The 57,671-nt window shown below is 44.6% G+C and carries 41 protein-coding genes and 2 pseudogenes; 22 read left to right on the plus strand and 21 right to left on the minus strand.

Features of this window, described 5'->3' with window-relative positions:
- Positions 1–213: 213 nt before the first annotated feature.
- From HMPREF2983_RS13915 to HMPREF2983_RS00645, 7 genes are all read left to right on the plus strand, one after another.
- On the plus strand, positions 214–387 hold the full coding sequence (locus tag HMPREF2983_RS13915; protein WP_168166194.1) for a hypothetical protein: 174 nt from the start codon (positions 214–216) through the stop codon (positions 385–387).
- A gap of 857 nt (positions 388–1,244) precedes the next feature.
- Positions 1,245–2,141: a sirohydrochlorin chelatase gene (locus HMPREF2983_RS00620; RefSeq protein ID WP_070665656.1), complete on the plus strand. Its 897-nt coding sequence runs from the start codon at positions 1,245–1,247 to the stop codon at positions 2,139–2,141.
- Positions 2,142–2,153: 12 nt separating this feature from the next.
- On the plus strand, positions 2,154–5,204 hold the full coding sequence (locus HMPREF2983_RS00625; protein WP_070665659.1) for a SusC/RagA family TonB-linked outer membrane protein: 3,051 nt from the start codon (positions 2,154–2,156) through the stop codon (positions 5,202–5,204).
- A 9-nt stretch (positions 5,205–5,213) separates the two neighbouring features.
- Positions 5,214–6,599 carry a RagB/SusD family nutrient uptake outer membrane protein gene (locus HMPREF2983_RS00630; protein WP_070665662.1) on the plus strand — a complete coding sequence of 462 codons (1,386 nt, stop codon included), beginning with the start codon at positions 5,214–5,216 and terminating at the stop codon, positions 6,597–6,599.
- 16 nt (positions 6,600–6,615) lie between these two features.
- Positions 6,616–7,836, plus strand: a complete 1,221-nt coding sequence (locus HMPREF2983_RS00635) for a DUF4929 family protein (protein WP_070665837.1) — start codon at positions 6,616–6,618, stop codon at positions 7,834–7,836.
- 14 nt (positions 7,837–7,850) lie between these two features.
- Entirely contained in the window at positions 7,851–10,703 is a 2,853-nt protein-coding gene (locus tag HMPREF2983_RS00640; protein WP_070665665.1) for a M16 family metallopeptidase, read from the plus strand.
- Positions 10,703–11,590: a ChaN family lipoprotein gene (locus HMPREF2983_RS00645; RefSeq protein ID WP_070665667.1), complete on the plus strand. Its 888-nt coding sequence runs from the start codon at positions 10,703–10,705 to the stop codon at positions 11,588–11,590. The genes HMPREF2983_RS00640 and HMPREF2983_RS00645 overlap by 1 nt, the downstream gene beginning before the upstream one ends.
- A gap of 110 nt (positions 11,591–11,700) precedes the next feature.
- Here the strand turns inward: HMPREF2983_RS00645 and folK are convergent, their stop codons facing one another.
- The 6 genes from folK to HMPREF2983_RS00675 form a co-directional block, all read right to left on the minus strand.
- Positions 11,701–12,135: a 2-amino-4-hydroxy-6-hydroxymethyldihydropteridine diphosphokinase gene (gene folK / locus HMPREF2983_RS00650; protein WP_018920474.1), complete on the minus strand. Its 435-nt coding sequence runs from the start codon at positions 12,133–12,135 to the stop codon at positions 11,701–11,703.
- Positions 12,128–13,294, minus strand: coding sequence for a tRNA preQ1(34) S-adenosylmethionine ribosyltransferase-isomerase QueA (gene queA, locus HMPREF2983_RS00655; protein ID WP_004371662.1), 1,167 nt, complete (start codon positions 13,292–13,294; stop codon positions 12,128–12,130). The genes folK and queA overlap by 8 nt, the downstream gene beginning before the upstream one ends.
- A 25-nt stretch (positions 13,295–13,319) precedes the next feature.
- Positions 13,320–14,000: a tRNA pseudouridine(55) synthase TruB gene (truB, locus tag HMPREF2983_RS00660; protein WP_070665670.1), complete on the minus strand. Its 681-nt coding sequence runs from the start codon at positions 13,998–14,000 to the stop codon at positions 13,320–13,322.
- Positions 14,001–14,831 carry an undecaprenyl-diphosphate phosphatase gene (locus HMPREF2983_RS00665; RefSeq protein WP_004371660.1) on the minus strand — a complete coding sequence of 277 codons (831 nt, stop codon included), beginning with the start codon at positions 14,829–14,831 and terminating at the stop codon, positions 14,001–14,003.
- On the minus strand, positions 14,831–15,073 hold the full coding sequence (locus HMPREF2983_RS00670; RefSeq protein ID WP_004371659.1) for a DUF3098 domain-containing protein: 243 nt from the start codon (positions 15,071–15,073) through the stop codon (positions 14,831–14,833). Before HMPREF2983_RS00670 ends, HMPREF2983_RS00665 begins: the two co-directional genes overlap by 1 nt.
- Positions 15,074–15,148: 75 nt before the next feature.
- Entirely contained in the window at positions 15,149–16,027 is an 879-nt protein-coding gene (locus tag HMPREF2983_RS00675) for a cell division protein FtsX (RefSeq protein ID WP_004371658.1), read from the minus strand.
- Positions 16,028–16,178: 151 nt separating this feature from the next.
- Between HMPREF2983_RS00675 and HMPREF2983_RS00680 the strand changes: the two genes are divergently transcribed.
- On the plus strand, positions 16,179–16,961 hold the full coding sequence (locus HMPREF2983_RS00680; protein ID WP_004377006.1) for a radical SAM protein: 783 nt from the start codon (positions 16,179–16,181) through the stop codon (positions 16,959–16,961).
- A gap of 476 nt (positions 16,962–17,437) precedes the next feature.
- Here the strand turns inward: HMPREF2983_RS00680 and lpxA are convergent, their stop codons facing one another.
- Positions 17,438–18,220 (minus strand): acyl-ACP--UDP-N-acetylglucosamine O-acyltransferase, encoded by a 783-nt coding sequence (lpxA, locus tag HMPREF2983_RS00685; protein WP_070665674.1) that lies wholly within the window; start codon positions 18,218–18,220, stop codon positions 17,438–17,440.
- Positions 18,221–18,431: 211 nt separating this feature from the next.
- Complete coding sequence (locus tag HMPREF2983_RS00690; protein ID WP_070665677.1) at positions 18,432–19,832, minus strand: TolC family protein; 1,401 nt, start codon at positions 19,830–19,832, stop codon at positions 18,432–18,434.
- Here HMPREF2983_RS00690 and HMPREF2983_RS14465 point away from each other — a divergent pair.
- Positions 19,798–20,040, plus strand: a pseudogene (locus tag HMPREF2983_RS14465) (hypothetical protein); the annotation flags it as partial. The gene HMPREF2983_RS00690 and the pseudogene HMPREF2983_RS14465 sit on opposite strands and share 35 nt — an antisense overlap.
- Here the strand turns inward: HMPREF2983_RS14465 and HMPREF2983_RS00695 are convergent.
- The 6 genes and pseudogenes from HMPREF2983_RS00695 to HMPREF2983_RS00720 form a co-directional block, all read right to left on the minus strand.
- A pseudogene (locus HMPREF2983_RS00695) lies at positions 19,975–23,106 on the minus strand (efflux RND transporter permease subunit); the annotation flags it as partial. The pseudogenes HMPREF2983_RS14465 and HMPREF2983_RS00695 sit on opposite strands and share 66 nt — an antisense overlap.
- Before the next feature lie 99 nt (positions 23,107–23,205).
- Positions 23,206–24,405 carry an efflux RND transporter periplasmic adaptor subunit gene (locus HMPREF2983_RS00700; protein WP_070665683.1) on the minus strand — a complete coding sequence of 400 codons (1,200 nt, stop codon included), beginning with the start codon at positions 24,403–24,405 and terminating at the stop codon, positions 23,206–23,208.
- A 350-nt stretch (positions 24,406–24,755) separates the two neighbouring features.
- Complete coding sequence (locus HMPREF2983_RS00705; protein ID WP_070665686.1) at positions 24,756–25,481, minus strand: hypothetical protein; 726 nt, start codon at positions 25,479–25,481, stop codon at positions 24,756–24,758.
- A 276-nt stretch (positions 25,482–25,757) separates the two neighbouring features.
- Positions 25,758–26,018 carry a DUF2442 domain-containing protein gene (locus tag HMPREF2983_RS00710; RefSeq protein ID WP_070665689.1) on the minus strand — a complete coding sequence of 87 codons (261 nt, stop codon included), beginning with the start codon at positions 26,016–26,018 and terminating at the stop codon, positions 25,758–25,760.
- 3 nt (positions 26,019–26,021) lie between these two features.
- Positions 26,022–26,279, minus strand: a complete 258-nt coding sequence (locus tag HMPREF2983_RS00715; protein ID WP_004377013.1) for a DUF4160 domain-containing protein — start codon at positions 26,277–26,279, stop codon at positions 26,022–26,024.
- A gap of 1,360 nt (positions 26,280–27,639) precedes the next feature.
- Positions 27,640–29,091 carry a CCA tRNA nucleotidyltransferase gene (locus HMPREF2983_RS00720; RefSeq protein WP_070665692.1) on the minus strand — a complete coding sequence of 484 codons (1,452 nt, stop codon included), beginning with the start codon at positions 29,089–29,091 and terminating at the stop codon, positions 27,640–27,642.
- 101 nt (positions 29,092–29,192) lie between these two features.
- Between HMPREF2983_RS00720 and HMPREF2983_RS00725 the strand changes: the two genes are divergently transcribed.
- The 10 genes from HMPREF2983_RS00725 (at position 29,193) to HMPREF2983_RS00770 (ending at position 41,873) form a co-directional block, all read left to right on the plus strand.
- Positions 29,193–29,600: a hypothetical protein gene (locus tag HMPREF2983_RS00725; protein WP_070665695.1), complete on the plus strand. Its 408-nt coding sequence runs from the start codon at positions 29,193–29,195 to the stop codon at positions 29,598–29,600.
- Positions 29,601–29,676: 76 nt separating this feature from the next.
- Positions 29,677–30,225, plus strand: a complete 549-nt coding sequence (locus HMPREF2983_RS00730; RefSeq protein WP_004377016.1) for a DUF1599 domain-containing protein — start codon at positions 29,677–29,679, stop codon at positions 30,223–30,225.
- A gap of 35 nt (positions 30,226–30,260) precedes the next feature.
- A complete protein-coding gene (locus tag HMPREF2983_RS00735) occupies positions 30,261–32,324 on the plus strand; it encodes a BT_3928 family protein (RefSeq protein WP_083316625.1) in 2,064 nt (687 codons plus the stop codon).
- Positions 32,325–32,410: 86 nt separating this feature from the next.
- Positions 32,411–33,118 (plus strand): SPOR domain-containing protein, encoded by a 708-nt coding sequence (locus HMPREF2983_RS00740; protein ID WP_070665699.1) that lies wholly within the window; start codon positions 32,411–32,413, stop codon positions 33,116–33,118.
- 58 nt (positions 33,119–33,176) lie between these two features.
- Positions 33,177–33,770: a GTP cyclohydrolase I FolE gene (folE, locus tag HMPREF2983_RS00745; protein WP_004377019.1), complete on the plus strand. Its 594-nt coding sequence runs from the start codon at positions 33,177–33,179 to the stop codon at positions 33,768–33,770.
- 75 nt (positions 33,771–33,845) lie between these two features.
- A complete protein-coding gene (locus tag HMPREF2983_RS00750) occupies positions 33,846–34,475 on the plus strand; it encodes a DUF4840 domain-containing protein (protein ID WP_070665703.1) in 630 nt (209 codons plus the stop codon).
- Positions 34,476–34,482: 7 nt separating this feature from the next.
- Complete coding sequence (locus HMPREF2983_RS00755; protein ID WP_004371635.1) at positions 34,483–35,235, plus strand: exodeoxyribonuclease III; 753 nt, start codon at positions 34,483–34,485, stop codon at positions 35,233–35,235.
- An 865-nt stretch (positions 35,236–36,100) separates the two neighbouring features.
- Positions 36,101–38,296, plus strand: coding sequence for a ribonuclease R (gene rnr / locus HMPREF2983_RS00760; RefSeq protein WP_070665706.1), 2,196 nt, complete (start codon positions 36,101–36,103; stop codon positions 38,294–38,296).
- Between the two features lie 232 nt (positions 38,297–38,528).
- Positions 38,529–39,185: a PAQR family membrane homeostasis protein TrhA gene (locus HMPREF2983_RS00765; protein WP_070665709.1), complete on the plus strand. Its 657-nt coding sequence runs from the start codon at positions 38,529–38,531 to the stop codon at positions 39,183–39,185.
- A gap of 210 nt (positions 39,186–39,395) precedes the next feature.
- Entirely contained in the window at positions 39,396–41,873 is a 2,478-nt protein-coding gene (locus HMPREF2983_RS00770; RefSeq protein WP_070665712.1) for a zinc-dependent metalloprotease, read from the plus strand.
- Between the two features lie 1,029 nt (positions 41,874–42,902).
- Here the strand turns inward: HMPREF2983_RS00770 and HMPREF2983_RS00775 are convergent.
- Complete coding sequence (locus tag HMPREF2983_RS00775) at positions 42,903–44,051, minus strand: mechanosensitive ion channel family protein (RefSeq protein WP_070665716.1); 1,149 nt, start codon at positions 44,049–44,051, stop codon at positions 42,903–42,905.
- Between the two features lie 988 nt (positions 44,052–45,039).
- Entirely contained in the window at positions 45,040–48,060 is a 3,021-nt protein-coding gene (locus tag HMPREF2983_RS00780) for a PEP/pyruvate-binding domain-containing protein (RefSeq protein WP_070665719.1), read from the minus strand.
- 140 nt (positions 48,061–48,200) lie between these two features.
- Here HMPREF2983_RS00780 and HMPREF2983_RS00785 point away from each other — a divergent pair, with 140 nt between their 5' ends.
- Entirely contained in the window at positions 48,201–49,034 is an 834-nt protein-coding gene (locus HMPREF2983_RS00785; protein WP_070665723.1) for a GSCFA domain-containing protein, read from the plus strand.
- 155 nt (positions 49,035–49,189) lie between these two features.
- Here the strand turns inward: HMPREF2983_RS00785 and HMPREF2983_RS00790 are convergent, their stop codons facing one another.
- Positions 49,190–51,703 carry a YfhO family protein gene (locus HMPREF2983_RS00790; protein WP_018920483.1) on the minus strand — a complete coding sequence of 838 codons (2,514 nt, stop codon included), beginning with the start codon at positions 51,701–51,703 and terminating at the stop codon, positions 49,190–49,192.
- Positions 51,704–52,457: 754 nt separating this feature from the next.
- Between HMPREF2983_RS00790 and mtnN the strand changes: the two genes are divergently transcribed.
- Positions 52,458–53,099 (plus strand): 5'-methylthioadenosine/S-adenosylhomocysteine nucleosidase, encoded by a 642-nt coding sequence (mtnN, locus tag HMPREF2983_RS00795; RefSeq protein ID WP_070665725.1) that lies wholly within the window; start codon positions 52,458–52,460, stop codon positions 53,097–53,099.
- A gap of 13 nt (positions 53,100–53,112) precedes the next feature.
- The gene (locus tag HMPREF2983_RS00800) at positions 53,113–53,598 is read left to right on the plus strand and encodes an S-ribosylhomocysteine lyase (protein ID WP_070665842.1); all 486 of its coding nucleotides are present in this window, start codon (positions 53,113–53,115) and stop codon (positions 53,596–53,598) included.
- 175 nt (positions 53,599–53,773) lie between these two features.
- Here HMPREF2983_RS00800 and HMPREF2983_RS00805 read toward each other — a convergent pair whose 3' ends face one another.
- The 4 genes from HMPREF2983_RS00805 to typA form a co-directional block, all read right to left on the minus strand.
- Positions 53,774–54,649 (minus strand): FimB/Mfa2 family fimbrial subunit, encoded by an 876-nt coding sequence (locus tag HMPREF2983_RS00805; protein ID WP_070665729.1) that lies wholly within the window; start codon positions 54,647–54,649, stop codon positions 53,774–53,776.
- Between the two features lie 14 nt (positions 54,650–54,663).
- Positions 54,664–55,368 carry a porin family protein gene (locus HMPREF2983_RS00810; RefSeq protein ID WP_070665732.1) on the minus strand — a complete coding sequence of 235 codons (705 nt, stop codon included), beginning with the start codon at positions 55,366–55,368 and terminating at the stop codon, positions 54,664–54,666.
- A gap of 95 nt (positions 55,369–55,463) precedes the next feature.
- Entirely contained in the window at positions 55,464–55,682 is a 219-nt protein-coding gene (locus tag HMPREF2983_RS00815) for a hypothetical protein (RefSeq protein ID WP_004371682.1), read from the minus strand.
- 20 nt (positions 55,683–55,702) lie between these two features.
- Entirely contained in the window at positions 55,703–57,505 is a 1,803-nt protein-coding gene (typA, locus tag HMPREF2983_RS00820) for a translational GTPase TypA (protein WP_070665735.1), read from the minus strand.
- Between the last annotated feature and the right edge of the window lie 166 nt (positions 57,506–57,671).

Consider the following 57,671-nt stretch of genomic DNA (forward strand, 5'->3'; position numbering starts at 1 on the left):
GTTTAATTTATAATAGTGTTGCGGAATTAAGGCTAAAACTAAATTAACCACTAAAAAAACTAATATCTTTCCTTTCAGCAGCAAATATACGACTTATATTTGGATATATTATTACCAATATTACTTCAAAATTTGCATTTATTACGGATATTTGCACATTTGAGTTTTCTGTTGAAATTAATCATCTTTACACATCATTATATATAAATAAGCATGAATGCCGACGTGCTTTCAGTGAGCGATTTCCTCATTTCAATGCCCGAAAACCATGATTTGACACGCTTGAAAAGCCATTATGAGACGGAAACAAAACGCTATAGGCTGAGCATCAAGGCTGCCGATGACAAGGAACAAGACGGCCGACAGCCCATGTTTGACGATATATGAGACATCCGCTATCGGCAATCGAAGTGCTATCGAGGCTTGCCTCTGCCGTGCTGACAGGGCATAATGCAGGGGGTTCCCTTATTCTTGAATTAACAAATTGCCAGAGAGAAACTTGTATAGTTCCATATATTGAAGTATAATTTATTATTTTTGAAAAATCCACACAATAGCTTTCGCATAGCTCACGTATTTGAAACGACAGCCTTCCTCGCTCCAAATACGCGCTGTATTTTGACATTTTATAACGCATTGTCTATCAGATGATTATATAATTCAAGGCAAATTATGAGATAAAACCACACTGAAAAATCTTGCGTTTTGCGTCAAAAAGCGTGGTAATCTCAGGCAAATCAGGCGGTAAGTTGACGTTAATCGCAGTGATTTCTTGCATGATTTTGACCTATATTTTGTTTCAGAACACATAATAGTTTGACTATCAACGCATTGCAAACCACCGAAAAACAGCGCGTATTTGGAGCGAGGAAAAGAACTATTTCAAATTCGCGAAGCATTCAAGAGCAATTGTAAATATCCTTGATAAGAATTAACCTATTTTCCGCTTCATGAGATTACAGTTCACATGCTGCATCTTTTGATAGTTCAAGAGAACGCTAAATAAAAGAGGGGATATATCTTATACCTGTTAAGGTATATTTATTTCAGACTTTCATAAGGCTTTGGAAAAGAAGTCAGGCAGTTCGAGGCATGGGAAAAGCTCATTGTTTTAACATCTTTTTCATTATTATTAGGTATTGTTCAATCAGGGAAAATATCATACTTTTGCCGTATTCCAAGCGTTTAATCAAGTATTCGAATAAAGATAACAAATTAAAATAAACAAAAATATACGAATTAAAATGAATAGAAAAATCATGTTATTGTTAGCCTTGATGCTAACCACTTTATCAACTCTACAGGCTAAAACGGCACTCATGATAGTAGCACATGGCTCACCGATGGAATCGTGGAGAAAACCCGTTTTAGACTTAGAACCACTCGTAAAGCAGCAAGTTGCCGAGGGAAAACTCATGGGAATAGACATTGTAAAGGTAGCCCTCATGGAATATACAGAGCCTTCTGTAGCTTCAATGGTGAAGGCTTGCGAGGCCGAAGGCGCCGATACAATCTTCGCACTGCCTGTCTTCATTGCACCATCGGGGCATACAGAAGAAGACCTTCCCAATATTCTTGGCCACAAATACAACCCATACGTGCGTGAAGAATTAGGCGAAGAGAAGACTGAAATGGTGCATACGAAGACACCAATCATCCTCGGTCCGACTTTCTATTACAGCTATGTGTTGGAGAAGTGCATGCTCGATCGCATTCAAAGTCTTTCGAAAGATGCTGCCAACGAAGCTGTAATCTATCTCGCCCACGGCGATGATGAGCGCATTGGGTTCTGGAAAAAGATGTTCAACAGTGTGGAGAAATATACTAAAGAGCATGCAAAAATCACTTATGTAGACCATGCACTCATTGAAATGGGACATGACTTCGGTAAGGAACTCATGCCTTTGCTTACCAAAGCAGCCCAAAAGAAGAAGCGAATCATAGTACAAGGCATCTATCTTACCTCTGATGTGAAGCGCATGGCCGACCGACATAAGATGCAAGATGTACAGAATGACTTGGTGAAGAAAACCGGGGTGGAAATTGTCTACAGTTCCGACGGCATCCTGCCTGCCTCTACTTCTCGCGTTGTTGATTGGATTGTAGCCCAGACAAAACAATGGGTTGAAAGCAAACGATAAATCAGACACGGCATGAAAAACCTTACAATATTGAGTCTTTTCGCACTGCTGAGCCTCTTTCTTGTTCCACAAGAGAGCGTGGCTCAGGAGCGAAAGCTCTATGGTTACGTAACCGATGCCGGCAATGAGCCTCTTGTCGGTGTGAGCATTCGCGTGCAAGGAACGCAGATTGCAACAGTGACCGATGTCAAAGGTCGCTATCAACTGAGTGGTCATTGGGCCAAAGGTACACTCATTTCTTTCACCTATATCGGCTATGCCAAACAACAGTTTAAGGATGATGGGCGCGACCGCATGGATGTAAAGATGGTGGAAGTGGCCAATGGTATCGGTGAAGTGGTCGTGAAAGCCAAAAGCAATATCAACGCCATTGACCTGCGTTCGAAAGCAGGCATCGTTGAGAATGTGGACATGAAACAGCTCACCGAGAAGCCAATGATAGACATGGGACTGGCTCTTCAAGGTTTGGTTCCAGGCTTGAATGTCATGAATACAGGCGACTTGGGAAGTGCTCCGAAAATCAGAATACGTGGGAATTCATCGTTTCGTCGTGGTAACACAAGCAATGAACCATTGTATGTGTTGGACGGAAAGATTATCTCTGCCGAGACATTCTATAATCTGAACCCACAGGATATCGCCAATATCAAGGTGCTGAAAGATGCTGCAGCATGCGCATTGTATGGCATAAAAGCAGCCAACGGCGTGTTGGAAATCAGTTCACAGCATGGCTATAAAGGCAAGATGACGTTCACTTACAGCATGGATTTGGGTTTGACCATGCGTGGAAGACGCGGCGTTCGACTGATGGATACCGATGAGAAGCTTGAGTTAGAGCGTCTGTTGCAGAACCCGGCAGCACCAGGGTATCGTTACAGTCGTGATTATATTGAACGTGAGTACGCTTCTGATCCCAACAAAGAGCAGCTTATTGCCGAAGGCGAACAACGCTTGGCTGCATTGAGAAACATTCATACGGATTGGTTTAAAGAACTGATTCATAATAATTTCTATCAGAAGCATAACCTCAATGTCAAAGGGGGCAGTGGTTCTACAACCTATTATCTTTCGGGTAACTATACCTATCAAGGCGGTCGTCTCGAGGGAAACAACAAACAACGCTTCAATGTTCGCATGGGTTTAGACCAGCAGTTGGGCAACATAGGCTATCTGATGATTGGCGTTTCCGGAGGGTATTCCAAGAGTAATTCACCCAATGGAACGACCTTCGACCCTTCTTCGTTGGTGTATAATCTTAATCCTTACGAGCAAAAGACAGGCGAACTCTATTCTTATCCCAATCGAACCTATTATGATTTAATGCATCAATACAAAAGCGATGCTACCGATAAGAATGCCGGAGTAGATGTAAATCTCACGCTTTCACCATGGAAAGACCTTACGTTGGCTTATGTTGCAGGTCTTGATTTCCTGCAAGACGATGATCATCGCTTCACACCTGCATCTGCATATTCAGAGCAAAGTTCAGGTATTCTATTGAATGCACGGGGTATTTACAGCCGTACCAAAGGCACAACAACCAATCTTTCAAGCAACTTCCGCGCCACTTACAACCATGTTTTTGCGGATGTTCATGATGTAACGTTGGGTGCAAACTTCGATTATTACCTATATAATTATGATGCAGTGGGCATTACAGGCTATGGAGTTGGCAATGTGGATGCTCCTTCTGCCATTAATAATTCCTTGCAAGGATTTAGACAACCCGCCGTAAGAAACCCTCGCGACAAGAATGCTCAGCTTGGAATTGGAATGGTTGCAGGCTACACATATAACACGATTTATGATGCTTATTTCACTTATAAGGCCGATGCTTCGTCGATATTGCCGGCAGATAAGCGTTGGAATGCAGCCTGGGCAGCGGGCTTGGGATGGACTCCAACGAACTATTCTTGGTTGAAAGGCAATAAGATTCTGTCGAAATTAAACTTCAAAGCCTCTTATGGTGTAACGGCAAACCTTAATGGTGTGACAGTGTCCAGCACTGTTGGAACCTTCATGTTCGGCGAACAAGCCTATGAAAGTAGCCGAGTTTTGTCATTGTTGTCTCTCTATAACAAAGATTTAAAAGCCGAACAGAATAAATCAACCGACTTAGGTGTTTCGATAGAGCTGTTGAAACGTATCACTTTAGATGTGAATTGGTATAACCGCCGCACAGAACAAGCACTCTTGGATGTGCCAATCGCCACCAGTTCAGGATTTTCTTCGCTGAAGCGTAACATTGGAGTTTTGCAGAACCGAGGTGTAGAACTCGGACTCACTGCAAAGATATTGGATGCTTATGACTGCCGTTTGGCTGTGGGAGGCAACATCGCTTATAATAATAATAAGGTGGTAAGTCTTTACTGGACTGATAAACTTTATTTAGACGAACAGTCCATTGTACCCAACTACGAGGTAGGAAAATCCTATGATATGATTTATGGTTTGCATTCATTGGGCATCAACCCGCTCACCGGTTACCCTGTTTTTCTCACGCCGGATGGAAAAGAAAAGCAAGGTACGGAACAGCTTACACGCGATGACTTCATTGCACTTGGTCATCTGACGCCACCTTATTCGGGTAGCTTCTATGCTAATTTCTCCTATAAGCAGTTTGATTTTGACATTTCATTCTATTATGTTTTTGGTGGAAAACAGCGCTTTAACTATCAGTATGTGCGTAATAAAGATAAGGCAAACCTTAATGCTGTGGCTGGACAGACTACCAAAATGTGGTTTAAACGAGGTGATGAATATAAAGAATATTGGACACCTTTCTACACACAAAGCATTGCACAAGATAACCTTGCGCTATATCCTAACTCGCGAACTGTTGGGAATAGCGACTACTTAAAACTTTCGAGTTTCTCTATGCGCTATCGTATTCCATCGAACTGGCTACATAAAGTAGCTCCATTCCTACAATATGCCAACGTAGGTCTACAGGGATCAAACCTCTTTACATGGACAAGTTATAAGGAGTCTGACCCGGAAAGTGGTACCTTAGCAGGCACCATGCAGCCTGTTTTCACCTTTCATCTCAATCTAACATTCTGATAATAGTATATGAAACAGAATAAATTGACTTTCAAGAGCGTTGCAGTGGGGTTGGTTTCAATGGTTTTTGCCTCATGCAGCCTTAACATTCCACCGCTTGATCAGTTCTCCGATCCTGATGCAATCACGAATATTTCCAATGCAAGATCATTCCTGGCATCGGCTTATTCTTCTTATCCCCACATGGAATATGAGTTCTCTTTGTTGGGAAATGATTTCGTTCCGACATCTCTTTCCTTTAAGGATATTACGTCTTTGAACTTATATAATTGGAAAGATCAAGAGATAAACAAGATTGCTCCAAGCCTTTGGCAAGACTATTATAATGTAATTGCACAATGTGATGCCTTGCTTGAACGCATGGATAACGTGCAGACAAGCTCTGCTGAAGAGCAGAACGAAAAACAAGCGATTGCTGCTGAAGCCAAAACATTGAAGGCCTTATGCTATTTCCAATTGCTTAAAACATTTGCACCTGCCTATGACTTAAATCCTGATGCGGCAGGAGTTATCTTGAAAAATAGGTTTGGAATAGAGGACAAACAACGTTCTTCGATTCGTGATTGCGTGGCAACAATACGTGCTTTGCTTGATGATGCCGTGCAAGTTGATAACACTTCGAAGCGTAATGGCTGGCTTTCACAAATGGCGGTACAGTATCTTCAAGCTGATTTGGCGCTCTATTCGGGTGATTATGAGACAGCCATAAAGTCGGGAAATGCCGTGATTGCAAAAAGCAATGACGCCTATTTCATGGCCGAAGGCATGAGTAATTTATGGGAAAAAGATAGTTATGCAGGTCGTATTTTCGCGTTCAATACAAACTCAACTTACTATGCCGGCATCCAATATGATGCCAAAGAAGGCGACTATTTCTGTGTCAATCCAAAACTTAGTTTCACCATTTCAGATCTTCGAAAAGCCTCGTTCACCTATCCCTTTGTGATGAATGGCACGAGCAGGACACTGCTTGGGAAATATAACCGAAGCAATAAACTCAATCAGGCTACTGCCTATATTAACACCATGCGTTATGCCGGAGCCTATTATATCGTAGCCGAAGCCTATTGTCGAAAGGGAGAAACCGAGTCAGCACGTATGCTCATCAATCATTATTGGAGCTGTATTGGTACATCGAAAGCACCTGCCGGCACTACTAATCAGGCGCTTTTGGAACTTATTCTCACAGATAAGCAGCGTGAATTTGCAGGCGAAGGAGTTAATTTCTTTGACCTCAAGCGTACGCATCTCGCAGCTTTAACGAGATATTCTCAATGGGGAGCAAGCGCAAGCAGTACAATAGCGACCACTGATTACCGATGGAATTTCCCTATTCCAGTGTCTGAATATCGCTTCAACAAGGTGGAACAAAATGCTGGTTGGCCATCCAATTAAACTTAACGATAAACAAATGAAACATTTATTCAATAGCATTCTTGTAGTCGTAGTGCTTGTTTTAGCAGGCTGTCAGGCACAAGATGCACCTCGAGAAACCATAACGAATGGAGTGGAACTCACCATTCCCGGAAATGCAATCCTGTCAGAAGACGATACAAGTAGTGTGTTTGTGCATGCCATGATAGCTTTTGCGCCTTCCGAACGAATATCAGTAAAGTTGGCTTTTACAGGCAATGAAGATGCTGTGTTGCAGATGGAAAGCGATGAAATCGTGTTTGAACCCGGTCAGAAAGAGGTTGTCTTTCGCGTGAAATCCAATGGAAAACATTCGCTTTCTATCAGTAAGACGATCACTTTGCAAGTGGCATCTGCATCTCATCCGCAGATAAAAGGCTTTGGTAAAGGCGTTCAAATCACGGTAAATCCCGATGCAGACATTCCTATTCTAACAGAAACACAGTTGCAATTGATTGCTGATGTGAAGACAAAATACGGCATAGATCTTGCTCGCTTGTTGGGAAAGCTACCTGTAGAGACGACTGTTGTCTTCAACAAAGACGACAAAGAGAACTTCTTCCAAGGTCAATCACAACGCGTTTACAAAGGATATAGCGTGATAACCCTTGGAGATGATGCCACTGTTGACCACCCAACGCTCAAGATGTTGACCAATCCTATGGGGCTGACTACGTTCCTCTATGATGTCTTGAAGCGTAAAACAGTGAACGATAACGAGTTTTTCATGCGGACCCCCTATGGAAAAGCGGCCGTGAAAGCCATTAATTATCAAGAAAGTAAAGAGACATTCTCGGTTGCTTTGAGTAATATCGGTATTAATCCTGCCAGCAACAGCATTACGTTTACAGGAGAAAAAGAAAACGCTTACGGTGATATGATTATGGGAATTCCTTTCACCTACGACTACTCTGCCTGGAATCGCCTGCTCAAAGAAAAGGAAAAAGGTACTGTTGTGGAAATAGAAGAAGATGGAAAGTTAGTGGGTTACACCATCAATGACGACTTCTTAACCATGGGAGGCTCTTTAGATCCCAACCGATTCTTAGGCGTTAGCAACATCAGTAGCGATACTTTTGGGAACAATCCAAGTGATTGGGTAGCCCCTTCTGCATTGCTTGACCTCGCGAAAGGAACGCTCTCGTTCACTTTTCCATGGGATTATGCCGACGGAAATGGCTATGAACAGGTGCATGTGGTTTATACATTGCACCGCTAAACAGCAAGTATTATATGGAGAAAAAACTTATCAGAAATACTCTTTTCTGGGCGATTGTGCTCGGACTTCTATTTGTAGGTAGGGCTTTTGCTCTGCCTTGCTTGCGTGTTAATAAATATATTACTCTGCCTAAAGGCACTGTTGAGGGACGATTGGATAACGGACTGCGTTATATTATCCTACCCAACGAATTGCCGAGACATAATATCGAGGTGAGAATGGTCATGAATGTAGGCTCGTTGCAAGAAGAAAACGACCAGCGAGGTGGGGCACATTTCCTCGAACATAGTGCCTTTATCGGAACTAAACACTTTCCACAACGCACGCTTATTGACTATTTTGAACGGCAAGGAATGAAGTTTGGACGCGACATCAACGCCTTTACGGGCTTTGATCGCACCATTTATTGGCTTTCACTGCCACACCATTCAGAAAACGACGGTGTGCTTGATACTACTTTTTTAGTCCTCTGTGACTGGCTCTGCGACCTTAGTTTTGATGATGAACGCGTGAAGAAAGAGTGCGGAGTCATTGTAGAAGAGTTGCGCGGTTATCAGCAAAATGACGATTTCTACAGTCTGAAAATGGGACAAAATCGCTATGCAGACCGCATACCCTTAGGCACAGAACGCGATATTAACAGCATAGACAGCGACCGACTGAAGGCTTTCTATAAGCGTTGGTACACGCCTTCACATGCCACAGTGCTTGTGATTGGACAGGTAAATGTGGCAAAAATCGTTGAAAAAATGCGCAAAACGGTGGGTACTATCCCAGCAAAAGCGGATAAAAAGCCTTTCAAAAAGCTACCGATGACCTATGCAAAAGGAGCCGCTTGGATGCAGTTGTCCGACAGCATGCAACGCGAAAACAAAATAGAACTCATCATTCCACATCCCACAATCGTTGAAAAAACATTGCAGGATGCTGTCAACAAGCAACGCATGCGCATGTTGGTGCAATGTCTTTCAGAGCGGTTTGCAGCTGATAGTATAAGGTGTAATGTGTCAAACGATTGGTATCTGGCTGACAAAGACCATTTTGTGCTGGCGTTTCGCGGTGCTTCTTCGGCTCTATTAGCGCAGCAGTTGGCTGCAGCTTCCTATGAATGTCGACGGCTGTTGCAGCGTGGAGTGGGGCAAGATGAACTGCAACAACTCATTCATACGCGTCTTGTGCATTTGTTACCTGATACCACACAGCAGCTTTCCTCTGACTTATGCGATGATTTTATCGATTATATCACGGCAGGAGACCGCCCACTTTGGCATCCCGATGATGTGGAGTGGGTGCGCAGTCAGGTGAAAATGACAACGAGTTTGCAGTTGCAGGAATATCTGAAAAGCATTCTTGAAGCCATGAAACGCAGTCGGTTGTATGCCTATACCTATATTGCAGACAATGCAAATGCACCTCTTCTCAATGTAAAACAGGCTGACTTGGCTTGGAAACAAGGCTGGAAATGCCCCCTTGAATCTTATGTTTATCGACAGAAAGCACAGCCGAAAGAAGAGACTATTAAACTGCCTTCATGCTTGAAACAAACGCCAACATTCACAAATGCAAGCATTGAAAATCGGAAGAAATGGCCCGAACTTGGGGTTGAGGAAATACAGTTGACAAACGGCATCAAGCTGCTTGTACGCCCAACTTTAGACGAAGACTCTACAATTTACTTAGCTGCAGTGGGACGAGGTGGCACGGCCGACCTCTCACCTCAAATGCAATTGAAGGTACACGATGCTGTAAGTTATGTCGATATGGGCGGGTTAGCCAAGGTGTCGTGCGACACATTGCTGACCGTGATGACACAACAACAGTTGTCGATGACGGTCGGTGAGGATGCCTATTGGCATCAGTTGCTGGCCTCTGCGCCTGCAAAAAGCGCTACAGAATTGTTTAATTTGGCTTATGAAAAGTTGTGTTTTCCAGGTGTTAACCGCGGAGATTTCGCTGAAACAGTGGCTTCTGAACTGGAATGTGTAGGTAAGGAAACACTTTTAGATAGGCTTTTGGCACACAATCCCGACCGCTTAATGACCAACACTATCGACTCATTGGTGGGCAATGTGGCAGCAGGAAGTGAGCAATTAATCACAAAAGAGGCGCTGCAGGCATTGAATATTGACACGCTTACCAACTATTACAAACGCCTGTTTGCCAATCCTTCAGGACTCACAATCATCTTAACGGGCAACTTCAATGCTGCACATGTGGTGCCCAAAGCCATTGCAACGTTTGCCCAAATGCAGGTACCGCAGTCGCCATTACCATTGAACAACTCACCGTTTGCAGCTAAGAAACAGAAGTTTTTCAAAGGCTTCGAGGGCGGGAATGATCATCAAACGGTGGCCAACTACATCTTTGCAGGCAACTATACGCCGTCGCTTCAAGCCACGTTGAGCATGAAACTGATACGCGATGTGTTACAAGACCGTGTGCTGAAAGTACTGCGCGAGGGCGAGAACATTGCCTATTCACCTTATGTAGACCTCTATTATAATGGTGTTCCACAGCAGAAATATCATTTCGTCATTAACCTTTCGCTGAAAGATGAGAACCGCCAGAGAGCTGAAATCCTCTTGCAAAGCTTTCTTAAAGACTTGAAAGAAAAACCTGTCAGCACGGCAGAACTCGACAAGTTGAAGCGTTCTTTTCTCGTGACGAAAGACAAAGTGCTGACCGACAAGGCTCCTTCTGAATGGAAAACGGCATTGATGTCGCTGGTGAAGAATGGCGAGTCGTTGCACGATTTCAATGACTATGCCGCCTGTCTGAATGGCATAACGCCTGCAATGGTGCAGAGAATGATAAGTAAAATGTTGGATTGGAACCACCGAATGGTTGTATTTAAATCGCAGAAATAATGAGAATAATCAAGAATTTACGTTTGTTTTGCTGTGTCATCATCTTGTTCATGGCAGCTAATATGAGGGCCGAGAAGCAGCCCGAAGCCTATCGTTTATACGACAACAACGGCAAAGCAATGACTTATGAGCAGTTGGTGAAAGCGCTTTCCAGGGTAGATGTGGTCTTTATTGGTGAGATCCATAACTGCGTTATCACGCATTGGCTGGAGCTAAAGCTGTTGGAAAGCCTCTACAAAGTGCATGGAAAGCAGTTGAAAATGGGCTTAGAGATGTTTGAAAGCGATAACCAACTCATCTTGGATGAGTATCTTCAACGTCAGATTACAGGCGAACGCTTTGAAGATGAAGCCCGACTTTGGCCGAATTACAGCACGGATTATGCCCCATTGATAGACTTTGCACGTGAGCACCACATGCCTGTTGTGGCGACAAATGTGCCACGTCGTTATGCCACTGCCGTGAAAGAGCATGGCCTTACCTATCTTGATTCGCTTTCGCTAGAGGCAAAATCCTATATGGCTCCATTGCCTATCCGTTTTCAGCAGAATGAAAACGTGGCACAAGGTTTTGCACTTATGGAGCTGATGGGCAAGAACAAGAAGGCCAATGCGCAGCAGATTGCCGAGGCGCAGGCTATCAAGGATGCTACAATGGCTTGGCGGATAGCACAGCATCTGCAGGGAAAGTTCATTCATTTCAATGGTAACTTTCACACCGATAGCCGTGATGGAATCATTCCTTACCTGTTACAATATAAGCCAGGCATTACTTATGCAGTGGTAAGGGCAGTGCGTCAAGAGGATATTTCGCATTTGGAAGACGACTACAAAGGCATTGCCGATTATTATATCTGTGTGCCCGAAGACATGATTACGTCATACTAAGTGAGATCATATACCTCATGCAGCCCTATTTTATCTCATCAAATGAAATGAATATAAAAATCTGGCTATAAGAAAACGAGACCTAAAAAAGGTCTCGTTTTCTTATAGTATTATTTCAATATCTGCCGTAATGGGATCATTACAAAATCGCGTTCATGCATAAAAGGATGAGGAATTTGCAGGTCAGGCTCATCAATTTGCAGGCTATCATAGAGCAGAATATCAATGTCTATGATACGATCGGCATACTGTTCACCTACAGATTTCTCCGTTCTCCCCATTTTCCGCTCTATCGCCTGTGTTACCTCAAGCAACTGTTGAGGCAATAAAGGCGTCTCTATGCACACACACATATTGATAAAAAGATTTGGAGAATCAAATCCCCAAGGTTCAGTTTCGAGCAAATCAGACTGTCTAAGCACCGTACCGACATTTGCCTCAAGATATCGGACAGCATCGCGCATGTTACGCTTTCGGTTTCCGATATTCGATCCTAAACTCAAATAAACCGTATGCAAAGCCACTTTCAGCCCTTTATCAATCATCAACGATCAACAAGGCATCACCGTAACAGCCAAACATATAGCCGTTTTCAGCTGCCAAATTATAACATTCCATCACTGCCTCATAGCCACCAAAGGCCGCTGTTGTCATCAGAAGCGTAGAATAAGGATGATAGAAATTAGCCACCATTGAGTCTGCCAAGTCGAAATCATAAGGCGGGAAGATAAACTTGTTGGTCCAACCGTCATATTCTTTCAGCATGCCATCAGTGCCGACGGCAGTCTCTGTAGCCTTCACAACGCTTACACCAACTGCTAAAACATGATGCCTTTCGCGCTTCGTCTGGTTCACACGCTGACATGCTTCAGCCGAAACAATCATCTGTTCTGAGTCCATTTTATGCTTCGTGAGGTCTTCCACTTCAATTGAATTGAAGTTTCCCAATCCACAATGTAGTGTGATATAAGCATCATGAATGCCACGGATTTCCATGCGTTTCATCAGTTCACGACTGAAATGTAAGCCTGTTGCAGGAGCCGTCACAGCACCTTCATTCTTTGCAAACACCGTCTGGAAGTCTTCCAGATCTTCAGGAGTTGCATGCGGTTCTTCGCGATTGTCAATGATATAACGGGGCAGGGGAGCCTCTCCCAAAGCGAAGAGTTCGCGCTTGAATTCCTCGTGATCACAATCATAGAGAAAGCGAAGTGTACGGCCACGACTGGTGGTATTGTCGATAACTTCAGCCACCATCGTACCTGTTTCATCAAAGAACAGCTTGTTACCAATGCGTATTTTACGCGCAGGTTCAACGAGAACGTCCCACAAACGCATCTCCGGGTTCAGTTCTCTAAGCAGAAACACTTCGATTTTTGCATCCGTTTTCTCTTTCGTTCCATAGAGACGTGCCGGGAAAACCTTTGTATCATTGAAAATAAAAGTATCACCTTCGCCGAAATAATCAAGGATATTGCGGAAGTCGAGATACTCTCCTTCAATGGGATTACCTTTAGAATCCTTCTTGAACATCTCTATCTGTCCAGACCGTTTGTGCAAAACCATCAGTCGACATTCGTCACGACGCGTTACCTGGAAACTGTCCTTAGTTCCATCTTCATTTTCAAACACTCGGGTGAAACTATGAGGATAGAGTGCAACTTGCTCCTCAGCCAGATTAAATTTGAACTGTGATAACTTCATATATTATTTTACTAATGTTTTAACTTTATTCTATCCATTCTCTGATATGCTCGTAATCGAGACATTTTCCAATCGTGAATTCTCCCACACGGGTACGTCGGAGTGCGGTCAGATAGGCTCCGCTGTCAAGTGCTCGACCTAAATCACGAGCCAAAGCACGGATATATGTACCCTTGCCACACACCACACGAATGCTCAACAACATCTTTCCTGCATCGAAATCAGTCACTTCAATTTCGTCGATATGTATCTGCTTGGGACTCAATTTCACCTCTTCGCCGGCACGACGCAATTCATAAGCGCGGTCACCATTCACCTTTACAGCACTGAAAGTAGGGGGAACCTGCGCTATATCTCCAATGAACTGCTGCAACTTTTCATCTATCAAAGCCCGCGTAATATGTGCTGTAGGAAAGGTTGCATTGACTTCATGCTCCATATCATAGCTTGCTGTAGTGGCTCCCAACTGCAGTGTTGCCGTGTATTCCTTCGTCTGTCCCTGGAATTCTTCAATGCGTTTGGTGGCTTTTCCCGTACAGAGAATGAGCACCCCCGTAGCCAAAGGGTCGAGCGTTCCGGCATGACCAATCTTCACTTTATAGCCCAATGTGCGTGAAAGCACATAGCGCACGTGAGCCAATGCGCCGAAACTTGAAATGCGATAAGGCTTGTCTATCGCAAAAATCTCTCCTGCCTTGAAATCCATTTAGTCAACCATTACGAGTGAATGGCCCGTGGCCAAAAGTAGCAAAATCACTGTACCGATGATGATACGATACCATCCAAAGGCCTTGAAACCATATCTCGTGAGGAAGCTTACAAACCATTTCATGGCGAAGATTGCTACGATAAAGGCTACCACACAGCCTAAGACGAGCATCTCTATATTATGCGTTGTGGCCCAATCTGTACCTTCTTTGAACATATCCAACAGGTCAAGCAACGTGGCACCCGCCATAGTAGGCACTGCAAGAAAGAATGAAAACTCGGCTGCCCGCCGACGAGTCAGCTTCTGTTGCATACCACCTACAATCGTCGACATACTGCGACTCATGCCCGGAATGACCGAAAGACACTGGAAACAACCTATCTTCAATGCGCGTTTCCAATCCACCTTATTATCTTCAGTGCCCTTATTGAAGAGGCGATCACAGAACAACATGAACACACCTCCCAGCACTAAGGTTACCGCAACAACTTCAACACTGTCGAGCAATCTATCAAGCAGACCACTCTTCTTGGCCAACAAACCTACGATAACCGCAGGTATGACGCCTACTATCAGCAGTCCATAGAACTTCATCTTACTGAAGAACTCTTCTTTGGTGCGCATCTGGAAGAAACGTTTCCAATAAAGGCACACCACCGAAAGAATGGCTCCAAACTGAATAATGAATGTAAACGCATGAACAAAAGGGTCACCCTGTGGCACACCGAGCAGGTTCTGCGTGATAATCATGTGTCCTGTTGACGACACAGGAAGGAACTCTGTCAGTCCTTCAACAATCGCAATGATGAGCGTTTGAATGAAATCCATTAGTCTTCCTCGGTGTTGATGTCTTTTGGTTTACGGATGATTGCGTAGATAATCGACACAAAACCGACGAAACAAACTACCGGAGCAACCTTTATTCTCATCGTACTGAACACCTCCGGATTAAAGGCTTGCTCTGTAGAACCACTGCCACTCATGAGGATAAAGCCCAAAATAACAACTGCCATTCCTATGGCCAACAGGATGAAGTTGACCTTATCGAATGCTAAATTCTTTTTGTCCATAAATTGTTTTCTGTTATATGTTTTCCTGCTTTGAGCCTTGCCACATGCACAAATGACCCATCACAAGCATTGAAATCAAATTTTATACAGTTCGCCGGCTTTCATCTTCAGGAACTTGTTGACTGAAAGACTCGCACAGATTGCCGTGATGATGATGCCAAAAAGGAACACAGCCAAGGCCGTTATCGCCATCACTTCGGGGGTAACCACCGTCAAGATTTCGGGTTCATACGTGTAGAGTGCATAGACAAAACAGCCCAATACGATCACTGCCAACAAAGCTGCAACGATGCCGACCGCCACTGACCGCCACACAAACGGACGGCGAATGAACCCCCACGAGGCACCGACCAACTTCATCGTATGAATGGAGAAACGACGTGCATAGATACTCAAGCGCACGGTGTTGCTGATGAGTGAGAACGACACAAACGTCAGCAAGCCCGCCAATATCAACAGAACAAAACTGATTTTCTGCAAAAACGTGTTGACACTTTCCATCAAACCTTTCTGATAGGTGATATTACCCACCTTAGGATAACGCTTCAATTCCTTGGTAATCCATTTCAAAGAATCGTTGTTGGCATAGTCACCTTTGAGCTTAATCTCTATGGAAGCCTGAAACGGATTGATGCCGATAAACTCCGAAGGATCTGTTCCCAAAGCCTGTGTCTGCTCCTTCAAAGCCTGCTCCTTACTGATGAAATCCACTTTATTAATATAAGGATACTGATGCAAACGACTGCAAAGTTGCTGTGCTTCGGGATTGGTCATATCGTCCTGAAGCATCATCGTTACAACAAGATTCTCCTTTACATAGGTTGACATATTCCTGGCTGTAAGCACAGAAAAGACGACAATTCCCAACAAAATCAACACCATAGCCGTGCTGATACACAAAGTAACAACCTGCAATCCGTGACGATTGCGAGCAGCTTTACGTTTCTTTCTCATTCCACAACAGCGTATAATACACCAAATATCCTGCAAAGATAATGCTTAATTCGCCGTCATACAATAGTTTAACCTCCATTAACTATTAAATCATTCTAATTTAGTAGCAACACCTGTAATCCTGATATATTTCGCTATCTTTGTCACAAATATGAGCACAATCATTTATCCCTCTCCCATTTTCGGCCCTGTTCACAGTCGCAGATTGGGGATTTCATTAGGCATCAACCTTATGCCGGCCGACGGTAAGGTGTGTACTTTCGACTGCATCTATTGCGAATGCGGCTTCAACAAGCAGCATGTGCCTACTCAAAAGCGACCTACACGCGAGGAAGTGGCCACGCAGTTAGAGGCCAAACTGCGCGAAATGCACGCACATGAGGAGTTTCCCGACGTACTGACTTTTGCGGGGAACGGCGAACCTACTGGTCATCCTGATTTCAAGGCAATCATCGAAGACACCATCAAACTGCGCAACCAATACTGTCCCAAGGCCAAAATCAGCGTGCTCAGCAACAGCACTTTCATTTTTAACGACAGTGTCCGTGAGGCGTTGATGAAGGTAGACAACAACATACTGAAAGTGGACACGGTCGACATGGACTATATCCGGACGGTGGATCGTCCCTTGCAATCCTCGTATGATATCCACAAAATCATTGAAGGCTTGAAGCTTTTCAAGGGGCATGTCATTATTCAATCCATGTTTATGAAAGGCAAAACCGAAGATGGAATCGATGTAGACAACACGCAGGAGCAGTTTGTCGACCCATGGTTGCAGGCTGTCAAGAGCATCAGACCGCAAGAAGTGATGATTTATACCATTGACCGTGAGACCCCGGATCATGCGCTCTTGAAGGCTACCCACGAGGAACTTGATGCCATTCGTGACCGTGTTATCGCGGAAGGAATACCTTGCACGGCATCCTATTAAGGAGAAAGAGGGAAGCCTCCCCTGGCTCATTAATTGTCAATATAATTCAAAACCGATTTGCATTTGCCTCAAAAATTCATTATCTTTGCATCAGCGGAGGGTCTGTTACGGCTCTCCTTTTTTCGTGTCTTGATTTTCATGAAAGCCCGATAAACACGGAGACAGCTCACAACAAGCCTCATTCTGACTTCTCATTTGCGTCAAATCGAGATGCAATCTGCGTCAAAATACAAGGTGATTTGAGGCAGATGACACGACAATCAGACCGAGATTGCAAGCTGAAAACACGTCATTTCTGAAGTTAAGGAAAAACAGAACAATCTGCATTTCCACAGAACAATCTTTTTTGTTACAGTTTTTTACTATTTTCATTCGTGTTTTATCACGTTGCAGTTTCGGTTGAGAGAGCTAACCGAAAAGAGGAGGTTACCTCTCGGAAACCTCCTCTGCACGTAGTGTAAAATGTATAGGTATGCCTACATTTTACCTATGATGCCCAATTCAGTAGCATTGAGGAACTCCACAATACTACGGATTTCAGCACTGTCAGGCACCTGATCTTTAATCTGATGCACGGCATCAAAGAGACTCGTCTGACCGTGGAACACGAGTCGATAGGCGTTTGCAACATGCTTCTGAACCTTTTCATCAATGCCGTTACTGCCCATCATTACGTTGTTAGGCCCGGTATATGAGGCTGGTTTTCCACCAACAATGGTATACGGTGGCACGTCTTTTGAGAATGTCGTTCCAGCCTGAATCATGGCCAAACTGCCGACACGTGTCTTTGCATTCTCTATGACACTGGAGCTGAAAATGACATTATCGCCGATGCAACAATCGCCTGCAATCTTCGTGCCATAACCGAAAACGCAGTGGTTTCCCACGACAGTATCATGTGAAATATGAACGCCTTCCATGAGAAAGTTGCCGTTGCCGATGACGGTTTTGCAGCCTTCATGCGTGGCACGGTTAATGACTACGTTCTCACGAATGATGTTATTGTCGCCGATGATAAGCTCACTTTGTTCGCCGCAGAAATTGAAATCCTGTGGCAATGCGCCCAAGACTGCACACTGATGCACCTTGTTGTTGCTGCCCATCTTCGTGCCGTTGAGGATACTCGTGAATGGAAAAAGCACACAGTTGTCGCCGATCACTACGTCGTCTTCAATATACACGAACGGAAATATCTTGCAGTTGTCGCCGATTTTAGCTTTCGGTGACACCTCTGCTCTTGGACTTATATCACTTGACATAGTTGTAAATGTTGAATGAGTAATGTTTAATGTGAAGTTATTTTAATGTGGAATGAGGAGTGAGAAATGTGGAATTGTGTTTTAATGTGAAGTGAGGAGTGTTGGATGTGGAATTGTTTTAATGTGGAATGTAGCATGACATATCATTTCACATTCCTCATTCAACACTCCTTATCAGCATCATTCCACATACCACATTCCTCATTTCACATTACCTACTCCCTCCTCCTAATGCACTATAGAGATTGACTACGGCCTGCATCTTGCTGAAATCATCGGCCACTTTGGAGAGTTCTGCATTGAGAAGACTGCTCTGTGCGGTGATCACTTCAAGATAGGTGCTGCCTGCACTTGCCATTAATTCCTTTGTGTCGTCAACGTTCTTCTTGAGCACTTCAATCTGCTTGGCCTCAACTTTCGACTTCTCTTCGGCGCTGTTATATTGCACCAGAGCGTTGCTGACCTCGCTTCCTGCAGTGAGAACAGCGTTCTGCCAGGTGTTGAAAGCCTGCTCGTATTGAGCTTTCGCCACTTTAAGTCCGGCCACAAGTTTACCATTCTGGAAGATAGGTTGCGTCAAGGAACCGACTGCAGTGAGTAACCACTTGCCGGGATTAACTATCCCCATGCCCCCACTATTAGTGAAAGCACCACTCGCATTGATGTTAAGCACGGGATAGAAACGGCTGCGTGCGGTCTCCACATTATAGAAACACTGCGCCAATGCCATTTCAGCGGCGTGGACATCAGCACGATTTTGCAGTAAATGCAGCCCCACTCCGGTAGAGAAATTAACTGGCAGCATCTGGTCTTCAAGCTTGCCTCGGCTGATACTTTGTGCCTGCTGACCGATTAAAAGCGAAAGAGCGTTCTCGGTTTCACGTATCTGTCGCTTGATATCTACCTTTTGGGTGAGCACTGAATAGTAGTTGGCTTCGGCTCTTTGAACGGCAGTAGAGCGCACACCTACTATGGCATCTTTCTGCAAGACCATGATATCCCAGGTGTCTTTCGTCAGCTTTTCCATGTCTGTTACCAATTCCATTTGCTTGTCAAGCATAAGGAGTGTGTAGTACATATTGGCGATGTTGGCAATCAACTTGGTCTGAACAGAGACCTGATAATCCTTGCTTTGTAGCAAAGCTACCTGTGCAGCACGCTTCGAAGAGAGCAGAGTTCCAAAGAGATCTACGTTCCAACTGGCTGTAACCGGCAAGCTGTAAACCTTGTTTGCCTTGTTTCCATCCCATGAAGAGATAGTGCCTTGTGGCGTAAAAGCAAACGAAGGAAGAAATGAAAGCTTAGCCGCCTTGAGCTGAGCCTCGGCCATTTGCACGTTCAATGCAGCATTGAGAAGGTTTGGGTTGTGGCCCAATCCCTGCTCAATAAGCCTCTGCAGCTGTGTATCGGTAAACACACTGCGCCATGGGATGTTGGCAAATGTAGCCGTATCTGTTGCGACAAGCGTGTCTTTGTCGGAGACAACATCGCGGAACACACCGCTCGTGTTGACCTCCGGACGTTCATATTTGCCATAAAGACTCTTACATCCCGTCAGCATGACGGCTGCAATTGCCATGAGAAATATCGTCTTATTTATATTCTTCATCATCTTAATTCTTATTGTTGTTAAGGGTTACGACACCATTCTTGTGGGCATATTGCTCAAGTTCGGAGGTCACCTCCTCGTTCAGTTCCTCTTCAAACTTCAACGGAGAAATCTTCTCTTGCAACCATTGGAAAGCCACAAAGAGAGCCGGAACAATGAAAAGCTGACACAAAGTACCAATCAACATACCGCCCACGGCAGCCGCACCAAGGGTCTGGTTGCCGTTCTTGCCAACACCACTTGCAAACATCAACGGCAGAAGACCTATGACCATAGCGAGTGAAGTCATCAGAATTGGACGCAGACGAGCAGCTGCACCGAGGATAGCACTATACTTGATAGCCATACCAGTGTGTCGTCTTTCGAGCGCAAACTGTACAATCAAGATGGCATTCTTAGCCAACAGACCGATCAACATGATGAGCGAAATCTGCATATAGATGTCATTCGAGTGTCCGAAGAGCATCGTAAAGAGGAATGCTCCGGCCAATCCGAACGGAATGGAAAGGATTACCGACAACGGAAGAACATAGCTCTCGTACTGTGCACTGAGGATTAAATAGACGAAGATCACACAGAGAACGAGCACAATAGCCGTTGCATTGCTGCTCTCCGCCTCTGATCTTGTCAGTCCGGAATACTCATATCCGTAGCCCTGAGGCATCGTATTCTTCGACACTTCGGCTATAGCTTGCATGGCTTGACCTGAAGAATAGCCCGTGTTTGGCGTCACACTGACGTTTATTGCGGTATACAAATTGAAGCGGGCAATATTGGATGGGCCGTAAACACGCTTCAAAGTACAGAACTCCGAGACTGGAGACATCTGACCACTTGCCGTGCGAACGTAGATATTCGACAACTGTTCAGGACGTAAACGGTCGTTTGGTGCAGCCTGAATCATCACACGATAGAGCTTACCATAAGCGTTGAAATTGGATGCATACATACCCCCGAGGTAGCCTTGCAGCGTAGAAAGCACCACAGTTGGAGAGATACCGGCCTGCTTTGTCTTGGCAACATCGACGTCAACCATGTACTGTGGATAGTTAGGATTATATGTTGTCATGGCCTGCTTCACCTCTGGTCGCTTGTTCAACTCCTTGAGGAAGTCCTGCGCAACGTTGAAGAACTTGTTCAAATCTCCACCGGTTTTGTCCTGAAGTGTCATCGTAATACCATTCTGAATAGAGAAACCCGGCACCATTGGAGGGCCGAATGCCAAGATCTGGGCATCCTTGATAGAAGCCGTCTGCTTATAGATCATGCCTAAAACAGAGTTCGATTCCAACGGATTTACAAGCAAAGCCATCGGGTCTCCCTGCGAGATTGCATTCTTGATGCGTGTGAAGAAGCCGCCTGAACGCTCTTCGAAAGGCTTCAACTTGATGATGAACGTAGCCTGATCCGAACCTTGTCCGGCAATGAAGTTATAGCCGGCAATGCCTTCGCGACGCTGAATGGCAGGATTACTTGCCAGCATCTTGTCTACTTCCTCAACGATTTCGTGAGTCCGTTCCTGGCTCGTTCCCGGATTAGCTGATATCATCACGAACAGCGTTCCGGTATCTTCATCAGGCACAAGTCCCGTCTTTGTGAACTTCATTGTAATCACCAAAGCTGCTATTCCAACAGCAACGGCAATGCCAGCCCACACCTTATGGTTGATAATACGGGTGACACCTTTCTTATATTTATTAGTAGTCTTATCGAAGATACGGTTGAAATTACTGTGGAAACGACTCACAAAGTTCTTGTTTGTCTCGTCTTTTTCCTCGTCATGTGGCTTCAACAGTATCGCACAGAGAGCCGGAGAAAGTGTCAAAGCGTTAAGAGCGGAGATGACAATTGACAGTGCCATCGTCACACCGAACTCTCTATAGAACGTTCCCGAGGTGCCTCCGAGGAAGGAAACAGGCACGAACACTGCCGCCATTACAAGCGTAATGGAGATGATAGCGCCTGAAATTTCGTTCATTGCATCAATAGATGCCGTCAAAGCACTCTTGTAACCTTGGTCTAACTTGGCATGAACGGCCTCAACAACTACTATGGCATCATCCACAACAATGGCGATGGCAAGCAGCAAAGCGGACAGAACAAGCAGGTTGATTGAGAACCCAAAGACCCAAAGGAAGAAGAAAGTACCTATCAATGCCACAGGAACGGCAATCAAAGGAATAAGCGTTGAGCGTATATCCTGCAGGAAAATATAGACCACAAAGAATACCAATGCCAACGTAATGAACAGCGTTATAACTACTTCTTCAATGGAAGCGAAGAGGAATTCTGTAGTATCCTGCTCTATCGTATATTCCATTCCGGGAGGGAAACTCTTGCTGGCTTCTTTCAAAGCAGCCTTTACAGCCTTGGCAATATCCGTGGCATTAGACCCTGCAATCTGGTTAACCATACCCATAACTGCAGGCTGTCCGTTGTTGATGAGCCTCACATTATACATCAATGCGCCTAATTCTACCTTGGCAACATCCTTCAATCGCAGGGTCTCTCCCGTCATTGAGCTTTTCAACATGATGTTTTCAAACTCCGGAACCGACTTCAGACGACCTTTATATCTCAGTGCATATTCATAGGCAACAGACCCACTTTCGCCCAAAGAACCAGGCGCTGCTTCGATGTTCTGCTCTGCCAATACACCGGTTATATCAGAAGGAACCAAGCCATACTGCTTCATCTTGTCGGGTTGAAGCCATATTCTCATGGAATAAGTCTCCGTTCCCGGCGTCTGCACATCACCTACACCTTTGATACGTTTCAACTGTGGAACGATGTTGATGTTATTGTAGTTTGTCAGGAACTGACCGTCATAACGACCGTCTTCTGTGGTCAATGAATACATGATTACATTGGAAGACTGACGCTTAGAGACTGTCACACCGGCACGAGTAACCTCAGCCGGCAGCAAAGCCTGAGCCTGCTGGACACGGTTCTGCACGTTGACGGCTGCCATATCTGCATTCGATCCCTGCTTGAAATATACCGTTATCATCGCCATTCCCGAGTTAGTTGCGGTCGAAGACATATAAGTCATGTTCTCTACACCATTGATACTCTCTTCCAAAGGCGTAATAACGGAGTTCAAAACTGTCTGTGCATCGGCTCCCGTATACGAGGTCATGACCGATATTGTAGGCGGTGCGATGTCTGGATACTGCTCAATCGGCAGTGAAACCAGACCGATTGCACCCAGCAAGACGAAGAAGATTGAAATCACCGTCGACAGTACCGGGCGCTTAATAAAGTTTGTAAATGTCATACGTTCTTATTTCATTTCACCATAAGTGCGCTTTCTTGCCATGATAAAGTTCAAGGAAACTTGACCTTACTCATTTGGTTTATCGAAAACATTCTTATCTTATTTTCCTTTCATTACATCAACAAAGCCACTTGCCGAGCCTTGCTTGGCACCGAGTTTAGCGGCATCATCAATGCTCTTTTGATAGGCTGCAAGCGTCACCGGCTTGATTTTCATCTTGTCGGAAAGTTTCGTCAAGCCTTTAACAACAATGCGGTCGCCTACCGAAAGACCGCTTGTCACAATATAAGTGTTGCCGTCATTCTGTGGGTTCACCTTGATTTCAGTGTAATACACCTTATTATTTTTACCCACTTTATACACAAACAGCTTGTCTTGAACAGACACTGTAGCCTCTTGGGGAATAACAATCGCATGATTGTCTGTGCGTGGAATGATGATCTGTCCGGCTCCCCCACTCTTCAACAGGCGTTCAGGATTGGCAAAATGAGCAATGAGTGAATAGGCACCTGTAGAGGAGTTAATCACTCCACTCATCTTAACAACCTTCCCGGGATGGTTGTATAGCGAACCATCAACAAGCTGCAACTTCACCGCCGGAAGGTCTTTCAGTGCAGCAGTAACGCTTCCTGCGGTCTTCGTCAGCCCCAGAATATCATTCTCCGACATGGAGAAGAACACCTCAACCGTACTGACATCAGAAACCGTAGTCAATGGATCAACCGACGAAGCACTGACTAATGCGCCCGCTTTATAAGGCAAACTGCCAATCACACCAGCGGCAGGACTCTTCACCATACACCAGCTTAAAGTCTCCTTTGCAGAGGCCAATGCAGCCATGGCCTGCGACAAAGAAGCCTGTGCTGTGGCATAAGTGTTCTGCGCAGTAGACAGTTCATATTGCCCGATTACCTTCTTATCAAACAGCTTCTTGTTATTTTCATAAGTCAAACGAGCCGTATTCAGCTGTGCACGGGCCGTGTTGACACTGGCCTGTGCCTGGCGAACTGCAGCCTGATAAGTTTCACTATCGATTGAAAAAAGCGGCTGACCGGCTTTCACAACCTGTCCTTCATGCACATAAACTCTCGTGATGAAGCCCGACACTTTAGGGCGAACTTCAACATCTTGAATGCCTTTTATCGTTGCCGGATATGTGGACTGAAGCGATGCGCTGTTGGCACCAACCGTCTCAACAGGGAACTCGTTGTTGCCGAATTTAGGCATTGAGCCGCCACCGCCACAAGCAGTAAGCGAAGCGGTTACTGCCGCAACAAACAAAAACTTAATAATTTTCATACCTATTTTATATATTTAGAACTTATCCTATTCCTATTTTCTTTCTGCAACTGATGCCCGCTATCGGATTTCATGTTGCATCAAATCGTTATAAGAAAACCCAAAACAACAAAAGAGTTTTGGTACTGCAAAGTTACAAATTAAAATCAGAAAGTGTCATGAATTGACTTTACTTTTTAACAAAGATTACAGCAAGAAGCACATAAGCCATCCCTAAAACAAAAGCTGGAAAAGCAAAGACAGCCCTTCATATGCATGTTACATGCGTACAAAGGGCTGGCATTCAACAGACGTCCAAGCCTTTTCTTTTCGGCTGACTACGCTCAGCAAACGGATAACATAAACCTATTTTAATGTTTCTCTGCACGCAGATTCTCTTCCACATACAGCTTGATTGCAGCTGCACAATCGGCATCATTGCCCGCACGTACAGCCCCTATCATCCAGTAAGCATACTTACCCATGCGCATGTTCTTCAGTGCTTCGATGTTCGAACCATATCGAAGTTCGATGTGATAAGTGTCAGCCGGCGTGTCGGGAAGCAACATAAAGTAAGTGAATTCGTCCCGATTGCCATCATCACTCTTATAGAATTCGGCACCGAAGGCCTTGTCTTTCCCAACCAAAGAATAGGTATGCGAGAACACACGTGAGCCACTTGCATCGACTCCTGTAATCCTTCTGCCTTTGAAAGTCAATTGATCTACACCATGTTTGAAGCGACAATCAAACTGAAAAGTGCCACTGTAATCCTTATTGTCATTGGCAAAAGCTCCGAATTTCCTTACAGCTTCACTCCCAATACAGGTGCCGTTGCACTTATTTTTCATCTTAGCCACAGCCTCGGAAGCCTTTTCCTTGCCCACATACTTCGCAGCTTCAGCAAGCCAGAGCGAGTCCCATTTCGACGCATTTGCACCGTTGTCAGAGAAAAACGCAACATAAGTTCCCTCCACTTTCGCCTGCCTTTGAGTTGGCTTCTTCACCATTTTAGCCTTACCGACAGGACTTCCTGCCATTGCCATAAGACCTACCATGCACAGCAACACGACACTTAATAAAAAATTCTTTTTCATCTTTAATTGTGGTTTTAGATATGAATTAATCTGTTAAGACTTTACAAATATATGCCTTTTCTACAATCATAACAATACCTAAACCACATGAAATGCAAGCTACCTACAAATGAGTAGGAATGCAAGAAAACAGCAAGAGATTGTATTTATAATAGCCATTGCTAACCCCACACCTTTGAATCTCCTCAAAGAAATCAATCACCCAATTCTGCAATCTCAACAATGAAGCAGAATACAATGAAACAAAATAAAAGGACAAAACTACTATAATATACTCTATAAGCGCACACTTTGTGCATAAAGAAACTCGGGTGCAAAACCTACTTCGTTGTTCCAATCAATCGTAAACGGGTCTAATGTAAACGATTTGAAATAGTCCTTATCCTGCAATTTTCGGCAAATACCTTCCTGCATCAACGGAGTGAAGTCGAGCAACCGTTCCTCTCCATTGCTGAAAGTGATACGAAGCGTGTTATCACTTACATACACCGCTGCTGTAACCGTTAATATCTGAGCACTATCTTTCTGTTTCATCATCGTTTATTTTAAGGGTTCTATCTTGTTAGCTGACTCACGATTAGAAAGCCGTTCCCAGTTTTCCATTAACTCTTCCTTATGCAAATCAAGCCATTCATATACCATTTTAATAGCTCTGCGAGGTAAAGAGCCTGTGACTATTCCGTCAGTTATGGTCATTGTTGCTTTATAATCATCATACCAAATATGGAAATGTGGCGGATTATGATCTGCTATATACATATAAATTACAATTCCATAAAATCGGCTTATCTCTGGCATAACGTTTCAGTTTTATTGTTTATCACAAGGCAAATATAGGAAATTAAAGCGATATTTGCAAATGATTGAATATCTTTCTGCTTAATCTTGTTGGGAAATAAGCTAAAGACAAAATGAAAAGGAACATATAGACAGTCTTCTTTGAACAAGCATTTAAACACTGTGAAAAAACAAGTAGGAATACAAGAAGAATGCAGTAAAGAATATTTATAATTGTCGTTGTAAAACTCGCGTATTTGAAATGAAAAAGACTTTGACTCGAAATACGCGAGTTTTGAGTCTTTTTTACAACTTCTTATCTATCAAAAAGTTAGGCAATATGCAACAAAATTCAACACAAAAAAACATGATAAAAGCATGTAAAATGAATGAAATCAACGTATAAAATCAGTCACTTCAGCATGCAATATCAGTCATTCAGCAATGCTATCTGACGCTAATTACCATGCAACATGAGTCAAAATGCAACGTAAGACAACTGAAATTGAAAAGCAACTCATCAGAAAATGATGAGAAAGAACCTTTTTCTTGATTTTCAATTTCTATTTTGCAGAAATGAAACTACATGTTTTTTGGTCAACAAAGTTTACAAAACGAAGAGAAAATATGTAGCGGGATAAAATGGAACGGCAAACTAAAAGGTGCCGTTTTGTATAGGAGACAAAACCATAATAGCCAAAGATTTATTCTAATTTTGCAACAACAATGCCTGCAATAAATCTATAAAAACAAAACTGATAGACGACAAAGAATGAAGTTTTTTCAAGGATTTAACATCTCTTAGTCACATTGATGATTGTTATTCTCCTTACAATCTGTATATTTGTAACATAGAGTCAAACATCTAAAACCAAACAAATTAATGAATAAAAGAATAATAACAATGATGCTTTCGGATGAAGATTTAAAAAATAAAAACGTCAAAGAAGTGCGAAACAAAACATAGACCTCTCAACTTGAGAACACCTATTCGTTGCCTATATTCACAGAGAAACAGAGAATGAGAAACAGAGAATGCCCATATTGTCACAAAGAAATCTCCCTAAAACGCTGCTTCTTGTATATCTATCGAGGCACAAACTACCCGACAAGATGTAACCATTGTAGCCATAAAATCATGCTCGTTCGGGAACCCGTTCCCTTCATGTATTGTGTCTGTGCAGGCTTTCTTAGCATCTATATACCCACAAGTTTATTCCTTTATTTTTATCATTTCTCTTTTTGGAAAGCCGCTTTATGCAGTCTACCTTTCGCACTTATTTGCTTCATTGTCTGCGTAGTGCTCACATCTAAAAGGCTTTTCTTCAAGAGAACAGATTAACAGACAATCTGCAATATCACGCTTAGACACTTCTCTTTTCTACTCTATCAGCCCCATGCTTTTAGCCTTCTTCATCAACAATTGCATGAGGGGTTCGCGTTCATTTTCAACCTTGTTGTCGAGCACTGCGTCTTTCAAAGTCTGCTTTAATTGGCCTACTTCACGGCAAGGGCCAAGGTGGAACATCTCCATAATCTCGTTACCGTCGATGCAAGGTTGCAGGAGTCGTTTGTAATCGCGCACCTTCAAATCGGCTATTTTCTCGCGAACAATGCGGAAGTTATCTAAGAAACGCTGTTTTCGCACTTGGTTCTTACTCGTGATATCAGCCTCACAGAGCATCATTAAATCGTCAATATCATCGCCCGCATCATTCATCAAACGGCGCACAGCACTGTCGGTTACTTCTTCATCGGCAATGACAATAGGACGCATGTGCAGGTCGACCATCTTCTGAACATACTTCATCTTGCTGTCCATAGGCAGCTTCATGCGACGGAATATGCCCGGTATCATCTTTGCACCCACGTAGTTATGGTTGTGGAAAGACCAGCCGATAACGTTGTCCCAACGCTTACAACGAGGCTTTCCTATGTCATGAAACAGTGCCGACCAGCGCAACCAGAGGGCCATTTCGCCTAACTTGCCATTGTCAGTTTGCGCTTTGCAGAGGTTATCAAGCACTTCTAAAGTATGATAGAAGTTATTCTTGTGGGCACGACCATTGCGGGTTTCAACCACATCAAGCGCCACCAACTCGGGGATAATCAGCTGAAGCAGCCCACAACGGTAAAGATCTATGAAGCCTTTGCTTGGCGTTTGGGTCAGCATTATCTTGTTAAGTTCGTCGTCAATACGCTCTCCACTGATGATTTTTATACGCTCGGCATTACGCTGCAAGGCTTCAAACGTCTCGTCTTCGATAAAGAAATTCAACTGTGTTGCAAAGCGAATACAACGCATCATGCGCAGAGGATCATCGGAAAATGTTATATCTGGGTCGAGCGGTGTACGGATAATGCCGTCTTCCATGTCGTAAACGCCATCGAAAGGATCAACAAGTTGGCCGAAATGCTCCTTGTTCAGGCATACTGCCAAGGCATTGATGGTGAAGTCACGGCGGTTCTGATCGTCTTCAAGTGTACCGTCTTCAACATGCGGTTTGCGCGAATCGTGGCTGTAACTCTCCTTTCGTGCCCCCACGAATTCAATCTCCATGCCACCATATTTCACCTGTGCTGTGCCGAAATTACGGAACACTGAGAGATGAGCACGCCTGCCCAAGCGGTTCTTCAGTTCGCTTGCAACCTGTATTCCACTGCCAACGACAACGACATCTATATCGTTTGACGGGCGTTCAAGGAACAAATCACGCACATATCCGCCCACAACATAGCACTCAAGTGCCAGTTTGTCGGCCGCTTCTGAAATCAGGTGGAAGATATCTTTATTGAGTAGACGCGCCAAATCAGCGTCAGTTAGATTTCTCATTGTTGCTTATTTTCTCTTAACTTGCTATAAATTGCGTACAAAGTTACTAAAAATTAGTGCAGAATATGCCGTTTCACATAGTTTTTTATAATTTTGCAACCATGAAGAATTATTTTTGGTTACTTGCTGTCAGTGCCTCTCTTTGCGGCTGTGCAGAGACACAAGACGAGAAAGCTGCACCGCTCATGGCGCAGATAGAGGCGCTGTATGAAGCGGGATACTACGCTCAAACGCTCGATTCTATCATGGCCTTGCGCAAGGATTACCCTGAAGCTGTAGAGTCACGAAAGGCAGCTTTGAAGATATGGCAGGACGCTTCACTGAAGATGGCACAGGCAGATATAGCGAAAACAGACTCTTCTTTGCAGGTCACTCTTCATGCACTTGAGGGCAAACGCCCTTTGTTTGAGCGCAACATGCTACATGTAAAATGCGACTCCCTCAAGGCAAGATACGAAGCCATGTGTGGTGTGGTAAAGATGATCCGCTATCGTCAGCAACATCCATAAGAACCAAAGCAGCAACCAAAAATTTGGCTGTTTCATTATAAATAAGTAACTTTGCAATTGCAAAGTTTTTGAACTTATGAAACATTCTAACACAGAGGAACAGTTTAAGAACGTCATGAAAGAATGTCGTGAGCTTTTCAACAAGAAGCTACATGACTATGGGGCATCGTGGCGTTTGCTGCGTCCTGAGTCCTTAACGGACCAACTTCTCATCAAGGCAAAGCGTATCCGATCACTTGAAATCAAGAAGAAATCACTCGTAGGCGAAGGCATTCGTCCCGAATTTATCGGGTTAATCAACTACGGAATCATTGGACTTATCCAGCTTGAACATGGGTTTGTCGATGCCGTTGATATGACCACAGAGGAAGCCTTGAGTCTTTATGACAAATATGCCAAGGCAGCTTTGGAGCTGATGTTGAAGAAAAACCACGATTACGACGAGGTTTGGAGAGCCATGCGTGTAAGTAGTTACACGGATTTTATCCTCACGAAGTTGGTACGGATAAAGGAAATTGAAGACATTAATGGCCAGACTTTGGTATCCGAAGGCATTGATGCAAACTATATGGACATCATCAACTATGCTGTATTCGGAGTCATCAAACTGACTGAAAAGGAATAAAAAGCAACACAACAGTGAGCCAACGACTACTGAAAATGACAGTAAATCTCTGCCGCATCATCGTGGCACTGACGTTCATCTTCTCGGGTTTCGTGAAGGCTATAGACCCTATTGGACTGCAATATAAGTTACAAGACTACCTCGGAGCAATTGGAATACCGGGCTTTCTACCCGATTGGATGCTGTTGATTATGGCAGTTTTGCTTGCAGCTGTTGAGTTCTGTATGGGCATTTTCCTGCTTTTTGCCATCCAACGGAGGCTCATTTCCAAGTTGATAGTAGTCTTCATGAGCATCATGACGCTGATAACCGTGTGGTTGGTCGTGGCAAATCCGGTGAAAGATTGTGGCTGTTTTGGGGATGCTTTGCATTTGACAAACACAGAAACACTCGTGAAGAACATCATCCTTCTGGGCTGTTCAATCGTCATCATGCAAAGACCTTTGGCGATGTTCCGCTTCATCTCAGAAAGCAACCAGTGGATAGTCATCAACTATACGATTGTGTTTATCTTTGTCAGCAGCGGTCTGAGCCTTTACTATCTGCCACTGTTTGACTTTCGTCCTTACCGCATCGGCACGAATATTCCACATGGAATGGAGATACCGAAAGATGCAGAACAACCACTGTTTGAAACCACTTTCATCATGGAGAAAGGCGGACAGCGTAAGGAATTCACACTTAATGACTATCCAGATTCCACCTGGAAGTTCATTGACAGCAAGACAGTGCAAGTCAAAGAAGGCTACATTCCGCCCATTCATGACTTCTCTATTGCAGACAGGAAAACAGGAAAAGACCTCACAGACAGTGTGCTTCGTCACAAAGGATATACGTTTCTGCTGATTGCTCCGTATTTAGAAAGGGCCGATGATAGCAATTTCGGCGACATTGATCAACTCTATGAGTACGCCCAGACCTATAATATTCCATTCTATTGTCTGACGGCAAGCACTGCGAAAGCCATTCAACGATGGAGAGACATCACGGGAGCAGAGTATCCATTCTGCATCACAGACGAAACTACATTGAAGACAATTGTGCGCAGTAATCCCGGTCTGTTGTTGCTTAAAGACGGCACGATTATCAACAAATGGAGCCATAATCAACTGCCCAACGGGACCAAACTGTCGCTGCCCATCACGCAATCTGCATTGGGAAAGATGCCGCAAGACAGCGTTCCTGGCAAGATATTAGAGATTATTCTGTGGTTCATATTGCCACTGACCCTACTCACTTTAGCCGACCGTCTGTGGGCATGGAGCAAGTGGGTGAGGCTGAAAGAAAAGAAAGATAAACAAAGATTATATCAACTCTTTAATAAAAAGAAAAGTAAAATGAGAAAGAAAATCGTAGCAGGTAACTGGAAAATGAACCTCAACCTGCAAGAAGGTATTGCTCTCGCAAAGGAGATCAACGAGGCAATGACAGCTGAAAAGCCTAACTGTGACGTAGTAATCTGCACCCCATTCATCCACTTGGCAAGTGTTGCCCAGGTGCTGAATGCCGACTTGGTTGGCCTTGGCGCAGAGAACTGTGCAGACAAAGAGAAGGGTGCTTTCACTGGAGAAGTGTCTGCAGAAATGGTAAAAAGCACCGGCGCACAGTATGTAATCCTCGGTCATTCAGAGCGTCGTCAGTACTATGGTGAAACTGCAGAGATCCTGAAAGAAAAGGTACAGTTGGCTTTGAAGCACGGTCTGAAGGTGATTTTCTGCTGTGGTGAGACCCTCGAAGAGCGCGAGTCAAACCGCCAGAACGCTGTTGTTAAGGCCGAACTTGACGGCAGTGTATTCAATCTTACCGCTGAAGAGTGGAAGAACATCGTATTGGCTTACGAACCCATCTGGGCCATTGGTACCGGCAAGACCGCTACTTCTGACCAGGCAGAAGAGATGCTTTGCTACATCCGTTCTATCGTAGCAGAGAAGTATGGCAAGGAAGTTGCAGAAGAAACCTCTATCCTTTACGGTGGAAGCTGCAAGGCTTCAAATGCTCCCGAGCTGTTCTCCAAACCGAATATCGACGGTGGTTTGATCGGCGGTGCTTCTTTGAAAGCTGCTGATTTCAAGGGAATCATCGATGCTTGGAAGAAGTAATGAAACGAAACTAACATTGGAAAGTCAGGGAACGAAGCCGGACTTCGGTTCCTTTCTTTCCAATATTTTAATTAATCCAATAGGAAATGAAAAAGTTCGCTTGGCTCTTAGGTGTCATGATTTGCATGGTTATTCCAACTCATGCACAGACTTTCCTTGACCATCTGAAAAAGAACGAACCCGGAAAAGGCACTGTAACTGTCACGCAAAGCAAGGAAATCGACGAACTCGTCAATGGCAGCAAACAGACAAAGCCGCAGGTTACGAACAACTCCAAGAAAGAGATTATAAAGAATAACGCTACAACCAACAAGACTGAAGCTGTTCAAAAAGAGACTAAAAAGCCCCAACATGTCATCACCGGTGACTCTGCCAAGCATGCAGAAAGCAAGACGGAGTCCGTTGAAAAGCCTATCGAACGGCACGAAAATACAACGCAAAAGAAGACAGAACCTGCCAACAAGCCGCAGGACGAGAATGAAATCAACATTCCAACTGTCGACATGCGAAAGAAAGTAATGCGTGGAAGTCACAAGATTGTTGGCTATCGTGTACAGGCTTTCTCGGGCGGGAACTCACGTCTCGACCGCCAGAAAGCCGAACAAGCAAGCACAGCCATCAAGATGAAATACCCTGGGCAACCTGTCTATGTGCATTTCTATTCGCCCCATTGGATATGTCGTGTGGGCAACTATCGAAGCTTTGAAGAGGCCAGCGAAATGCTCCGCAAGGTGAAAGCCCTCGGCTATCACCAGGCCTGCATCGTCAAAGGAAAGATTACCGTGCAATATTAAGTTGCGCGATGCACTGCAAATGCAGTGATTACACAAAGGAAAAGACAATACAATATATATGAATCCTGAAACTGAATTCCGCGAAGGTCTTGATGATCTCGCCACACATTATAGGAGCGTTCTCACGCTTTTGGGTGAAGATGTCAGTCGGGAAGGGTTGGAAAAGACCCCGATGCGCGTGGCAAAAGCCATGCAGATACTGACCCGTGGATACACTCAAGACCCTCACAAAGTGCTGACTGATGCACTGTTCAAGGAAGATTACAATCAAATGGTCATTGTAAAAGACATTGATGTGTTCTCTCTTTGCGAACACCACATGCTGCCTTTCTACGGCAAATGCCACGTAGCTTACATTCCCGACGGTTACATCACGGGCTTAAGCAAGATTGCCCGCGTGGTAGATATATTCAGTCACCGCCTCCAAGTGCAGGAACGTCTGACCCAACAAATCAAAGACTGCATCCAGTCTACTTTGAAACCGCAGGGCGTAATGGTAGTGATTGAGGCCAAACACATGTGCATGCAGATGCGAGGTGTAGAGAAACAAAACTCCATAACGACGACAAGCGACTTCAGCGGCGTGTTCAACGACCTCAACACCCGACAGGAATTCATGAGTCTGCTGCGTGGAGAATCCAAACGAATTTAATTCTTTTATTGCAGGAAAAGCGACTTAAAGGTTGTTCTTCCTCATCTTGTCCAACAACAATATAAAGCATCTCATATGAAAAAACTACGTAAATTTCTTGGCTATGCCTTCTGTCTGACCGCTGTACTGACCGCATTTTCTTCTTGTTTGAGTAATGATAACGACGACGATATCACGATTACCGAGCCCGAAGCAAAGATGATTTTCGATGCAGCCAAAGGCACTTATGAGGGCGACCTCTATGCAGTCTATCAGCAATATGGCTCAATCTATCGCACAAAAGACTCTGTTCCGAATGTCAAGGTCACCATCGGGCTCGACACCATCGTACGCATCAACAGCATTCCCGACAGCCTTTATTCACGCCTGCTCAATCCAAACCACACCTTGACAAACAAGGCAAAGCAGGATTTGGCCAAGCATCTTACCATGCAACCTGCCGAAAGCAAGATTGGCGCTTTGGGCTTCACAAACAAGCCAAAGAAGATTTATCGCTATCTGACAAACGGCTTTAAGGCTACGTTGACAGCCAACTACGACAGCAAACCGCATGAGGTTGTATTCAGCAACAACATGCTGTGCTTCTATAATCCGGCCAACAAGAAACTGCAAATAGCCGTTCAGCCGGCCCTCATCAATGCCGACAAGGAACGCCTTGCCCCATCAGGTCTATATCTGATGTTCGTCTCAAAAACAAAACACTAAACACCATATGAAATTCATTTCATGGAATGTAAATGGCCTTCGCGCCTGTGTAGGCAAAGACTTCTCACAGTCTTTTGAAACGCTGAATGCCGATTTCTTCTGCCTGCAAGAAACCAAGATGCAGGCCGGACAGCTTGATCTTCAGTTCCCGGGCTATACATCTTATTGGAATTATGCCGACAAGAAAGGCTACAGCGGCACTGCTATCTATGCACGAAAAGAACCGATTGCCGTCACTTATGGCATCGGAATAGACGAGCACGACCATGAAGGACGCGTCATAACCCTTGAATATGACAACTTCTTCCTCGTCACGGTGTATACGCCCAACGCTCAAGACGGACTCCGTAGGCTTGACTATCGCATGACTTGGGAAGACGACTTCCAGGCTTACCTGCATCGTCTTGACGAACAAAAGCCCGTCATTGTTTGCGGCGATCTGAACGTTGCACACCAGGAAATAGACCTCAAGAACCCCAAGAGCAACCGCCGTAACGCCGGATTTACCGATGAAGAGCGCGACAAGATGACTCAACTGCTCAGCCATGGCTTTACAGATACGTTCAGAACTCTGTATCCGGAGCAGGTCACCTACAGTTGGTGGAGCTACCGTTTCCGTGCAAGAGAGAAGAACGCGGGCTGGCGCATAGACTACTTCCTCATCTCCGACAGGCTCCGGCCTCAACTGAAAGACGCTTCTATCCACACCGAAATATTCGGCAGCGACCATTGTCCGATAGAAGTAGACCTTGAACTTTAAATTGAATGTTGCAAAGCAATATAAGCCATCGCCCCGATAACCATCGTGTCATCGGGGCGATTTCTTCAGACAACCTTACGCTGCAAATAACCTCCGTCTGACGGAGTCTGCCCATGACAACCCGCCTGCTGACACATCAAAACTTAGCATTTTCACCTCTTAAAAGCCTATTTGATAAGTAAGAGTCCTGACAAGCGAATGATATGTTAATTCATGTCATGATTATTTACAAATGCTTTTGCACAGCTTGCGAATTTGAAATGAAAGTTATCTCTGCTTCAAATACGTGCCGTATTCTTGTCTTTCACAACGCTTTGACAATCAAACCGTTATGGATTTCAAGTCGAATTATGAAGCAAAATCACACTGAAAAGCGTTGCCATTTGCGTCAAGTTACGGTGTGTTTTGCGTCATAATACGGGGTCATTTCAGTCAAACAGCATGGTAAAGTGACTGAGATTACAGGCTGAAAAGAGGCAAATGAGGATATCGAAGCCATACAATGGTTTCGCACAAGCAGTGAAATGGCTCCGTACAAGCAAAGAAGTGGGAGTTTCATTTCTATTTGGTCAACTCCGGAAGTGTTAAAAACCGAGCAACAAACTTTACACCGATAAGTGCACCCCACACGCTTTCCACAAGATAAGACAAAACAAAAAGCAAACTGACAACATGCAGGTCAACGCCTCTGTCATCACGACAAACGGCAACACTATACGGTTTTCAGCCTGCATGCACTTATCCGCATTCTCTCGCAGGCATATGGAATTCCATGCAATCTGCCAATAAAAAGACAACATAAAAATTGTAATTGTCATTTCTTTTTCGTTACTTTGTAACCTAAACAAACAAAAAAAAGAAAAAGATGGGAAAAGGGAAAAAAGGTGGAAAACGCATGAGTAAGAAGCAACTCTGTGAGCGGTTGCAAGACTTTTTCACGTCGCAACCCGGCAAGAAGCTTAGCTTCAAGGAGATATTTCGGGCGCTCAAATTAGACACCCACCCACTGAAGATGATGGCTATCGACATTATGGAGGAGATGGCTTGGGACGACTTTCTCACGCGCGTGACCGACAGTTCCTACAAACTCAACACGAAAGGCCAGGTGCAGGAAGGCACGTTTGTGCGCAAGGCGAATGGAAAGAACTCGTTTCTTCCCGATGATGGCGGTTCACCTATCTTCGTTTCAGAGCGCAATTCCATGTGGGCAACCAATGGCGATCGCGTGAAAGTGAGCTTCATGGCACGCCGACAGAAGCACATTAAAGAGGCACAAGTCATCGAAATCATACAGCGCAACAAAGACCGTTTCGTAGGCCGCTTGCGCGTAGATCGCGACTTTGCCTATCTCATCACACCCGAAAACACTTTCGTCCACGATATCATCATCCCGAAAAAGAAGCTTAAAGGGGGCAAGACTAACGACAAAGCTATCGTCAAAATCACACAATGGCCCGATGCAGAACACAAGAACCTGTTGGGCGAAGTCGTGGATGTGCTTGGGCAGACAGGCAACAACGATGTTGAAATGAACACCATCTTAGCCCAATACGGCTTGCCTTATGTCTATCCGAAAGCTGTGGAAGAGGCCGCAGAGAAAATCTCGGCAGAGATTACAAAGCAGGATGAGGTGGAGCGTGAAGACTTCCGTGATGTCTTCACCTGCACCATTGACCCGCATGATGCCAAGGACTTTGACGATGCACTCTCTGTCAAACGGCTCGACAAAGGCCTTTGGCAGGTGGGTGTTCACATTGCCGATGTGAGCCATTATGTCACGGAGGGCAGCATCATTGACAAGGAAGCCATGAAGCGGGCCACGAGTGTTTATCTCGTCGATCGCACGATACCAATGCTTCCCGAGCGTCTATGTAACTTCATTTGTTCGCTTCGTCCCGATGAAGATAAACTGGCCTACAGCGTTATTTTCAACTTAGATGACGAAGCAAATGTCAAGGCTTACCGCATTGTTCACACCATTATCCGCAGTAATCGACGCTATGCCTACGAGGAAGTGCAGGAGATATTGGAGGCCAACGGCGTGAAAGACGGCACCGGAGAGCCTGCACCGAAAGCACCGAAAGGCGGATATCAGGGTGAGAATGCCGACCAATTGATCACCTTAGACCGTCTGGCAAAACAGTTACGTGCCCGCCGCTTCAAGGGTGGAGCTGTGAAATTCGACCGCGAAGAACTGCATTTCGACATTGATGCACAAGGAAAACCGACGCGATGTTACTTCAAACGCTCGCGCGATGCCAACAAACTGATTGAGGAGTTCATGCTTTTGGCCAACCGAACTGTGGCAGAAAGCATCGGGAAAGTAAAGAAAGGACAAAAGAAGAAGACGCTCCCCTATCGCATACATGACAATCCTGACCCGCAGAAGATGGAGACTTTGCGGCAGTTTATCGTCAAGTTCGGCTATAAAGTGAAGACCGATGGCACGAAAAGTGCCATGGCTCGCAGCCTCAACAAACTCATGGACGACAGTAACGACAAGCCCGAAGCAAAGATGATTCAGTCTGTTGCACTCCGTGCTATGATGAAAGCGAAGTACAGTGTGCATAACATCGGACACTTTGGACTGGCATTCGACTACTATACTCACTTCACAAGCCCTATCCGTCGCTATCCCGACACGATGGTTCATCGCCTCTTGACGCGTTACGCTAACGGTGGAAGGAGTGCCAACGAGAAGCATTATGAGGAACTTTGTGAGCATTGTTCCGAGATGGAACTCGTGGCCCAGAATGCTGAACGCGACTCTATTAAGTACAAGATGGTAGAGTTTATGGCCGACAAAGTAGGCGAAACATATGATGCCCACATTAGTGGTATCACGAGTTATGGCATATATGCCGAGATAGATGAGAACCACTGCGAGGGTATGATCCCTATGCGTGACCTCGGAGATGACTATTATGACTTCGATGAACGCAACTTCTGTCTCGTTGGTCGGCGTCATCATCACAAGTATCAACTTGGAGATGCCATCCAAATTCAAGTGGCAAGAGCTGATTTAGAGAAGAAACAACTCGACTTTACAGTAGCAGAATAGGCTGTAATCAAAAGTAAGAAGCGCGCTTTCATCCTAAGCATAAGCTGGAAGAGAGCGCGTTTTCGCATAACAATCCGGGCTGCGTGTTGAGGTTGAGGCTATGTAGGAATATGATTATCCGCTTGTCGTTGAGGAACATTTCCTTGAAAATTGGCTGAAAACTAAAAATAAACGGCACGAAAATTTGACGATAGCCGACAAACAACTAACTTTGCCGAAGAAGTTGACTATTATGAAACTGAAAATTCATTTCAATCATCGCGAGGAGCTTTGGAATGCTTGGAGTCATGCCGGAGGCATCATCATGGGCATCGTTGTGGGCATAATTTTCCTCATTTGGTGCTTTCGTGAACACAACGGATGGGCCACAGCAGGCATTATTCTCTATCTCTTCGGCATGCTTTGCTCGTATATAGCCTCTACGGTTTACCACTCCCTGTCGGCTTGGAGCAAATGGAAAGAGCGACTGCGCAAATGGGATCATGCCGCCATTTACTGGCACATTGCGGGCAGTTACTCCCCGATAACGCTCATTGCACTGCGTGATCAAGGCTACTGGGGCCTCACCTTGTTTTGCTTTATATGGGCTTGTGCGATTGCAGGAACCGTCATTAGCTTTGTCAATCTCAAAGACCACAGTAACTTGGAAACCATTGCTTTCGTTGGAATGGGACTCAGTGTGCTCGTTGCTTTCAAGCCACTTATCGACGCACTCACCACATCTGCTTTCATATGGATTATTGCAGAAGGCATCTGTTACATTACAGGTGCAGTGTTCTACAGCATCAACAAGCGGAAATATATGCATACTGTTTTCCACTTTTTTGTACTTGCCGGCAGTATCTGTCATATCATTGCAGTGTGGGATATATTGATGAAATATATCTGAAAAGATTGTCTTTTTTCTCCGTCTTGGCCCATATCAGGCCTTGACTAATGCCGATAACGATGTTAAAATTTGGAGAGAAAGACGTTTTTCTGCATTCTTTTGCGTATATTTGTAAGCCTTTCGGCACCTTGCCTCCATAGATTTGTGAGCGAGATTATTAACAAACAACGAAATATAATAACGAGTAATAAATACAGTTTATCAAACGAAATGAAACATTTAATAGCCACATTTGCCCTGTCAATACTCACAACAACGACTACATGGGCAGTTCCACACAGCTTGAACACATGGGCAAAAGACTCTACAGAAGTAAAGAAAGACAACGAAACAAATAAGAAAAAGTCTGAAAAGAAAGAAGATGATTACGAGAAACTCATGAAGAAAGGCGGTTCTTTCCAACAGGGGTTATTCGATGTCAGGCATATAGAGAAAGACTGGTATTTTGAGATTCCGGAGGCAGCTTTAGGCAGATTGTTTCTTGCCGTGACCCGTTTTGTGTCGGTTCCACAGGACTTCGGCATGCTCAGTGGTGAGGAAGTGAACTACAACACGGTTTATTTCGAGCGTTATGATGACAAGACCATGTTCTTGCGTTCATGGGCACATTCACAGACTGCCGACCCGAAAAGCAACATCTCCGAACTCGTCAGAAAAGCTACTATAGACCCCATTGTCTATAAGTTTGATATTATCGGCAAGGACAAGAAGACTGGGAAGATGCTTGTCAACGTAACAAAACTGTTCAAAGGAGACAATAAAATCGCCGGTTTTACAGCCAACGACCGGACCCAAGTGAAATTAGGGACACTGCAAGATGACCGTACTTTCATCGACACTATCAAGACTTATCCTATCAATATCGAGGTTTCCACACTTCGAACCTATGCTGCAAATCCCGGCAAATCCATGGCCTCACGTCAAGGTTTCATGACATTGAGCCTCAATACAAGCATTGTTCAGCTTCCCGAAGAACCGATGCGGCCCCGTTTGGCCGATGAACGTGTGGGCTATTTCGACAACCGTCTTGTCACATTCAGCGACAGGGAAACCAGTAAACACGATGCCATTATCTCACGTTATCGTTTAGTTCCCAAAGACAAAAAGGCTTATGCAAAGGGTAAACTCGTTGAGCCTGAGAAGCAAATCGTTTATTACATCGACCCAGCTACGCCAAAAGAGTGGGTACCTTACCTCATTCAAGGCATCAACGACTGGAATAAAGCCTTCGAAGCTGCCGGTTTCAAGAATGCCATCATAGGCAAAGAAGTGCCTGAAGACAGCGACATCAGTCCTGATGATGCCCGTTATTCTTTCCTGCGTTACCTGCCTTCAGAGCAAGAGAACGCTTACGGGCCACGCATTGTTGACCCACGAAGCGGTGAAATTATCGAGAGTCATATCTGTTGGTACCATAATGTGATGAACCTATTAACCAAATGGTACATGACACAATGCGGGCCGTTGGACAAGCGTGCACAGACAATGAAGTTTGATAAAGACCTTATGGGCAAGCTCATCCGCTTTGTTTCAAGCCATGAAGTAGGTCATACATTAGGACTTCGACACAACATGATAGCCAGCAATGCTACTCCCGTGGAGAAGCTACGTGATAAAGCTTGGGTTGAGAAACATGGCCACACAGCGAGCATTATGGACTATGCACGCTTCAATTATGTTGCGCAACCGGAGGACAACATCGGTGAAGCCGGCCTCTTCCCCCGCATCAACGACTACGACAACTGGGCTATCAAGTGGGGTTATCAGTATCGTCCGGAGTTCAAAGACGAGTTCGATGAGAAGAAAACACTACGCAGTGAAGTCACCAAAATGCTTACCAATAACAAGCGACTTCGCTATAAAGGCGATGAAGGTCGTGGGAGAGACCCACGTTCCCAGACTGAAGATCTCGGCGATAACGACATTACTGCTGCCGAATATGGCGTCAAGAACCTCAAGCGTGTAATGCAGAATATTGTAAAATGGACGGCACAACCCGATGATCAGACTGACGATTTAAACTCTATGTACAATAGTGTTCGCGGACAGTTCCAACGCTACAGCAACCACGCTCAACGCCACATTGCCGGTGTTTACAGTGATAACTGGCCCTCTGCCCGCAAGAACGACATCGTGCCGGCAGTCCTCCAGAAACAAGCTATCGCTTGGTTTGGCCGTCATCTATTTACAATTCCCACATGGCTCTACCCTGACAGCATCGTCAACAAGCTTGGAGTTGATGCCGACAACGAGGTTACCATGCGCGCCAATGCTGTGCTTTCCTACCTCCTTTCGGCCTATATTCTCTACAATTGCATCAACAACAGCTTCACCGCAAGCCAGCCTTATCCTGTCAACGACTATCTGAATGATGTCTTTCAGGCTGCATGGAAGCCCATGAGTAAAACCGACTTACGTGGCAATAACTTCCGCCGCAGATTGGAACAGAACTACGTTGAACACATCGGACAAGCCATTTATACTTCCAAGACACCCAAAGAAAATATCAAGTTCACGCGCTCTGATGTCACACTCTATGCGTTGAAGCATCTTGACAAGATTGACAACTTCTGCCGTCAACAGCTGAAAACCACTGATGCCAACAGCATCAATGCACTTCACTACAACAACCTGCTGCTGAAAACCAAGAAGATACGCGATGCTTACAATAAGCCTGATAACGATTAAACAAATGCAACCCTAACACATGAAAGCCCGAGAAAACGCTCAATCCCGTTTTTTCGGGCTTTCTTGATATGGGATAATTAATTCCAACTACGGCCATGATTTACCACGATTTCTTTGTCCATATCCTAACGCGGCACTAACTTTGCAGTGCAATTCAAAGATAAAAGGATAATAATGACAGGAGCCTGACGAGGTTCCCTAAAACTAAAGGAAAGGTAAAAAGATTATGGTAACATTAATGATTGTATTGGCAGTGGTCGTAGCAACAGTTTCACTCGCAGTGAATGTGAACGACAAAATCTCTATGGGACGCTAAACTTGGTGTTCTCTTTGAAAGAGAAAGTTTTTCAAAATCAAATATAATGGCGGTTGGATGCAATAGCGTTCAACCGTTTTTTCATTCTTTCTGTTTAGGAAAAGACGACCATCGAATGTGCAGACACTTTGATTTCTTCTCTTCTTCCATAACATAATGTCCTCCCGAGTGAAACGTAACATCCTCCGCATGATAAAAGATTACGTAACAATGAACTGCCCGCTACGATAAAGAAGTGAGTAAATGCCGTCGTAATCTGTTATCTGCCGGACGTCAAACTGCATAAAAACAACCAACCTATCAGCGTCTGACATCAACGCAGTTACATAAAAAATGACCGACCCTCTCAAGGTCAGTCATCCTATCTTAGATTTTATTACATCAGCAAATAAGAGCTGTTTTACAAGCTTTAAGTGTACCATACATCAGATTCTATGATATGTACCTCGGTAGTTTCATTGTCGTCTTCTCTGCGAAAATCCTGCAGAATCTGCGGAAGAGCTGTTTTTTTGGTGTCCATACATGCGTCTAATTAAAGTTGAATAACATTTGATTTACAACTACAAATATAAAAGAAAATCCAATACCTGTCAAGAGCAGATGCAAGCAAACGGCCTTTTTTAAATATAAATAACTTTAAATATACTATGTATTGCTTATAATATGACATAAATATACAATATTAGATATCGAATGAAAACAAAGCCGTTAAATCACTGCATGGGGGTCTGTTGGTAAATCTTAAGCCCAAAATCAGGCGTCACTGCATAGATATATTCCATGATTTCGGCCAATTGGTGCTCGTAATTAATCCACTCTTTATCTTTCAAAAAGAAATAGAATTCGAGTGGAAGTCCTGCATTCGTGCCCTCTTTCTGACACACGAGGAAAGTCAGCTGCTGGTTCACATAAGCGTTTCGACTGAGAAAACGTTCGATGAAACGACGATAAAGTGCCATGTTCACGATGCTTCCTTCCACCTCTTCAGGCTTGAAATATCCCTTCTCCACTAACTGCTTGCGCAGAGTTTCATCAATCATACACACGCTTCTGAAGTCATAATAGACCACACGCTTTACTCTTCTACCCTCACTCTGCTGCATTCCTATCCAGTTTTGAAACGAGTCTTCAACAAGCGTCTGAGGCGTAACGGTGACAATTGTATTATCAAAATTCCTCACTTTCACCGTCGTCAGAGAGATCTCTTCCACAACTCCATTCAAGTTGGCTGAAGGCACAGTAATCCAGTCCCCTTTATGAACCATATCATTACTCGTCAATTGTATGCCGGCCACAAGTCCCGATATTGTATCCTTGAAAACCAGCATCAAGATAGCAGAAGTGGCACCCAACCCGGCAAAAAGAGTCATCGGACTGCGCCCAATGGCTGTAGCAACAACTAAAATACAGGCTAAAAAGACAGCAACTATTTTCAGTACACCACGCAACGACTTGAGATATTGTTGCTTGGCCGACCTCTCATCGCCTCTCAAACCATCAAAACTATCAAGCAAGGCTATGGCAGCCCGCGTCACCATCACAATGATATAAATGGCCGTGAAGCGTGTCAGCAACACCCGCACCACATGATATTGATAGAACACAAGCGGCAGAAGTTCCCACACTACAATAGCAGGAATGATGCGACACACCGACACCAACAACGCCTTATTCCACTGCATACCTTTGCGAGCCACCACTTTCGTGAGCAGAAGAATGATACGTCGCCCAACAGAATAACTCAACATCGCCAGTAAAACAACAACGATAACGAGTAAAATATGGCGTACAACCGGCACGACCGAACCGTGAAGACCACAGCGAATGATGAGTTCTTCAACAAAAAGTCTGATGGTTTCCATGCTTATCTGTCCCTTTCTTTTTCTCACAAAGATAGTTGTTTTTTTCAATTAAAGCATCAAAAAAGAAAAGAAAAAAGAAAGGATGAGAAACGAAGTCTCGTCTTTTGAATTATCATTACAATTGCTTTCTCATAGCTCGCGTATTTGAAAACGAAAGTATCTCGACCCAGAAAAACGGCCTGTTTTTAGCCTTTTATAAAGCATTGACAATCAACACATTACGAAAAACAAAGCAAATCACAGCGTATAATCATGCTGAAAAACTACGCAATCTGCGTCAAATCAGTCCGCAAACTGCCTCAAATGACCACGTCTTTTGAGTCAAATGGCACAGTCATTCAAGTCAGATTGCAATGCATGATGAATGGAATCACAAACTAAGGTGCTTGAAATGGTGAAATTATTCCCGTTTTCCCGCTTTCCATTTTCTATTTGGTGTGGTCATGAAGTGTTAAAATCAAGGGGATAATCTTTACAAAAAGATGAGGACTTTAGAGACTGTTGTTCTGATTGAATAAGCTCTTTCAAGGAGCACAACCATTGAAAGTGGGGTCTGAGTAATGTTATTTCTCTTGCTTTTTTATACTTCCATGACCTACAACAATTTGCTGATGGACTTCCATAAACGTGCTGATGGTCTTAAAAAATGCCACGAGAAGTTTCACTTCAAGACACAAAAAAAGGAGTACCGCTGTACTCCGACCTTGTTAACCTTAAATCTAATACTATGAAAAACACGTTGCAAAGTTAGACAGAATGAATGGAATTTCCAAACATTCTGCCTTATATGGTGTAGTATTTACAATTTATTAAACCTCTAATAGGTGTTTTTTAACAATTTAAGAAATAAGGCATAAAAAAAGGAGTACCGCCGTACTCCAACCTTTGTTAACCTTAAATCTAATACCATGAAAAACACATTGCAAAATTAATCACTATCTGTGTGCACTGCAAATAAATCACATTATAAATCAATCTGTTAGCCGTTTTATTGACTTATGTCAATCAATCCTTCCTGTTTCTGACCGCCAATCATAATCCGTAGCGGCTTTTTGAAATGCACATGCCGCACATATGGTGTCTCTTCTACGGCCGGCATAGCCTCTAAAACCTCCTTGCGGACGAAATCACCCGATGCAGAACAGCTGTCAATCGTGAAGTAACCGACCCCGAAAGAAGTGAGATTTTGAAAGAAATGCGTGCCTTGTGAAGGGTCAACGTGGTAGTTGTGGAGTGCCACTTCGACAATAATGCGCGCGGCAGAAATATGTGGCCATTTCACCGGCACACCGAGATAATGGTCGCTGCTGCCCCATCTGCCGGGGCCAATGAGCACATAATGGCGATTGTCGGCAAGGAACTTACGATTGATTCTCTCGATATCATCGGCCACATAATAATTGTTCATGGCCGAGAAACTGTCATCATATTTCACGTAAACTACATCGTAGACATCGTCCATGATGCCATGTCCCAAGGCATTATGTGACCTTAGTAGGCAGTCCTCATCAGCCACTTTTGCGAGGTCTTCATGGAGTATTTGCTTGGCATCTGCAATCGGACGTATCTGCAACAGATAGAGTTCACCGCTCTTGTCCTCATTGAGATTACAGGCAAATTCTATCTCCACAGGGCGTTTCATGGCTTCTGAACCATGCTTCATCGCCATTTGCAGCAATTCCGGGAGAGGGAAAACATCCTGTTGAAGCACGCCTGCAAATGAGATAATCTTGCGTCCGCCATCGTAGAGTCCGTCGTAAATCACTTGGTCATAGGGGTCGAATGTCGAACAGATATAGCGTATCGCACCGTCTTTCTCGGCTTCTTTCACCTTCATTTTCCTGATGTTGAAGCCGTCATCTACTTTGAATTGCCTGCCCACGGGAGCCATATCAAGAGCGTAAAACTGTGTCTGCGTCTCGCGAAGTGCCGTTTCCCATTCGCTCATTTGCAGCACTTGGTGAGGATGATAGGGCGAAACGCGCAGTGTTTGGCCGCCGTCTACGATGTATTTTCCTAAGCCTAAAGCTAACGAAGCAATGCCTTCTTCGGCGGTTTCATCGCCAATCGGATAGTAATTCAGCGAGCGAAGAACTCCGCTGAAGGTAGGATAGAAGTGGTCATCATACTGCTTTCCGACCACTTCCTGCAAGATGACGGCCATCTTTTCCTGGTCGATGACATTGCTTGTAGCAGTCATATAGGCCTTTGAATCGCGGTAATAGACCGAGGCATAGACGCTCTTGATAGCACTTGCCAACATCTCCAGCATCGCTTTCCGATTGTCTAAACAGGGTATCATGTAGGTGCTGTAGATGCCGGCAAAGGGTTGATAATGGCTGTCTTCAAGCAAACTTGACGACCGAATGGCGATAGGTGCCTTCACAGCTTCAAAGAATGTGAGGAAATCTTCAGTCAAACTGTCGGGCAACTGCGCTTTCAAGAAGTGCTGAAGGATGTCTTCATCGCTTGCATCGCTTAGGGCAATAGGATAGAGATTGTTGCTTTCCATGAACTGATCAAACACATCCGTGCACAGCACGAGTGTCTTTGGAATCTGCACTTTGACCCCTTCGAACTGGTTGAATGCAGGATGAAGCTTGATGATATTGTCCAAAAAGGCCAATCCTCTGCCTTTTCCTCCGAGCGAACCTTCGCCTATCCGTGCGAAATGGGCATAGCGGTCGAACTTCATTCTGTCGAAAACGGCCACCACACCGATGTTCTTCATGTGGCGATATTGCACGATAGCATCAAACGTTATCTGTCGATGTGCATCGACATCCTGCAGTTTATGCCACGTAATTCCACGTAGGAATTGCGACACAGGGAATATAGCTCGTGCGCTCAACCAACGGCTCATGTGGTTTCGCGAGATATGATAAAGCATGGAATCATTGGGGATTTTGAAGATGTTATCCTGCAAATCCTTGAGCGACTTGATGCGAACAATCTCCTCATGTGTCTTGGGATTGCGGAAGATAAAGTCGCCGAAGCCCATGTGTTCCTCCATAATCAGGCGCAGATCAAGGCTCATCTGCTTTGAATTCTTATCCACAAAACGGACCCCTTCGGCTTCAGCTTTCTCACGATTTGCACTTTCTGAACTCTCCATGATCAAGGGCACGTATTCGTCTTTGGCTCGAATGGCCCGCAAAAGCTTCAGTCCCGCCTCTGGATCTTTATAGACATCAGTGTCCCGGAGCGGTGAAGGCAACAGTTCATTCTCATCGGGCGACACCTCTTTCATCGGGAAACGGGCATCACAGATAACGCCAAGACAGTTGTCAGAAAACTGATTATAAATCGTCATTGCCTCTTCATAAGTGCGTGCAAGCACGACCTTTGGCCTGCCACGCATACGCAAAGTAGCCTGATGTTTGTTTAATGCTTCGGTGGCAAACCGCTTGCTTTGTGCAAGAATATAGCTGTAGAGATTGGGCAATATGGATGAATAGAAACGAATACTGTCCTCTACAAGCAGAATCATCTGCACGCCACTCTCCTGGATATCGTGTGCAATGTTCATCCTGTCCTCGATGAGTTTGATAATGGAAAGAATGAGATTAGTGTTTCCCAACCAGCAGAAAACATAGTCGAAGATACGCAAATCCTCGTTCTGCATACGTTTGGTTATGCCATGAGAAAAGGGCGTAAGCACCACACAAGGAATGTCTTTAAAAGCTTGTTTGATTGACCTTGCCACGCTGAAAGCATCATTATCGGCCGTTCCCGGCATACAAATCACGAGGTCGATATTGGTGGTATGCATGACGTGCATCGCCTCTTCAGTCGTTGAAACGCGTGTAAACATCGGCGGATAACGCAGTCCAAGTTCCATATATTCATTGTAGATCTTCTCCTCTATGCGTCCGTCATCCTCCAACATAAAGGCATCATAGGGGTTGGCAACAATCAAAACGTTGTAGATTCTCCGCATCATCAGGTTGGCAAACGTGACATCATGCAGATAAAACTGATTGAATTCGCGCGGTATTTTCTCTTCCATGGTTGGTCGCTTTCGTTTCTTCGACACAAAAATAACACTTTATTTCTGAAATCAGAGCAATCAGTTCAATTAATCACCGAAACCGAATGGTTCATAGAAAGAATATCGCTAACTTTGCAATAAGCAACAAATGACAGCGTATGGAGTTCAGAACAAAAGTGGAAATTGCCGCGTCTTCATGGCAAATCAAACCTGCACAGCACCTTTTATTCATCGGTTCTTGCTTTGCAGAAAGCATTGGAAACAAGTTCAAGGATGAGCAGTTTCCTACCGTAATCAATCCTTTTGGCGTGATGTATAACCCTGCAAGCATCCTCCATTCTGTTGAACAACACTGTAAAACGCATGATTTCGTGCCCGATGTAACCGTTCTCACGCTCGGAACCAACCATGTTTATGTGCTGAAAGAAACCAAAGAGATTGTTGATAACTGCCGGAAAAGACCACAATCGCTGTTTGATGAGTGCGAATTAAGCGTTGCCCAATGTGTTGATTACCTGCAGAAGGCCACGCAATGTCTGTTATCCTGCAACCCAAACATGCACATCATCATCACCGTCAGCCCCATTCGGTACCGCAAATACGGCTTCCATGGGAGTCAACTCGGCAAGGCTACGTTGCTGCTGGCAGCCGAACAACTGTCTCACGAAAGCCAAGTGGATTACTTTCCTGCCTATGAAATCATGAATGATGAGCTTCGCGACTACCGCTTCTACAAAGAAGACATGTTGCATCCAAGCCCTCAAGCCGTGGAATATATATGGGAACAATTTGCCGAAACCTATTTCCATGCCGACGTATTCACGATGATGCGCGAATGGAAACCTATCAAAGAAGCACTACAACACAGACCTTTCAATCCAGAAAGTGAAGACTATCAGGCATTCATGGCACTCACAAAAGAGCGGTTAACCACATTTATGAAAAAGTACAGCCTCTCCCCCTGGCCCCTCCCCGAAGAGGGAGGGGAATAGAATGCCTTAGAACTTGCATTGCAAAATGCACTATAGAGAAGTATGTTGTTCATCTTTCTCTTTTGGGAAAGGCCGTGAGAGAGGGGATGTTTCCTTGGAGTAGGAAGTAGTATATACTGGAACTCACATTGCAAAATATGCTATAAGAAAGCATATTACTCCCCTCCCTCTTCGGGGAGGGGCTGGGGGTGAGGCTGCTTTCTCTTGAAATAGACACCCAGAAGCACTACCAACAGCAGTACGCCATAAGAGAGATAAGCCACGGTCTCGGTTTGCTTTACACTCTTAGGATCAAAGGTAAGCACCACCGTATGATGTCCCTTGTCAACATTCAGCGCGCGAAGCACATAGTTTACACGGCCTAACTCCACGGCCTTCCCGTCGACTGTAGCCGTCCATTCGGGATAGAATATCTCGGAAAAGACCACAATTCCCCCCGTAGCACTACGCACATCATACGTGAGTTGATTGGGTTCGTAGGCTGTTATCTTTACGATTGACGTGCTGTCTTGGGCTTTTGACTCGCCCAACTGACTCCGGAAGCGTGCGTCGGCAATGGCTTCATGGCGCAAGTCAAGTTTTCCAAGTCCGTCAAGTTCTTCATTTGCATTCTTCACATAAGTGATTTTATCCACAAACCAAGCATTGCCATAGACGTAAGGGTTCTGTATTGCCACCGTCTGATTGCTTTGAAGAGGCACAATGAAGTATTTGGCATTGAGCATGTTCAGCACAGGGAAGATGCTGTTTCCATTGACCTTGGTCATGTCTCCGCCTGCCTGTGCGATGGCGGGCATGGTCTTTTGCATCTCAGGACTGATGTAAGCATCAATCAATTCCTGGTATCTGCGCAGCTTGGCAGCATGATATCCACCGATACTCTTATGATAGAAACTGGTTTCATTCTCGTTGAACGTGTTGCTTGCAAAGTTCAGAACACGATAGTCCAAGGCCTTGTCTTGCAGTATCTGGCGGTCTGTCTGCGTCATCGGTTGTGCCTGTTCGCGCACGCTCTTCTCTACAAACATGCCGTCATTGAGGTAGCGTTTGTTCACTTGCCACATGTCGGCAAGACACAAAACAGTAATTGCTATCATCATAAACTCTACCCGCAGCTTCTTCATCTTGTAGAGGAAGAGACACAATGTGCCGATAACGATAATCCAGAACGACCGCCAACAGTCGGCCGTGAATATGCTTTCGCGGATGCTTCTCAGGTTGGACAGCAGTGGCGTAAGATATTCGGCAGGGATTGATTTCAGGGCTTGCATCTCTGAACTTGAAATGAAATCAGAGAAGAAAAGCGTCGGCATGAGGGCAAAGAGCAGGGCAATGCCGGCCGTCAGACCAAAGCTGATATAGACATATTTGATTTTCTTTGTCAGAATATCCGGCTCGTCTACAATCTTCTTCAGCGTCATCATGGCGAGCAACGGTATGGTAAACTCGGCAATAACAAGTATAGATGCCACCGTTCGGAACTTGCTGTACATCGGTATGTAGTCAAGGAAGAAGTTGGTAAACGGCATGAAATTACGTCCCCACGAAAGCAAAACGCTCAATACCGTGGCTGCCAATAACGCCCATTTCGTGGGACCTTTCACGATAAACAGGCCCAAGACGAAAAGCATCAGCACGAAAGCGCCCACATAGACTGGCCCACTTGTGCCCGGCTGTTCGCCCCAATACTGCCCCAACTGCTGATAAATCTGCATGAAATTCGGGTCGGCAATCTTCATGGCCTCAGTGTTGGCAGCCAACGGAACCGATGCTCCGCCCTTGGTATTTGGCACGAGCAGCGTCCAGGTTTCATCCACACCATAGCTCCACTGCGTGATATAATCGCGGTCAAGTCCGCTGTTAGTCTGATTGGCTGCATTCTTCTTGACGAGTTCACTCTTGCCTCTCATGCTCTCTTGAGCATACTGCCAGGTGTGATAAAGGTTGGAAATATTCATCAACACACCAATCAATGCACCCGCAGCACATACGGCTGTGGCCTTCATAAACTGCTTCATGGTCTTCTTTCTGACAGCATCGACCAAATAAGCAATAATCATAAAGAGGATGATGAACAGATAATAATAGGTCATCTGAACATGATTGGCATCAACTTCAAAGGCTGCAAAGATTGCCGTGACAATGAAACCCCATAGATATTTGCCCCGATAAGAGAGCACGATGCCTGCTATCAGCGGTGGAAGATAGGCCAAAGCCATCACCTTCCAGATGTGTCCGGCAGCGATGATGATAAAGAAATACGATGAGAAAGCCCATATGATAGAGCCTAAAACGGCTAAAGCCCGTCGGAAATCATAGGCCCGAAGCAGGATATAGAAGCCCAGAAGATAGGCAAAGACATACCAAACGTTCTCTGGAAGCCACAGGTGATAGGCCTTCACTGCTTGATTAAGCACACTTACACTCTTGTAAGATGGCGCCGTCTGATAAGTCGGCATACCACTGAAAGTGGCGTTAGTCCAACGCGAAACCTTACCGGTACGCTCGTGATATTCAGCCGTTTCCTGTCCTGCTCCACGTCCCGCCGATGCGTCATGTCTGTAGAGTATGCGTCCGTCTACATCCGCAGGGAAGAAGTAGGCAAATGATATTACCGCGAAAATAATGACTACCAGCAGGTCTGGTAGATATTCCTTCAAAGCTTTCATGATGTTGTTTATAAACGTTTATTTCGTGCAAAGATAGATATTTTAAATGATAAAACGTGAAAAAAGGAATAATATCATGAGCCGACAGGCAATTTATGAAGTATTATTCTGCCCTGTTTTCCATGATGAAAGGCAATGAATATCGCTGTAAAATGTAAAGTTTTATTGTCTGAAAAGAGGGGGTTGAAAATCCACGAAATAGAAAAACGAAAGCTGTTTTCAAGCTGATTTCGAGCCATTTTCTTTCACCTTATCTTGCAATATACATCATCTTAGCTTGTGTTTTGCGTCAGATGACACTCCTATCTGCATCAAAACACAATGCAAAATGAAGCAGATGAGCATGCAATTTGCATCAAACGAGAGGACTTCTCCACCTTATCTTTCTTCATATTTTGCCTTATTCTTTATAATAGCTTGATTGTCAACGCATTGCAAACTCGCTCAAAACTCGCGTATTTTCGACCGCAATGCTTTTATTTTTCAGCACGGGCCGTCTCGCAAAGGCTTTTGTAAAAGAATTTAATAGATACCCACCCCCGACCCCTCCCCAAGGGAGGGGAGTACTAACTTGCGGCGCCTCTCCCAACCCCTCCCAAGGAGGGGAGTTCAAACTTGCAAGGAAATTACCACCGTTCTGTGGCTTTCCAAGCCACAGCTACAGTCATCTTATGCTACTATTTATTGAATTATACATAATATAACGCTTTTTTTCTGCTTTTTTATTACCTTTGTAAGCAAACAGAAAGCAAGCATGAAGATAGGTATTATCGTTGCGATGGACAAGGAATTCACGCAACTTGAAAAGGTGTTTCATGGGAACAAGGACATCATTTTGCAGAAATGTGGCATAGGAAAAGTCAACTCTGCCGTTGGAACTACACAGATGATAGCCGAGCATCAGCCTGATTTGATTATCTCAACAGGCTGTGCCGGTGGTGCCGACACACGTCTGAATGTGGGCGATGTTGTCGTGGCAAGCGCGTGTGTTTACCATGATGCTTACTGCGGAGACAACTGTGAATACGGACAAATTCTCGGCATGCCGGCCCACTATTTGGCGCCGACAGACCTTGTTGAAAAGGCAAGTCGTCTGCAAGTGGAGGGCATAACCATTCACAGGGGCCTTACCGTGAGCGGCGAATGGTTTGTAGATACGCGTGAGAAGATGCAGGATATCATGAGCCATTTCCCCGAAGCTATGGCCGTTGACATGGAGAGTTGCAGCATTGCTCAAGTGTGCCACATCTTCAACACGCCTTTCATCAGCTTTAGAATTATCAGTGATGTGCCGCTGAAAGACCACAAGGCACAGATGTATTTCGACTTCTGGGACCGATTAGCCGAAGGGAGTTTCGAAGTGACTCGTCATTTTATAGAGGAAATCAACAAGTAAAAAGCAAATGAAAATGAATAAAATCCCAAGCTTTACAATCAATCATGAGCAACTGCTTCGTGGCATTTACGTAAGCAGAAAGGATGAAGTGGGCGGCAAAATCGTCACTACTTTTGACATCAGAATGAAAGAACCTAATCGTGAACCGGTGCTCCATAATGGTGCCATTCATACCATTGAGCACCTTGCTGCAACCTTTCTTCGTAACGATGAAGAATGGAAAGACCGCATTGTTTATTGGGGTCCCATGGGATGCTTGACGGGTAATTATCTCATTCTGCGTGGCGATTTGGAAAGCAAGGACATTGTGGAACTCATGAAACGTACCTTTCGTTTCGTTGCAGAATATCATGGAGAAATCCCCGGAGCAGCACCAATGGACTGTGGAAACTACCTGCTCCACGACCTTCCTATGGCACGTTATGAGTCGGCAAAATACTTGAATGAAGTGCTGGAATGTATCACTGAGAAGAACTTAGTGTATCCCGAGAAGAAGTAGGAAATACCCACCCCGGCCCTCCCGAAGGGAGGGAGAAATTGCTTGCAGCTTCTTATTGAGGATGAAATAGTGTGGGGTGAAAGCTCATCATGATTATAATTATAAATCAAATAAGGTGGAAAGAGAGTATTTCTCTTTCCACCTTATTATGTATAGGACACGGTGTAGCCGTTCATTACCAATCTTCTGTCTCGAAAGAAGTGGCCCAAGAGTCATCTGCTTTGACCTTAATGCCACGTGCTGTTGTCCCTCCATTCGGTTTGAAACTAAGGTTGGGGATATGGTTAATGCCGTTTCTTACAATCTTCAGTGAACCAAATGTTTGCTCGGCAAGTGTCTTTTCATTTATATCCAAGGCTTTCATGATGACTTTTATCTTACCTTCTTGCGCCTTTGGAAAGGTGTAAATGGCATAAGAAGAAGCCGCATGATGTGCCTCTGCCGGTATGCTTCTCACTTCGGTTTGCCGTGAATCCACACATCCAAAGCCACTCGTTGCGTCTAAAGTACTGCTTCCTCCTGTGTAGGAAAAGCGCAGATGAGTGACATTTTCGGGTATAGGATCAACGAAATGAAATTCTACCTTGGCCACACAACGCGTCAACGTGATAGATTGTTGCATATCACCCGTGACCTTGATAGTGCCGTTATAAAGGAAAGTCTCTGTCACCTTGCCGTCAAACTTAACCTTATCGGCATGCGCCATAGACGCATTCTTGCTGCCGTTATGCCCGATGACAACAAGTGAATACTGTCCTTCGGGCAGCTCAAGACTAAGATTTCCAAAGTTCTTATCGCTCTTGTTCTGATTGATGGAAGCTTTCTTTTCCCCGTCTTGATATACCGCTGCGTTCAGACATGAGCACACTTCATCTATATCAACCAATGCTCTTGCCTTAGCTCCTGCATAGGATTGTGCTACATCTTCTATGTGGAGACTCACCCGATAGCCTTTTCTCTTGGGCTGTTCATCGCCTAAATTAGGCTTTTCGCAGGCTGAAAGTACAGCCATGAGGACAAGAAAACATGTCCAATTCAGTGCTTTTTTCATGGTTATAAAGGTTTTTATTTAAGGAGATTGAGCCTATATCCAACGTTGAATGTAAACCAACGGTTCTTTGAATTTATTTGTTTTTCTACTTTAGAAAGGCTTAAATGATAGCGCGCTTCCATGATTACATTGGAATATTCATAGGAGATACCGATGGGAACAGACACGTCTGTCGAGCAGAAATTCCCTTTGATATCACTGCTGACATGGCGAGTTGGTTCGTAAACAGCCCCTCCGTCAGCGGCAACAACAAAGTCGGTGATATCATATTTGGCTCTTGCACCCAACAGAAATGAGGGCTGAATGCCGGCTTTCACAGCCAACCCCTTGGACAAATAGACATTGACCAACAACGGAATTTGAAAATAATGGAGGCCAATGGCCATGTTGGAATAGCCCGAATAAGAACCTGCCTGGCCACGCACTTCGTTGCTGAAGTCCTTATAACGGCAACCTTGAAGCGCATAAAGTGCACCAAGGGAAAGGCTGCATTGTGACAGAAATTGATACTCGAATTCAGCGCCACCGGTGAATCCTGCCCTATATTTTGCATCGACACTTGCTTTATCTGTCGTTAAATCATACGAGATATCACTGTTTGAAATGTTGGCAAGACAAAGGCCCACTTTAGGCATAACAGAGAGTGTTCCAACCTTGCTTTGGGCAGAAACTGCCATGAAAGCAGCCGCGAAAAGATATAAAAAGAAAAAGCGTTTCATAATTATTGAGTTTAATTATGTAACGCTTTTGAATGGATTTTATTGTATGATATTCTGAAGAATGAAGCCTTTTATTTTGCAAGGCCATTTATTCCTTAAATCGCATCGTAGCCTTTGGTACTGTTATGTGCCAGCAAGTCTTTTAGATCTTGCTCTTTGAAATCACGCTCTTTCTGCTCATTATAGAGCAATTCTGCCTCTTCACGCTCCTCTTCTGAATGTTCAAAAGTGATGGAACGGCTCTTTAATTCGGCAACAGCCCAACCCAAAAGGGCAATTGCAATCAATGCAATGAAAATATATAATCCTGTCATAATGGTTATGATTTAATGGTTTATTCCTTGTTTGCACGCTTACGTTCGAGGTGATCGAGCAATATCTTGCGCATTCGCATGCTCTTAGGTGTCACCTCAACATACTCATCTTCCTTGATATATTCAAGGCATTCTTCAAGACTCATGACCGTCTTTGGAATTACACGAGCCTTTTCATCAGAGCCACTGGCACGCACATTGGTCAGCTGTTTGGCTTTGGTGACATTGATTACCAAGTCATTATCGTGAACATGTTCGCCCACAACCTGACCTGCATAGACTTCTTCTCCCGGATCAATGAAGAACTTTCCGCGGTCTTGAAGCTTGTCGATAGAGTATGCAAAGGCCGTACCTGTCTCCATAACTATCATGGATCCATTGGTACGTCGCGTGATTTCGCCCTTAAAAGGCTGGTATTCTTTATAGCGATGTGCCATGATAGCCTCACCTTGTGAAGCCGTCAGAACATTCGTTCTCAAGCCAATGATACCACGAGAAGGGATTTCAAACGTGATGTTTACACGGTCTCCTTCTGTGTCCATACCTGTCAATTCACCCTTACGACGCGTTACCATGTCGACCATCTTGCTGGAATAATCCTGTGGAACATTGATAGTCAATTCCTCAACAGGTTCACATTTCACGCCATCTATCTCTTTATAAATCACCTGGGGCTGTCCAACTTGAAGCTCATAGCCCTCACGACGCATGGTTTCCACAAGCACGGAGAGGTGTAAAACGCCACGACCACTGACAATCCACTTATCAGTTGAGCCTTCAAAAGGACGTACACGAAGTGCTAAATTCTTTTCAAGTTCCTTGTTCAGACGGTCGTTGATATGACGTGAAGTGCAGAACTTGCCCTCGCGACCAAAGAAGGGTGAGTCGTTAATTGTAAATAACATGCTCATCGTCGGCTCATCAACTGCAATGGCAGGAAGGGCCTCCGGGTTCTCAAAGTCAGCGATAGTATCGCCGATTTCAAATCTTTCGAGGCCCACAACTGCACAGATATCGCCACTCTCAACGCTTTCTGTAGGCTTGCTTCCCATGCCTTCGAAAGTGCGAAGTTCCTTGATTTTGGTCTTTTCCTGGCTTCCGTCACGATGACAGATCGTGATATTTTGACCGTTCTTCAGTATGCCACGGTGCACGCGTCCTACTGCAATACGTCCCGTATAGCTTGAATAATCGAGTGAAGTGATCAGCATCTGCGGCGTACCTTCGCGGTGCTTAGGTGCCGGGATGACCTCAATGATCTTGTCAAGTAAGTAGTCTATGTTGTCAGTTGGCTTCTGCCAATCAGCTGACATCCAGCCATTCTTGGCCGAACCATACACGACTTGAAAGTCTAACTGCTCTTCAGTTGCGTTTAAATCACACATCAAATCGAACACCATCTCATACACTTCCTCCGGTCGGCAATTGGGTTTGTCCACCTTGTTGACAACAACCATTGGCTTCAAACCAAGCTGAAGCGCCTTCTGAAGCACGAAACGAGTCTGCGGCATAGGCCCTTCAAAGGCATCGACGAGCAGCAGACAGCCGTCAGCCATATTGAGAACACGTTCTACTTCGCCGCCAAAGTCAGAGTGACCTGGGGTATCCAATATATTAATCTTAGTTCCTTTCCAGTTGATAGAAACGTTCTTCGAGAGAATCGTAATACCGCGTTCGCGCTCCAAATCATTGGAGTCGAGCACCTCGCCACTGTTATCCTGCCCGTCACGGAACAGCTTCCCGGCCAACATCATCTTGTCAACCAGCGTTGTTTTCCCGTGGTCTACGTGTGCAATTACTGCAATGTTTCTAATGTCTTGCATTTGTTTTACCTTAAATATCCTTATTTCTAATTCGCTGCAAAATTACAAAAAATAACTGAGGTACACTTCTATCTTGATTATGAATAGGTTAGGTTGCGTGTTAAAAAACGTTACCTTGCAGAAAAGTTCAAGCCTATATCTTCGTTATCTTGACTTTTATTGCTAC

Origin of the sequence: Prevotella sp. HMSC077E09 (assembly GCF_001814685.1) — a bacterium.
Taxonomy (GTDB): domain Bacteria; phylum Bacteroidota; class Bacteroidia; order Bacteroidales; family Bacteroidaceae; genus Prevotella; species Prevotella oris.

Bases quoted from the DNA above. Each gene is read 5' to 3' on its own strand.
- lpxA (WP_070665674.1), bottom strand. From the start codon at position 18,220: ATGTCAAGTGATATAAGTCCAAGAGCAGAGGTGTCACCGAAAGCTAAA.
- HMPREF2983_RS00790 (WP_018920483.1), bottom strand. From the start codon at position 51,703: ATGAAAGCTTTGAAGGAATATCTACCAGACCTGCTGGTAGTCATTATT.
- HMPREF2983_RS00740 (WP_070665699.1), top strand. From the start codon at position 32,411: ATGAAAAAGTTCGCTTGGCTCTTAGGTGTCATGATTTGCATGGTTATT.
- HMPREF2983_RS00715 (WP_004377013.1), bottom strand. From the start codon at position 26,279: ATGCCAGAGATAAGCCGATTTTATGGAATTGTAATTTATATGTATATA.
- HMPREF2983_RS00755 (WP_004371635.1), top strand. From the start codon at position 34,483: ATGAAATTCATTTCATGGAATGTAAATGGCCTTCGCGCCTGTGTAGGC.
- HMPREF2983_RS00635 (WP_070665837.1), top strand. From the start codon at position 6,616: ATGAAACATTTATTCAATAGCATTCTTGTAGTCGTAGTGCTTGTTTTA.
- HMPREF2983_RS00775 (WP_070665716.1), bottom strand. From the start codon at position 44,051: ATGGAAACCATCAGACTTTTTGTTGAAGAACTCATCATTCGCTGTGGT.
- HMPREF2983_RS00675 (WP_004371658.1), bottom strand. From the start codon at position 16,027: ATGAGAAAGAAACGTAAAGCTGCTCGCAATCGTCACGGATTGCAGGTT.
- truB (WP_070665670.1), bottom strand. From the start codon at position 14,000: ATGGATTTCAAGGCAGGAGAGATTTTTGCGATAGACAAGCCTTATCGC.
- HMPREF2983_RS00720 (WP_070665692.1), bottom strand. From the start codon at position 29,091: ATGAGAAATCTAACTGACGCTGATTTGGCGCGTCTACTCAATAAAGAT.
- folK (WP_018920474.1), bottom strand. From the start codon at position 12,135: ATGATTGATAAAGGGCTGAAAGTGGCTTTGCATACGGTTTATTTGAGT.
- HMPREF2983_RS00670 (WP_004371659.1), bottom strand. From the start codon at position 15,073: ATGGACAAAAAGAATTTAGCATTCGATAAGGTCAACTTCATCCTGTTG.
- rnr (WP_070665706.1), top strand. From the start codon at position 36,101: ATGGGAAAAGGGAAAAAAGGTGGAAAACGCATGAGTAAGAAGCAACTC.
- HMPREF2983_RS00630 (WP_070665662.1), top strand. From the start codon at position 5,214: ATGAAACAGAATAAATTGACTTTCAAGAGCGTTGCAGTGGGGTTGGTT.
- HMPREF2983_RS00805 (WP_070665729.1), bottom strand. From the start codon at position 54,649: ATGAAAAAAGCACTGAATTGGACATGTTTTCTTGTCCTCATGGCTGTA.
- HMPREF2983_RS00735 (WP_083316625.1), top strand. From the start codon at position 30,261: ATGACAGTAAATCTCTGCCGCATCATCGTGGCACTGACGTTCATCTTC.
- HMPREF2983_RS00780 (WP_070665719.1), bottom strand. From the start codon at position 48,060: ATGGAAGAGAAAATACCGCGCGAATTCAATCAGTTTTATCTGCATGAT.
- HMPREF2983_RS00710 (WP_070665689.1), bottom strand. From the start codon at position 26,018: ATGATGAAACAGAAAGATAGTGCTCAGATATTAACGGTTACAGCAGCG.
- HMPREF2983_RS00725 (WP_070665695.1), top strand. From the start codon at position 29,193: ATGAAGAATTATTTTTGGTTACTTGCTGTCAGTGCCTCTCTTTGCGGC.
- HMPREF2983_RS00810 (WP_070665732.1), bottom strand. From the start codon at position 55,368: ATGAAACGCTTTTTCTTTTTATATCTTTTCGCGGCTGCTTTCATGGCA.
- HMPREF2983_RS00770 (WP_070665712.1), top strand. From the start codon at position 39,396: ATGAAACATTTAATAGCCACATTTGCCCTGTCAATACTCACAACAACG.
- HMPREF2983_RS00645 (WP_070665667.1), top strand. From the start codon at position 10,703: ATGAGAATAATCAAGAATTTACGTTTGTTTTGCTGTGTCATCATCTTG.
- HMPREF2983_RS00640 (WP_070665665.1), top strand. From the start codon at position 7,851: ATGGAGAAAAAACTTATCAGAAATACTCTTTTCTGGGCGATTGTGCTC.
- HMPREF2983_RS13915 (WP_168166194.1), top strand. From the start codon at position 214: ATGAATGCCGACGTGCTTTCAGTGAGCGATTTCCTCATTTCAATGCCC.
- typA (WP_070665735.1), bottom strand. From the start codon at position 57,505: ATGCAAGACATTAGAAACATTGCAGTAATTGCACACGTAGACCACGGG.
- HMPREF2983_RS00750 (WP_070665703.1), top strand. From the start codon at position 33,846: ATGAAAAAACTACGTAAATTTCTTGGCTATGCCTTCTGTCTGACCGCT.
- mtnN (WP_070665725.1), top strand. From the start codon at position 52,458: ATGAAGATAGGTATTATCGTTGCGATGGACAAGGAATTCACGCAACTT.
- HMPREF2983_RS00815 (WP_004371682.1), bottom strand. From the start codon at position 55,682: ATGACAGGATTATATATTTTCATTGCATTGATTGCAATTGCCCTTTTG.
- HMPREF2983_RS00690 (WP_070665677.1), bottom strand. From the start codon at position 19,832: ATGATGAAGAATATAAATAAGACGATATTTCTCATGGCAATTGCAGCC.
- HMPREF2983_RS00730 (WP_004377016.1), top strand. From the start codon at position 29,677: ATGAAACATTCTAACACAGAGGAACAGTTTAAGAACGTCATGAAAGAA.
- HMPREF2983_RS00625 (WP_070665659.1), top strand. From the start codon at position 2,154: ATGAAAAACCTTACAATATTGAGTCTTTTCGCACTGCTGAGCCTCTTT.
- HMPREF2983_RS00620 (WP_070665656.1), top strand. From the start codon at position 1,245: ATGAATAGAAAAATCATGTTATTGTTAGCCTTGATGCTAACCACTTTA.
- HMPREF2983_RS00665 (WP_004371660.1), bottom strand. From the start codon at position 14,831: ATGGATTTCATTCAAACGCTCATCATTGCGATTGTTGAAGGACTGACA.
- HMPREF2983_RS00700 (WP_070665683.1), bottom strand. From the start codon at position 24,405: ATGAAAATTATTAAGTTTTTGTTTGTTGCGGCAGTAACCGCTTCGCTT.
- folE (WP_004377019.1), top strand. From the start codon at position 33,177: ATGAATCCTGAAACTGAATTCCGCGAAGGTCTTGATGATCTCGCCACA.
- HMPREF2983_RS00705 (WP_070665686.1), bottom strand. From the start codon at position 25,481: ATGAAAAAGAATTTTTTATTAAGTGTCGTGTTGCTGTGCATGGTAGGT.
- HMPREF2983_RS00785 (WP_070665723.1), top strand. From the start codon at position 48,201: ATGGAGTTCAGAACAAAAGTGGAAATTGCCGCGTCTTCATGGCAAATC.
- HMPREF2983_RS00800 (WP_070665842.1), top strand. From the start codon at position 53,113: ATGAATAAAATCCCAAGCTTTACAATCAATCATGAGCAACTGCTTCGT.
- HMPREF2983_RS00680 (WP_004377006.1), top strand. From the start codon at position 16,179: ATGAGCACAATCATTTATCCCTCTCCCATTTTCGGCCCTGTTCACAGT.
- HMPREF2983_RS00765 (WP_070665709.1), top strand. From the start codon at position 38,529: ATGAAACTGAAAATTCATTTCAATCATCGCGAGGAGCTTTGGAATGCT.
- queA (WP_004371662.1), bottom strand. From the start codon at position 13,294: ATGAAGTTATCACAGTTCAAATTTAATCTGGCTGAGGAGCAAGTTGCA.